Here is a 56,235-nt window from a genome sequence, read left to right on the forward strand (position 1 = left end):
TGCTGCACTTTGAAATCGACGCGTTCCGTAAGCATTGCCTGCTCAATGGGCTGGACGATATCGGGCTGACGTTGATGGACCACGAGGCGATTGCGACGTTTGAAGCCAAGCATCGGGCCAGTCAGCCTTGGTTGTTTCGCGACGCCTGAGCAATTGATGTAGGCCGTTATGGCCCCTTCGCTGGCAAGCCAGCTCCTACAGGTTTTGTGAACGCCGCAAATCACTGTAGGAGCTGGCTTGCCAGCGAAGGGGCCCGCAAAGACACCACAAGACTAACCCCCAAAAAGGAAGTCCCATGACCAGCACCCCCCAGCACACCCAGGTCGTCCAAAAGCAATTCGGTGAACAGGCCGCCGCCTACCTGAGCAGCGCCGTTCACGCTCAAGGCACCGAATTCGCCCTGCTACAGGCTGAACTGGCAGGGCAGGGCGACGCCCGGGTGCTGGACCTCGGCTGCGGCGCCGGTCACGTGAGTTTTCACGTGGCCTCGCTGGTCAAGGAAGTGGTGGCCTACGACCTGTCCCAGCAGATGCTGGATGTAGTCGCAGCCGCCGCTGTCGACCGTGGCCTGAGCAACGTGACCACGGTCAACGGTGCCGCCGAGCGCCTGCCGTTCGCCGATGGCGAGTTCGACTTCGTGTTCAGCCGTTATTCGGCGCACCATTGGAGCGACCTCGGGCTGGCCCTGCGGGAAGTCCGGCGGGTGCTGAAACCGGGCGGGGTGGCGGCGTTCGTCGACGTGTTGTCACCGGGCAGTCCGCTGTTCGACACTTACCTGCAAAGCGTCGAAGTGCTGCGCGACACCAGCCATGTGCGCGATTATTCTGCCGGCGAGTGGTTGCGCCAGGTCAGCGAAGCGGGGTTGCATACCCGCAGCACCACGCGCCAACGCTTGCGACTGGAGTACACCAGCTGGGTCGAGCGCATGCGCACGCCGCCAGTGATGCGCGCCGCGATCCGCGAGTTGCAGCAGTCGATGGGCAATGAAGTGCGCGAATATTTTGAGATTGAGGCCGATGGTTCGTTCAGTACCGATGTACTGGTGCTGATGGCCGAACGCTAAGCGCTGAGCGATAGCCGCTGAACGATAGAATTTTTCCGGGTGTGCCTAAGGGCGCACCGACTGATGACATGAGGAAAGCATGAGCAAGCAGATTCTGATTCTCCCAGGTGACGGTATTGGCCCGGAAATCATGGCCGAAGCGGTCAAGGTGCTGGAACTGGCCAACGCCAAGTACAGCCTGGGCTTCGAGCTGAGCCACGACGTGATCGGCGGCGCGGCCATCGACAAGCACGGCGTGCCATTGGCCGACGAAACCCTGGAGCGTGCCCGCGCAGCCGATGCTGTGTTGCTGGGTGCCGTGGGCGGCCCGAAGTGGGACGCCATCGAGCGTGACATTCGCCCGGAGCGCGGCCTGCTGAAGATCCGTGCGCAACTGGGCCTGTTCGGCAACCTGCGTCCGGCGATCCTCTACCCGCAACTGGCCGAGGCTTCGAGCCTGAAGGCGGAAATCGTTTCCGGCCTGGACATCCTGATCGTGCGCGAGCTGACCGGCGGCATCTACTTCGGCGCGCCACGCGGCACCCGCACCCTGGAAAACGGCGAGCGTCAGTCCTACGACACCCTGCCGTACAGCGAAAGCGAAATCCGCCGCATCGCCCGTGTCGGTTTCGACATGGCCATGGTCCGCGGCAAGAAGCTGTGCTCGGTGGACAAGGCCAACGTCCTGGCTTCCAGCCAGCTGTGGCGTGAAATCGTCGAGGAAGTGGCCAAGGATTACCCTGAAGTCGAACTGAGCCACATGTACGTCGACAACGCCGCCATGCAACTGGTGCGTGCACCTAAGCAGTTCGACGTGATCGTCACCGACAACATGTTCGGCGACATCCTGTCCGACCAGGCGTCGATGCTCACCGGTTCCATCGGCATGCTGCCATCGGCCTCCCTGGATACCCACAACAAGGGCATGTACGAGCCGTGCCACGGTTCGGCGCCGGACATCGCAGGTAAAGGCATTGCTAACCCGTTGGCGACCATTTTGTCGGTGTCGATGATGTTGCGTTACAGCTTCAACCAATCGGGCGCCGCAGACGCGATCGAGAAGGCTGTGAGCCTTGTTTTGGACCAAGGGCTGCGCACAGGCGACATCTGGTCGGCCGGTTGCACTAAAGTCGGTACGCAGGAAATGGGCGACGCAGTAGTCGCCGCGCTGCGGAATCTGTAATCTCTTGGGCCCGCTGCCACTTTCGCTCATGAAAGCAGCGGCCCACTTTTTAAAGAAGGTGTAGTTGCGATGAAACGTGTAGGTCTGATCGGTTGGCGCGGTATGGTCGGTTCCGTGCTCATGCAGCGGATGCTGGAAGAGCAGGATTTCGATCTTATCGAGCCGGTGTTTTTCACCACTTCCAATGTCGGTGGCCAAGGCCCGTCCGTGGGCAAGGACATTGCTCCGCTCAAGGACGCTTACAGCATTGAAGAGCTGAAAACCCTCGACGTGATTCTGACGTGCCAGGGTGGCGACTACACCAGCGAAGTCTTCCCCAAACTGCGTGAAGCCGGCTGGCAGGGCTACTGGATCGACGCCGCTTCCAGCCTGCGCATGCAGGATGACGCGGTGATCGTGCTGGACCCGGTGAACCGCAAGGTCATCGACCAGCAGCTCGACGCGGGCACCAAGAACTACATCGGCGGCAACTGCACCGTCAGCCTGATGCTGATGGGCCTGGGCGGTCTGTTCGAAGCCGGTCTGGTGGAGTGGATGAGCGCCATGACCTATCAGGCGGCCTCCGGTGCCGGCGCGCAGAACATGCGTGAACTGATCAAGCAGATGGGCGCGACCCACGCCGCTGTCGCCGATCAACTGGCTGACCCGGCCAGCGCCATCCTCGACATCGACCGCCGTGTCGCCGACGCCATGCGCAGCGACGCGTACCCGACCGAAAACTTCGGCGTACCGCTGGCCGGCAGCCTGATCCCGTGGATCGACAAGGAACTGCCGAACGGCCAGAGCCGCGAAGAGTGGAAGGCCCAGGCCGAGACCAACAAGATTCTCGGTCGCTTCAAGAGCCCGATCCCGGTGGACGGCATCTGCGTGCGCATCGGCGCCATGCGCTGCCACAGCCAGGCGCTGACCATCAAGCTGAACAAAGACGTGCCGATCGCCGACATCGAAGGGCTGATCAGCCAGCACAACCCTTGGGTCAAGCTGGTGCCGAACAGCCGCGAAGCCAGCATTCAGGAACTGAGCCCGACGAAAGTCACCGGCACCCTGAACGTACCGGTCGGCCGTCTGCGCAAGTTGAACATGGGCACGCAGTACGTCGGCGCGTTCACCGTCGGCGACCAACTGTTGTGGGGCGCGGCTGAACCGCTGCGTCGCATGCTGCGGATCCTGCTCGAGCGTTGATCGATTGAAGCAATGAAAGAACCCGTGCCTTGAAAGAGGTGCGGGTTTTTTTTGCCTGCCGATCGTTCCCACGCTCCGCGTGGGAACGTATCCCGTGACGCTCCGCGTCACTGCCTCAACAGCGGACGCAGAGCGTCCATGGCGGCATTCCCACGCAGAGCGTGGGAACGATCAGGGTGGGGCGTGAATTGCCTGCACGCCACCCACCCGGTAAAGTGCCGCTCCCCCCGTTTCGCCAGAGGTAAAACCATGAGCCAGTCCTTTGATATTGCCGTGATCGGCGCCACCGGTACTGTCGGCGAAACGCTGGTGCAGATTCTCGAAGAGCGCGACTTCCCGGTCGGCAACCTGCACCTGCTGGCCAGCAGCGAATCGGCCGGGCATTCGGTGCCGTATCGCGGCAAGAACGTGCGGGTGCGGGAAGTCGATGAGTTCGACTTCAGCAAGGTCCAGCTGGTGTTCTTCGCCGCCGGCCCGGCGGTCACCCTGAGTTTCGCCTCGCGCGCTACCGCCGCCGGTTGTTCGCTGATCGACCTGTCGGGCGCCTTGCCGGCCGATCAGGCGCCGCAGGTGGTGCCGGAAGCCAATGCACAGGTGCTGGCCGGTTTGAAAAAGCCCTTCCAGGTCAGCAGCCCAAGCCCGTCGGCCACCGCGCTGGCCGTGGTGCTGGCGCCATTGCTAGGTTTGCTCGACCTGCAGCGCATCCACCTGACCGCTGCTTTGGCGGTCTCGGCCCAAGGTCGCGAAGCCGTGACCGAGCTGGCCCGGCAAACCGCCGAGCTGCTCAATGTGCGCCCGCTGGAACCGACGTTCTTCGATCGGCAGATGGCCTTCAACCTGCTGGCGCAAGTCGGCAAGCCGGATGAACAAGGCCATACGCTGCTGGAAAAACGCCTGGTGCGCGAACTGCGCCAGGTCATGGCCCTACCGGCATTGAAGATTTCGGTCACGTGCATTCAAGCCCCGGTGTTTTTTGGCGATAGCTTCAGTGTGACCTTGCAGTCGGCGAGCGACATCGACCTGGGGAAAGTCAACGCCGCCCTGGAAGACGCCCCGGGCATCGAACTGGTGGAAGCCGGCGATTATCCGACGCCGGTCGGCGATGCGGTCGGGCAGGACGTGGTCTACGTTGGTCGGGTTCGTCATGGAATCGACGACCTGTCGGAACTAAATGTGTGGCTGACGTCAGATAACGTGCGCAAAGGCGCGGCGCTCAACGCTGTGCAGGTGGCTGAATTGTTGATAAAACAATTTGTGTAAAAGATACTTGGCAACAATTTTTCCAAGGGTTCCAGCCAACGCTATGCTTGGTCCGGACTGCTGAAGGCAAGCCTCCCTGCGGGGCTTTCCACGGCATGAATGAAACGATCGCGCGCGACGACTCCTCGTTGCCGCGCGCAATGCCTTGCGGCAGCGACTATCAACACCTTCTCGCTGGCCGAGGAATGTTCAAACAAAGGATGAGGCTATGGTTCAAGTTCGCAAACTGGTGTTAGCAATAGCGGCCGCCTCGGCGCTGTCCTCCGGTGTGGCGCATGCGCTCGGGCTTGGGGAACTGACCCTGAAATCGACGCTGGACCAGCCGCTGGTGGCGGAAATCGAATTGCTCGACGTCAAGGAACTCACCGCTGCCGACGTGGTGCCGAGCCTGGCTTCGCCGGAAGAATTCGCCAAGGCCGGGGTCGACCGCCAGGCGTTTCTCAACGACCTGAGCTTTACCCCCGTGCTCAACCCCAGCGGTAAAAGCATCCTGCGTGTGACGTCCAGCAAGCCCCTGTCCGAACCGATGGTGAAATTCCTGGTTCAGGTCATGTGGCCCAACGGTCGCCTGCTGCGCGATTACAGCGTGCTGCTCGACCCGTCCAAATTCTCGCCGCAGACCGCCGATGCGGCTGCGCAGCCGGCGCCGACGTCAGCCGTCACCGCCCCCGTGACCGGTGCCACCGAACCTGGCCAATACACCACCACGCCACGGGACACCCTGTGGGAAATCGCAGCGAAGGCGCGCAATGGCGGCTCGGTCCAGCAAACCATGCTGGCCATCCAGGCGCTGAACCCGGATGCCTTCATCGGCGGCAACATCAACCGCCTGAAAACCGGTCAGGTATTGCGGCTGCCGGATCAGGCGCAAAGCACCCAACTGCCGCAGCGCGAAGCCATTGCCGTAGTGGCCGCGCAGAACACGGCATGGCGCCAGGGCCGGCGCTATGTGCCGAAGGCCGGGGCAGGGCAGCAGCAACTCGATGCCACCAACCGTCCGCGTGGCGATGGCACGGCTGCGCAACCCGCCAGGGACAATTTGAGCCTGGTGTCTGCCGAGACCGGGAAGGCCGGCAAAGGTGTCGCAGGCGACGCCAAGGCCTTGAACAACAAGCTGGCCATGACTCAGGAAAACCTCGACACGACCCGTCGTGACAACGAGGAACTGAAAAGCCGCATGACCGATCTGCAAAGTCAGCTGGACAAGCTGCAGCGCCTGATCGAACTGAAGAACAATCAACTGGCCAGGTTGCAGGCCGAAGGCGCCGCGGACGCTCCTGTTGATGCGGCAGCCGCTGCGGCGATTTCCGCTGAACTGACGGCCGATCCTGCGGCGGCGCCTGGGCAAGCGAATGCCGATACCCCGGTGGCAGCGCCTGGGCAAGCGGATGCGGCCATACCTGCATCCGAGGCAACCCCGGCTGCAACCGAGACCACCCCGGCACCGGGCGAAACGCCAGTGGAGCCGACGCCGGCAGCGTCCGACGAACAGAAATTCAACGAACTGTTGACCAATCCGGCACTGCTGGGGCTGGTGGGTGGCGGGGCCGTGGTGCTGCTGCTGTTGCTGCTGTTGCTGGCTCGTCGCCGCAAAGCGCAGCAAGAAGCCGAGAAACATGTACGCATGGCCCGGGAACTCGCCGAAGAGCAGCAAAACCCTGCCGAACAGGATCAGTTGGAAGACAGCTTCGAAGGCCTGGAAGTACCGCCGCCGAGTGTCAAGCTCAATACCGCGCCAGCGCCAGATCCAGCTCCGGTACCAGCTCCAACTCCAGCTCCAACTCCAGCGCCTGCGCGCGCTCCGCTGATTGTTCCGGTCGTGGTCACGCCGCCGATTGCCGCGCCACTGGTATCGCCGGCTGTCGATCGCCACGATGACGATGTACTGCGCAAGGCGCATACGCATTTTGCCGCCGGTCGCCTGAACCAGGCTGCCGCACTGCTTGAAGACAGCATCAAATATGAGCCGCAACGCAGTGACCTGCGCCTGAAGCTGATGGAAGTCTACGGCCAGCAGGGCATCCGTGACGCGTTTGTCGCCCAGGAACGCCAACTGGTGGCCAATGGCGAGAACTTTGCCCGGGTCGAACAGCTGAAAAACCGCTTCCCGGCCATGGCCCTCGCAGCCGGGGGCGGTATCGCCGCTGCCTCCATGGCGGCCGAGTTGGACGCGCAATACCTCAGGGAGTTGCTGCTGGACGAACCGCAGGCGCCAGCGGTGCCCGATGACTTCGACAGTGCTTTCGACCTGAGTCTGGCTGAGCCACAAAGTCCTGCGGCGGCGCCAGCGGTGCCCGATGACTTCGACAGTGCCTTCGATCTGAGTCTGGATGAGCCGCAAAGCCCTGCGGCGGCACCGGTTGCACCGGCACCGGCACCGGATACTGTGGCCGAACTGGATGATTTTCCGCTGGAAGACGACTTGAGCTTCGGGTCGGTGTTGCAACAGCAGACTGAAGCCAGGGAAAACCTCGACGACCTGTCGGACTTCGATCTGGACATGGACCTCGGTGGCGATGCGTCGCCGGCGATCCTGGCCGAAGACGATTTCCTGTTGAGCCTGGATGACGAGGTCAAGGATGCGGCCGTTGCTCCAGCGCCGGCCGCTCCGGCCCCGGACGATCTCGAGTTGCCGGCCGACTTCGACCTGTCCCTGGCCGATGAAATGGACGCCCCTGCCGCTCCGGAAACCTTTGCCGCCGACCTGAGCGATGTCAACGCCGAGCTCGACCGTCTGTCGCAGAGCCTTGGCGAGCCGACCTTCACCGCGCAAGACGCCTTGGCCTCAGCGGATGACGAGCCGGAATTCGACTTCCTTTCCGGCGCCGACGAAGTCGCCACCAAGCTCGACCTGGCCCAGGCCTACATCGACATGGGCGATGCCGATGGTGCACGGGATATCCTCAACGAGGTGGTGACCGAGGGTGACGCAGGCCAGAAGGATGAAGCCAAGGAACTGCTTTCGCGCCTGGCTTGATTGGTTAGCATGGCTTGAACAGAACGGCAGCCCATTGGGGCTGCCGTTTTTGTTTGCGGGTGATGAGATGGCGACTGTCAGGCCGCCATCGCGAGCAGGCTCGCTCCCACATTGGATCGGGGTTGCCTGCATGTGTGTTTGACACAAATCCTCTGTGGATAGGGGTTGCCTGCATCATGTGTGTTTGACACAAATCCCCTGTGGGAGCGAGCCTGCTCGCGAAGAGGCCCTCACATTCAACACGCTATCAACGGTTGCACTGGCGTCCCGGAGCCGCGGCCTTATAATGCCCGCCTTTGCGTACATCAGCAGGCTGTCACTCCTTGGCAAATATAGATAACCCGGCCGCCGAAATGGCGGCCGACGGCTTTTTCCGGATCGCGTTGGGCGTTGAATACAAGGGCTCGCGTTATCGCGGCTGGCAGCGCCAGGCCTCTGGCGTGCTCACCGTGCAGGAAACCCTCGAAAAGGCCCTGTCCAAAGTCGCCGATTCACCCGTGTCGCTGCTCTGCGCCGGACGCACCGATGCCGGTGTGCATGCCTGCGGGCAGGTGGTGCACTTCGACACGCCCGTCGAGCGCTCGCTGAAAGCCTGGGTCATGGGCGCCAACATCAACTTGCCCCACGACGTCAGCGTCAGCTGGGCCAAGGTCATGCCGGCGCATTTCCATGCGCGCTTCAAGGCCATCGCCCGGCGCTATCGCTATGTGATCTACAACGATCAGATCCGTCCGGCGCACATGAATGACGAAGTCACCTGGAACCACCGCCCGCTCGACGTCGAGCGCATGGCCGAGGCGGCGCAGTACCTGGTCGGCACCCATGATTTCAGCGCTTTCCGCGCCGGTCAGTGCCAGGCCAAGTCGCCGATCAAGGAGCTGCATCACCTGCGGGTCACCCGTCACGGCAAGATGATCGTGCTGGACATCCGCGCCAGTGCCTTCCTGCACCATATGGTGCGCAACATCGCCGGGGTGCTGATGACCATCGGTGCCGGCGAGCGCCCGGTCGAGTGGATGAAAGAGGTCCTGGAAAGCCGCATTCGCCGCTCCGGCGGGGTGACGGCGCACCCGTTCGGCTTGTACCTGGTGCAGGTCGAGTACCGCGACGAGTTCCAATTGCCCGAGCGTTACATCGGGCCGCACTTCTTGACCGGCTTCTCGGAACTTGACGGCTGACGCCTTCGAACGCTTTTGTTACCATCCGGGACTTTCTCGGATTTACCGTGGGGTTGTCTCGACATGTCGTCCGTTCGCAGCAAGATTTGCGGCATTACCCGCGCGGAAGATGCGTTGGCCGCGGTCGAGGCCGGGGCCGATGCCCTCGGCTTTGTGTTCTACGCCAAGAGCCCGCGGGCCGTGACGTTTGCGCAGGCGCGCTCGATCATCAAGGCACTGCCGCCGTTCGTGACCACCGTGGGCCTGTTCGTCAACGCCAGCCGCTGCGAGTTGGGGGAAATCCTCGACGCCGTGCCGCTGGACCTGTTGCAGTTCCATGGCGACGAAACCGCGGCCGACTGCGAAGCCTGGCACCGCCCGTACATCAAGGCGCTGCGGGTCAAGGCCGGGGATGACATCGCGGCGGCCTGCGATGCTTTTCCAAGTGCCAGCGGCATCCTGCTGGATGCCTACGTCGAAGGCGTACCCGGCGGAACCGGGGAGGCGTTCGACTGGTCTCTGATACCGCAAGGCTTGAGTAAGCCGATTATCCTGGCGGGCGGGTTGACGCCGGACAACGTTGCCGAGGCCATTGCCCGGGTTCGGCCTTATGCCGTGGATGTCAGCGGCGGGGTAGAGGCGAGCAAAGGGATCAAGGACCACGCAAAGATTCAAGCGTTTATCAACGCCGTACGTACGAACTCATAGGAACTGGCAGGAGCTGGCGTTGATGTGACGGCTGGCAGACTGCCGCCGTCCACTGCACTGTACAAAAAAGATGCACCTGCACAAAGCAGGCACGGCTGAGGGTGTTTTGGGTTGTACGCAGGTCGCGTCTCGCTGGCCCGGCAATCCATCGATCATCGCCGCACACATGAATTTAGCTCAAGGGCATACGCGGGGCTGCGAACCAGAGCGTTCGGGCCGCCGGTACTGGAGAAAGAAAGCATGAGCAACTGGTTAGTAGACAAACTGATCCCTTCGATCATGCGTTCCGAGGTCAAGAAGAGCTCGGTGCCTGAAGGTCTGTGGCACAAATGCCCGTCTTGCGAGGCTGTGCTGTATCGTCCGGAGCTGGAAAAGACCCTGGACGTTTGCCCCAAGTGCAACCACCACATGCGTATCAGCGCCCGCGCGCGCATCGACATCTTCCTCGACGTTGAAGGCCGTGCCGAACTGGGTGCGGACCTGGAGCCGGTCGACCGTCTGAAATTCCGCGACGGCAAGAAGTACAAGGATCGCCTGACCGCTGCCCAGAAGCAGACCGGCGAAAAAGACGCGCTGATCTCCATGAGCGGCTCCCTGCTGGGCATGCCGGTGGTGGTGTCGGCCTTCGAATTCTCCTTCATGGGCGGTTCGATGGGCGCGATCGTCGGTGAGCGCTTCGTGCGCGCCGCCAACTACGCGCTGGAACACCGTTGCCCGATGATCTGCTTCGCCGCCTCCGGTGGTGCGCGGATGCAGGAAGCCCTGATCTCGCTGATGCAAATGGCCAAGACCTCCGCGGTACTGGCGCGTCTGCGCGAAGAAGGCATTCCGTTCATCTCCGTACTGACCGACCCGGTCTACGGCGGCGTTTCCGCCAGCCTGGCGATGCTCGGCGACGTGATCGTCGGTGAGCCCAAAGCCCTGATCGGCTTCGCCGGCCCGCGCGTGATCGAGCAGACCGTGCGTGAAAAACTGCCGGAAGGCTTCCAGCGCAGCGAGTTCCTGCTGGAACACGGCGCGATCGACATGATCATTCCCCGCCAGGAGCTGCGTCCGCGCCTGGGCAACCTGCTGGCACAAATGATGGGCCTGCCGACGCCTACATTCGTCGCCGCCCCCATCGAGCCGATCGTGGTTCCACCGGTGCCTGCCAACATATGACCCAACGTACCCTTGGCGAGTGGCTCGCCTACCTCGAGCAGTTGCACCCTTCGGCCATCGACATGGGCCTTGCGCGTTCGCAACAGGTAGCGTCCCGCATGGGACTGGGCAAGCCGGCGCCTCGGGTGATCACGGTCACCGGCACCAACGGCAAGGGTTCCACCTGTGCGTTCGTGGCCTCGTTGCTGCGGGCGCAAGGCCTGAAAGTCGGGGTTTACAGTTCTCCGCACCTGCTGCGTTACAACGAGCGGGTGCAGGTCAATGGCGTCGAAGCCACTGACGCCGAGCTGTGCCAGGCCTTCGTGGCCGTCGAGGCCGGTCGTGGCGACACGTCCCTGACGTACTTCGAAATGGGCACCCTGGCGGCGTTCTGGCTGTTTCAACAGGCCGGTCTCGATGCGGTGGTGCTGGAAGTCGGGCTGGGCGGGCGCCTGGACACGGTCAACGTGGTGGATGCCGACATGGCGCTGGTCACCAGCATCGGCGTCGATCACACCGATTACCTGGGCGATACCCGTGAGTCCGTGGCCTTCGAAAAAGCCGGCATCTTCCGCCAGGGCGCGCCTGCGCTCTGCGGCGATCTGAATCCTCCCCAAACGTTGCTGGACAAGGCGCGCGAGCTCAATTGCCCGTTTTTCCTGCGTGGCCGCGATTTTGACCTGGGTGTGACCGATCACGCCTGGCAATGGCGCGGTCTTGACGCGCAAGGGCGGGTGGTCGAACTGCGTGACCTGCCGTTGCTCGATCTGCCGATGGAAAACGCCGCGCTGGCGTTGCAAGCCTATCTGCTGCTCGGCCTGCCTTGGGTGGATGGGCAGATCAAGGCTGCCTTGAAAGCAACGCGGGTGGTCGGTCGTCTCGATCGCCGCCAGTTCGATTGGCAGGGCAAGCGTCTGAACCTGTTGCTGGACGTGGGTCACAACCCCCATGCGGCCGAGTATCTGGCTCGCCGCCTGGCCAGTCGACCACCGGCCGGCCGGCGTCTGGCGGTGTTCGGCTTGTTGGCGGACAAGGATCTGGATGGTGTTGTCGGCGAATTGAATGCTAGTGTCGAGCATTGGGCCGTCGCGCCGCTGGATTCGCCACGGGCACGACCGGTCGGCGATTTGCACCGGGCACTACAGAACCTCGGCGCGTCGGTAACGTCTTATGACAGTGTGGTCGCCGCCCTGGAAGGGCAGTGTGCACTGGCGACGAGCGACGACGAGATTCTGTTGTTCGGATCATTTTATTGTGTCGCCGAGGCCCTGGAATGGCTGGCCCGGCGCTCCACGGAGGACGCGGCAAATGGCATTGCTGGATAAGGCATACAAACAGCGCATGGTGGGCGCCCTGGTTCTGGTGGCGCTGGCGGTGATTTTTCTGCCGATGCTGTTTTCCCGCCAGGACGAACAGCGTCAGGTGACGGTCGAAGCGCCGGCCGCCCCGCAAGCCCCTGCAGTGCCGCAAGTGCAGGTCGAGCCAGTGATTGTGCCCGAGCCGCAAGCCTTGCCGCAGGAGCCGGTGCCGAGCGACGACGAAATCGCTCAGCAACAGCCGTCGACGCCGATTGCACCGACTGCGCCCGTGGCGCCGGCCCCCGCCGCCAAACCGGTGACGCCGCCTCCAGCGCCTGTGCCGATGACCAAACCGACCACTGCACCGTCCCAGCCGATCACGGCCGGGCCGGGTGCGCCGGGCAAACCGGATACCACCCAGAGCCGGGTCGATGCCAACGGCCTGTCGGTCAGCTGGTCGGTGCAAGTGGCCAGCCTGGCGAACCGGGCCAGCGCGGAAAGCCTGCAGAAAAAACTGCGCAGCCAGGGCTATAACGCCTATATCCGCACGGCCGACGGCAAGAATCGGGTGTTCGTCGGGCCGCTGATCGAGCGCGCGGAAGCCGATCGCCTGCGTGACTTGTTGAGTCGCCAGCAGAACCTCAAGGGCTTTGTGGTGCGTTTCCAGCCGGAACGCGGTTAAAACTATCGCGCCGATTTGTAATGCACGGTCAATCGCAGCTTACCGATAAGCATGGGCTCTGCTAAAATGCGCCGCCTTATCCGTCTGTAGGCTGCACTGTGCCATTTACCTGGGTTGATTGGGCGATCGTTGCAATCGTCGCCATCTCCGCATTGATCAGTCTGAGCCGCGGCTTCGTCAAGGAAGCATTATCGCTGGTGACCTGGATCATCGCAGGAGTCGTCGCCTGGCTGTTCGGTGGTGCATTGTCCGAATACCTCGTCGGGTACATCGAAACGCCATCGGCTCGTGTGATCACGGGCTGTGCCATCATGTTTGTCGCCACGCTGATCGTAGGCGCAATGATCAATTATCTTATCGGCGAGTTGGTTCGCGTCACCGGGCTTTCCGGGACCGATCGATTCCTCGGCATGGCCTTCGGTGCCGCGCGTGGCGTGTTGCTGGTGGTCGTGGCGGTCGGGCTGTTGAGCCTGGGGCCGGTACAGCAGGACGAGTGGTGGAAACAATCGCAACTCGTGCCAAAATTTTTATTGGTCGCAGACTGGTCCAAAAACCTGATTCTCGGGTGGAGCAGTCAGTGGCTTGCCAGCGGTATCAGCGTACCCGCTGAGATACCGTTCAAGGAGCACCTCTTGCCGACGGCCAAAACGCCTCAGTGAGTTGTGTTCAGTTCAGATCCATTAAGTAGGGGTTGCGTCGCATGTGTGGCATCGTCGGTATCGTCGGTAAGTCGAACGTCAATCAGGCGCTGTATGACGCGCTAACCGTCCTCCAGCACCGCGGCCAGGACGCTGCCGGTATCGTGACCAGCCATGATGGCCGGTTATTCCTGCGCAAGGACAATGGCCTGGTACGTGACGTGTTCCATCAACGTCACATGCAGCGCCTGGTCGGCCACATGGGCATTGGCCATGTGCGTTACCCGACCGCGGGCAGCTCGACTTCGGCCGAAGCCCAACCGTTTTACGTCAACTCGCCTTACGGCATCACCCTGGCGCACAACGGTAACCTGACCAACGTTGAACAGCTGGCCAAGGAGATTTACGAATCTGACCTGCGCCACGTCAACACCAACTCCGATTCGGAAGTGCTGCTGAACGTGTTCGCGCACGAACTGGCCCAGCGCGGCAAGCTGCAGCCAACCGAAGAAGACGTGTTCGCCGCTGTTACTGACGTGCACAACCGTTGCGTCGGCGGCTACGCGGTCGTGGCGATGATCACCGGCTACGGCATCGTCGGTTTCCGCGACCCGCACGGCATCCGCCCGATCGTCTTCGGCCAGCGTCACACCGACGAAGGCGTCGAGTACATGATCGCTTCCGAAAGCGTGTCCCTGGACGTGCTCGGGTTCACCCTGATTCGCGACCTGGCGCCGGGCGAAGCGGTCTACATCACTGAAGACGGCAAGCTGCACACCCGCCAGTGCGCGACCAACCCGTCCCTGACCCCGTGCATCTTCGAACACGTGTACCTGGCGCGTCCGGACTCGATCATCGACGGCGTCTCGGTGTACAAGGCCCGCCTGCGCATGGGCGAGAAGCTCGCCGACAAGATCCTGCGCGAGCGGCCGGATCACGACATCGACGTGGTCATCCCGATCCCGGACACCAGCCGCACCGCGGCCCTGGAGCTGGCGAACCACCTGGGCGTGAAGTTCCGCGAAGGCTTCGTGAAGAACCGCTACATCGGCCGGACCTTCATCATGCCGGGCCAGGCGGCACGGAAAAAATCCGTACGCCAGAAGCTCAACGCCATCGAGCTGGAATTCCGCGGCAAGAACGTGATGCTGGTGGACGACTCCATCGTTCGCGGCACCACCTGCAAGCAGATCATCCAGATGGCGCGCGAAGCCGGCGCCAAGAACGTCTACTTCTGCTCCGCGGCACCGGCCGTGCGCTACCCGAACGTCTACGGCATCGACATGCCGAGCGCCCACGAACTGATCGCCCACAACCGTTCGACCCAGGACGTGGCCGACCTGATCGGTGCAGACTGGTTGATCTATCAGGACCTGCCTGACTTGATCGAAGCGGTCGGTGGCGGCAAGATCAAGATCGACAAGTTCGATTGCGCGGTGTTCGACGGCCAGTACGTGACCGGCGATGTCGACGAGGCTTACCTGAACAAGATCGAGCAGGCGCGTAACGATGCCTCCAAGGTCAAGACCCAGGCGGTCAGTGCGATCATCGATCTGTACAACAACTAATGTAACGACCGGCCTGTTGTAGGTGCGCTTGTGTGTGTAGGAGCTGGCTTGTGTAGGAGCTGGCTTGCCAGCGAAGGCGGTGCCACAGGCAACTTTGATGTTGAATGTGACGGCCCCTTCGCTGGCAAGCCAGCTCCTACAGGGGCCCCCTCCAGGCCGGTTTTGTATCTACTACGGTTTAGGCAAGGAGTGACAGCATGAGTCAGGATTGGGATGCCGGTCGGCTGGACAGCGACCTCGAAGGCGTAGCGTTCGATACCCTGGCCGTACGCGCCGGTCAGCACCGCACGCCGGAAGCGGAACACGGTGATCCGATGTTCTTCACCTCCAGCTACGTATTCCGTACCGCTGCCGACGCGGCGGCACGCTTTGCCGGGGAAGTGCCGGGCAACGTCTACTCGCGCTACACCAACCCGACCGTGCGCGCGTTCGAAGAGCGCATCGCCGCGCTGGAAAGCGCCGAGCAAGCGGTGGCCACGGCGACCGGCATGGCCGCGATCATGGCCGTGGTGATGAGCCTGTGCAGCGCTGGCGATCATGTGCTGGTGTCGCGCAGCGTCTTCGGCTCGACCATCAGCCTGTTCGAGAAGTACTTCAAGCGTTTTGGCATCGAGGTCGACTACGTGCCCCTGGCGGACCTGTCCGGTTGGGATGCGGCGATCAAGGCCAATACCAAATTGCTGTTCGTCGAGTCGCCGTCCAACCCGCTGGCGGAACTGGTGGACATCGCCGAACTGTCGAACATCGCTCACGCCAAAGGCGCGATGCTGGTGGTCGACAACTGCTTCTGCACCCCGGCGTTGCAGCAGCCGCTGAAACTGGGCGCGGACATCGTCGTGCATTCGGCGACCAAGTTCATCGACGGCCAGGGCCGTTGCATGGGCGGTGTGGTAGCCGGTCGTAGCGAGCAGATGAAAGAAGTGGTCGGTTTCCTGCGTACCGCCGGGCCGACCCTGAGCCCGTTCAACGCCTGGATCTTCCTCAAGGGCCTGGAAACCCTGGGTCTGCGGATGAAGGCCCATTGTGCCAACGCCCAGCAACTGGCCGAATGGCTGGAGCAGCAGGACGGCATCGAGAAAGTCCATTACGCCGGCCTACAGAGCCATCCGCAGCACGAACTGGCCTTGCGTCAGCAGAAGGGCTTCGGCGCGGTAGTGAGCTTTGAGGTCAAGGGCGGCAAAGAGGGCGCCTGGCGCTTTATCGATGCGACGCGCCTGATTTCCATCACCGCCAACCTCGGTGACACCAAGACCACCATCACTCACCCGAGCACCACCTCCCACGGCCGTCTGGCGCCGCAGGAACGTGAAGCCGCGGGTATCCGTGACAGCCTGATCCGCATCGCGGTCGGCCTGGAAGACGTGGCAGACCTGCAAGCCGATCTGGCGCGCGGCCTGGCTGCGCTGTGATCCAATTGTCGACGCCGGGCACCGGCACCAACGGCCGCGTCGCCCTGGTCACCGGGGCTGCGCGGGGCATCGGCCTGGGCATTGCGGCGTGGCTGATCAGCGAAGGCTGGCAGGTGGTGCTGACCGACCTGGACCGGGTGCGCGGTTCGAAAGTGGCGAAGGTGCTGGGCGACAACGCCTGGTTCATCGCCATGGACGTCTCCAACGAAGGGCAGGTGGCGCTGGGCGTCGCCGAGGTGCTGGGGCAATTCGGGCGCCTGGATGCGCTGGTGTGCAACGCGGCGGTGGCCGACCCGCATAACATCACCCTGGAAAGCCTCGATCTGGCGTACTGGAACCGGGTGCTGGCGGTGAACCTCAGCGGGCCGATGCTGTTGGCCAAGCACTGTGCGCCCTACCTGCGCGCTCACAGCGGTGCGATCGTCAATCTGGCCTCGACCCGCGCCGGGCAGTCGGAACCCGACACCGAGGCCTACGCGGCGAGCAAGGGCGGCCTGCTGGCCCTGACGCACGCCCTGGCGATCAGCCTCGGGCCGGAAATCCGCGTCAACGCGGTCAGCCCGGGCTGGATCGATGCGCGGGACCCGTCGGTGCGCCGTGCCGAGCCGCTGTCCGATGCCGACCATGCCCAGCATCCCGCGGGCAGGGTAGGGACGGTCGAGGACGTGGCGGCGATGGTGGCCTGGCTGCTGTCGAAGAATGCCGGGTTTGTCACGGGGCAGGAGTTCGTGGTGGATGGCGGCATGACCAAGAAGATGATCTACAGCGAGTAGTAGGGCGGGGGAACTGTCCCCAGCATTGATGTTGAATGTGCCCCCTCTTCGCGAGCAGGCTCGCTCCCACAGGGGATTGCTGCCATGCACAAATATTGTGTTCACCCGAAATCTACTGTGGGAGCGAGCCTGCTCGCGAAAGCGGTCTGGCAGTCGCCGCCGACCCGAAACGACATGTTTTTGTCTTTTTAAGAAAAACTTCAAGCAGGCTATTGACTTAGCTTCGTTAGGTGCGTAAATTTCGCGGCCTCGGAGAAGCAAACGGGTGATTAGCTCAGCTGGGAGAGCGTCTGCCTTACAAGCAGAATGTCGGCGGTTCGATCCCGTCATCACCCACCACTTCTTGAGAGTCTTGCGCAAGCAAGACGGAAGCTGAAAAGCCTCCACCGACGCGCAGCGGTAGTTCAGTCGGTTAGAATACCGGCCTGTCACGCCGGGGGTCGCGGGTTCGAGTCCCGTCCGCTGCGCCATATTTGCGAGTCAGGTTTTACCTGGCTCGAGATTGAAAAGCCTCGAAGCTTTCCAGTCAGACGATTTACCTGGACGCAAGTCCAAAGCGATACGCAGCGGTAGTTCAGTCGGTTAGAATACCGGCCTGTCACGCCGGGGGTCGCGGGTTCGAGTCCCGTCCGCTGCGCCATATCTGCCTCAAGGCCCACTGAACGCCTTGATGCTACGAAGAAGATTGCTGGCAAGCCAGTGTCTGATTCGAGTCGATAGCAAAGACCCTGGTCGAAAGACCGGGGTTTTTTGTGCCTGCGATTTGGCTTTTCCTCCTTTTCCCTCGCGCCGCCTCTCATTTTCGTGCCCGTCGATCCGGTAGGCGCGATGATCCCGCCTGTTTCCATGCCGGCTCTCGATAGTGCTCAGCCCTGCCCAGTCGGGGCCTGCGCGGCCGATATTGCCTGTCTTTCGTTCAGGTCTTCCCATTATTCCCCACTGTAAACCGCATAAAAGGCTTGGTTTGCGGTAACAACACTAATTAGAATGAGTCGCATTTAAAATATTTCCTGCGCAGGGTTCCTTGACATGAGTGAAGCAGCGATGCCGGCGGCGCAAAATTTCCACGACTTGTACCGCGACCATCGTAGCTGGCTGGAAAGCTGGTTGAGACGACGCATGAGCAATGGCAGCGATGCGGCGGACCTGAGCCAGGACACCTTCGTGCGGGTACTCGCCAGCTCGCAGCACATTGCCGACCTGCAGGAACCCCGCGCCTACCTGGCGACCGTCGGCAAGCGCCTGCTCGCCAACTTCTATCAGCGTCGCAGTCTCGAGCAAGCCTACCTCGATGCCCTGGCGCTGCTGCCGGAGGAGTGTGTGCCGTCGCCCGAGCAGCGCTGGTTGCTGCTGGAAACCCTGCAAGCCCTGGACGAATTGCTCGATGGCTTGCCGGTCGCGGTGCGACGGGCCTTTCTCTGGAGCCAGCTGGAAGGCCTGGGTCACGCCGAGATCGCCCAACGCCTGCAAGTCTCCGAGCGCACGATCAAACGCTACATGGCCCAAGCCTACGAACATTGCCTGCTGGTGGAATGGTGACAGGTTCGCCCCCTTCGGCCGAAGCCCGCCAGGTCGTGCGAGCCGCCGCTCAATGGCTGGCACTGATGGAATCGGGCGCCGCCAATGACCGTGACCGGGCCAATCTGCAGCACTGGCGTGACAGCCATCCCAGTCACGAACAGGCCTGGCAGAGGGCCCAACTGTTGCGCCAACGTTTTGCCGACCTGCCGTCGACACTGGCCATGGCCAGTCTGGATCGGCCGCAGGCCAGTCGACGCCGGGTGCTCAAGCGGGCCGTGGGGGCGGTGGCGTTGGTGCCGGCCGCCTGGCTGATCAGCCGGCAGTTACCGCTGGATGTCTGGCGCGCCGACCTGCGCACCGCGACCGGGGAGGGCAAGAAGGTCCAGTTGGCCGATGGCAGTTCGCTGCAACTGAACACCGCGAGTGCCGTCGACATCGACTTGCAGCACCGGCGACTGACCCTGGTGGAAGGCGAAATAGCGCTGAACGTGCCCGGGACCTCGCCGTTGACGATCCAGACGCACTTCGGCCAGGTGATCGTCAGTCAGAGCCAGGTGTGCGTGCGTCAGGGGCAGACGGGTTGCAGGGTGTCCGTGCTGCAAGGTGCGGTGCAGTTGCAGCCGTTGCGCGGCCCGGTCTTTTCCTTGCGCGCCGGCCAGCAAGTCAGCCTGCTGGCGGCGGGTGCCGGTGCGGTGGAGCCATTCGACGTGCTTGCCCCCGGCTGGCGTGACGGGGTGCTGATGGCGCAAAACCAGCCCTTGGGGGATTTTCTGCGTGAACTCAGCAGCTATCGCCCGGGTGTATTGCGCTGGGAGCCGGCGCTCGAATCCCTGCGCGTCACCGGCAGTTTCCGCCTGGACGACACCGATCGCATCCTGTCGTTGCTGGCGTCCAGCTTGCCACTGGACGTGCATATGCGCACCCGGTACTGGGTGACTTTGCGGCCGCGCAAAAATATTGCATGAGGGCTGTCCCCTTTTTTCGTTCCGCTTGTCATTCAAGGCAAGTGAAACGAAATCAGAGAGATTCTCAATGCTTCCAGTGATGCCCTGCAGTACGCGTCTGGCTTCTTCCAGGCTGCGCCCGTTGTTGCACCTGAGTCTGCTGTTGAGTCTGGGTGCCTGTCCTTTATTTGTCGCCGTCAGCCATGCCGAAGACAGCCCCCGTCGCAGTTACCAGGTGCCCGCCGGCAGCCTCAGCGCCGCATTGACCCGCTTCGCCGGATTGGCCGGGGTCAACCTGTCGGTGGACCCGGCGCTGGTCAGCGGTCGCAACAGTCCCGGGTTGTCGGGGGACTACGCAGTGGAGGAGGGCTTTGCACGGCTGCTGCAGGGTTCCGGGCTGCAACTGCAGCCGGTGGGCGAACAGGCTTACATCCTGACCCCGGCGCCGGAAGGCGGCAGCCTGCAACTGGCCCCCACCTCGATTCTCGGGAACACGGGCGCAGAGGGCGGCGATGTCTATGCGGGCGGTCAGGTTTCACGCCGCAGTGCCCAAGGCTTGCTCGGCTCCAAAGACTTCATGGAAACACCCTTCAGCGTGACCAGCTACACCAGCGAAGCGGTCAAGAACCAGCAGGCTCGTACCTTGGGCGACCTGATCGCCAGCGACCCCTCGGTTCGCGCCACCAACCCGGCGGGCGGGCGGTATGAGCAGTTCACCATTCGCGGGTTGAGCCTGTTCAACAGTGATGTCGCCTACAACGGTCTGTACGGCATCCTGCCGACCTATACCATCGACATGGAGATGGCTGACCGCGTCGACGTCATCAAGGGCCCGAGCCAGCTGATCAACGGCATCTCGCCGCGGGGTAGCGTGGGTGGCGGGATCAACGTGGTGCCCAAGCGCGCGACCGACACGCCCGTCACTTCGTTTACCGGCATGTACGCTTCCGACAGCCAGGTCGGTGGTGCGGTGGATGTCGGCCGGCGCTTTGGCGAAGACAACAAGTTCGGTCTGCGTTTCAACGGCGTGAAGCAGTCCGGCGACACCGAATGGGACCACCAGAACGTCGACCGCGAGATGGCCGTGCTGGGCCTGGATTTTCGCGGTGAACGCCTGCGGCTCGCGACGGACATCGGGCGCACCGAACGTGACACCGACGCCCCGCAGGAGCGGGTGCAGGTCGGCCCCAACGCGCAGGTCCCCCGTGCCAGCGATGTGCGTCGCAACTATGCGCAGCCCTGGAGCCAGGCGAGCACCAACGACACCTTCGGCACGGTGAACGCTGAATACGATGTCAGCGATTCCGTCATGGTGTACGGCGCCGCGGGCGCGCGCAAAAGTAACCATGACTTCCTCCGTCATGCCGTTGCGGTCACCAACGACGCCGGCGATTTCAGCGTGCAACCCCGTGATTTCACCCGTGACGAAAATATCCGCACGGCCACGGCGGGGGTGCGCAACTGGTTCCATACCGGCCCGGTTAGCCACGAAGTCAACCTGGCCGCCAGCTACTTCTACATGGATTTTGAAAACGGCGGCGCCCGTTATGGCGCGGCCCCGAGCAACATCTACAACCCGGTGGAAACACCAACCCCGAACACCCCGACCCGACTGGATTCGAAGGTCTACACCGAGAACCGCTTCAGCGGCGTGGCGTTGTCCGACACCCTGGGCTTCTTCGATGATCGGCTGCTGCTGACCCTCGGCGCCCGCTGGCAGCGGGTCCAGGTGGACGACTGGACGGATAACGTCAAAGGCGCCACCGCCTACGATGAGGAAAAGGTTTCGCCGTCGGGCGGCATCCTGTTCAAGGCGACCGACAAGCTGTCGCTGTATGCCAACTACATGGAAGGCCTGAGCCAGGGCAAGATCGCGCCGTCGACCTCGGTGAACGAAGACGAGATCTTCCCGCCGTTCATCAGCCGCCAGGTCGAGGTCGGTGCCAAGTATGACGCCGGTGCATTCGCCGTGACTGCCGCGGTGTTCCGGATCAAGCAGCCGGCCTACGAGACCAACGCCACCACGCGGGTCTTCGGCCCCAATGGCAAGCGTGAGAACACGGGTGTGGAGCTGAGCGTGTTCGGCGAACCGCTCGACGGTTTCCGCCTGCTCGGCGGTGTCATGTACATCGACAGCAAGTTGAAGGAAACCACCAATGGCACCTTCGACGGCAACCGGGCGCCGGCCACGCCGAAATACAACGTCAACCTCGGCGCCGAGTGGGACGTGCCGAACGTCCAGGGCCTGACCCTGACCAGCCGGGGTATCTATTCCAGCTCGCAGTACCTGGACCAGTCCAACAACAAGGAAATCGATTCCTGGGAGCGTTTCGACGTGGGCGCACGCTATGCGTTCAAGGTCGAGCAGAAGAACATCACCCTGCGGGCCAACATCGAGAACGTGGCGGACAAGCGCTACTGGAGTTCGGCCGGCGCCTCGGATGACAGCGAGCCTGGCTTGACGCTGTCGACCCCGCGCACTTACCTGCTTTCGGCTACCGTCGACTTCTGATTGACCCCTTTCATACGCCCCAGGGAGGGGGCGTCTTCGTTGGACGGATTCGTACAGAGGTAGATCATATGCACACCGTCAGTTAAATAACGATCAAGACACTTGCGGATAAGTTGCTGTCTGTCGGCGACCTATAGCGAAGCTGTTATTGCATTACAAGATCATGGCTAGATCATGGCACTTTTCGGCGTTCATACCAGGTTCATTAACTTGGTCTTCGACGTGTCTGATGGTTTTTAAAAGTAGTTCCAGTCGCGATAGATCAATACCCAAATAAGTATTAAGAATTAGTTGCAACAACTTGTTAATGAGAATAAGTTGCATATCGAATTTAACGAGGGTGAACCGATGTTGAATGATGGCGTATTGCACTCTAATCCACTGCAAAAAACCAATGCCGACTATCTGGCTCGACAAAGCAAGTTCGAATCCAATGTGCGCAGTTACCCACGCAAGTTGCCACTGGCCATCGCCAAGGCACACGGACTTTGGGTGACTGATGTCGAGGGCCATACTTACCTCGATTGCCTGGCCGGTGCCGGCACCCTGGCCTTGGGCCACAATCACCCGGCGGTCATGGCCAGCCTCGACAGCTTTCTTGCTTCAGGCCTGCCGATGCACACGCTGGACCTGACCACCGCGGTCAAGGACGCCTTCAGCGAAACCCTGCTCGGCCTGCTGCCGAACCAGGGCCGGGATTACTGCCTGCAATTTTGCGGGCCGTCCGGGGCGGATGCGGTGGAGGCTGCGCTGAAACTGGCCAAGACCTATACCGGTCGCAGCAACATCATCAGCTTCAGCGGGGCTTACCATGGCATGACCCACGGCGCCCTGGCCCTGACCGGCAACACCGCGCCGAAAAACGCCATCGCCAGCCTGATGCCCGGGGTGCAGTTCATGCCGTACCCCCACGAATACCGTTGCCCGCTGGGCATTGGCGGCGAGGCCGGGGTCGAGGCCTTGACCCACTATTTCACCCAGTTCATCGAAGACGTCGAAAGCGGCGTGTCACTGCCGGCGGCGGTAATCCTGGAAGCGGTGCAGGGCGAGGGCGGGGTCAACTGCGCGCCGGCCAGCTGGCTGCGGGCGATCCGCGATGTGACGCGCAAGCACGGCATCCTGCTGATCCTCGACGAAGTGCAGACCGGTTTCGGCCGCACCGGCAAGATGTTTGCCTTCGAGCACGCCGACATCGAGCCGGACCTGATCGTCATGTCCAAGGCGGTCGGCGGCGGGTTGCCCATGGCGGTGCTGGGCATCCGCCGGGAGTTCGACGCCTGGGAGCCTGGCAACCACGCCGGCACCTTCCGCGGCAACCAGATGGCCATGGCCGCGGGGTTGGCGACGTTGCAGGTGCTGCAACAGCAGAACCTCGCCGCCCAGGCCGAGCGCCAAGGTCAGTGGCTCACGGACCGCTTGGTCGAGTTGCAGGTGCATTACCCGGCCCTGGGCCAGGTGCGCGGGCGCGGCCTGATGCTGGGCATCGAGATCGTCGACGAGCGCCAGCCGGCCGATCGCCACGGGCATTACCCGATGGACCCGGCGCTGGCCGCAGCCATCCAGCAACAGTGCTTCAAACAAGGCCTGTTGCTGGAACGCGGAGGGCGCAAGGGCAATGTCATCCGCTTGTTGCCACCCTTGATTATCGACGATGAACAATGTCGGCAAGTGATCCAGCGTTTTGATAACGCCGTGGCTGCAGCAGTCCTGCAATTGCGCACTTGAATGAACTAATCGAAGTTGCATTAGTCGCCAGTCATATTGAAGGTTTAATGACAGTGGCGCCAGTCACTTTGATCGTCTGATCATATGAAGGGTTCAGTGAAGCGATCTCGTTACGTGGGGTTTTGTCGACTGTTCAATCCGTCGGTCAATGACTCATTTTTTTCGCCCTATAACGTATCAGTGACCTCACAGGGCTACTGTGGAGCACCCATGAATCATCCCGATCGCAAAGTTTTATCGAACATGGTCAGTGAATTGGCGACGACCTGCGCGTTGCTCAATTGTTTGATCAAAGAGTTCGCCTTGCCGGAAAACTGCCTCAGTTACAGTTGGCCGACGCAGATGCAAGGCATCGCCCCGGGCAGTTACCTCGAGGGCCTGGAATGGAAGGGCATTCCCCTGACCATCACGCTGCCCAACCGGCAGCAGTTCTTCGTGATGGTGGACCGCCGTGATGGCCTCGGCAGCCATCGTTACCTGTCGGACGTCTATGCCCGGCGCGGAGAGGGCGACTGGTCGAGCCTGAGGTTCGCCGAGTTCGTCGAGCAGATGCTCGCGGCATGCGAACACATGACCCGCGCCAGCAACGACGAGTTGCTGGACCAGGTGCTGCAAAGCCAGTTGCTGACCGCGGCCATCGTCGGCCACAACTCACCGAAGGACTCGGATCCGCTCGGCGGCTACCTGGCCAGCGAGCAGGGCTTGTGGTTCGGCCACCCGAATCACCCGGCACCCAAGGCGCGCCTGTGGCCCGCGCATCTGGCCCAGGAAACCTATGCGCCGGAATTCCAGGCCCGCACGCCGTTGCACCTGTTCGAGGTGCCGCTGGAAGGGCTGAGCGTCGGCGCCAACGGCCTGAGCAAGGCCCAGGTGCTGGCAGGTTTTGCCGATCAGACCCAGGCGCGGCCCGGGCACGCCGTGATCTGCATGCACCCGGTCCAGGCGCAGTTGTTCATGCAGGACGCCCGGGTGCAGCGCTTGCTGAAATCCACGGCGATCGTCGATCTGGGCGCCACGGGGCTGATGGCCAATCCCACCGCGTCCATCCGCACCTGGTACATCGAGGGCCATGATTTTTTCATCAAGGGCTCGCTGAACGTACGCATCACCAATTGCGTCAGGAAAAACGCCTGGTACGAACTGGAAAGCGCGCTGCTGATCGACCGGATCTTCCGCAACCTGCAACTGACCCAACCCGAGACGCTGGGCGGGCTGTCGGTGGTGGCCGAACCGGGCCTGTTGAGCTGGGCGCCGCACCAGGCCAGCGAAGCCGACAGCCACTGGTTCCGCGAACAGACCGGGGCGATCCTGCGGGAGAATTTCTGCCTCGACACCGGCACCGACTGCAGCATCATGGCCGGTACGCTGTTTGCCCGGGGCCTGCATCTGCGGCCGCTGGTGCACGAGTTCCTCAGCCGCTTCAACGGCGACGATATCCTCGACCAACAGCTGTTGAGCTGGTTCGACGACTATCAGGCGCTGTTGCTGCGGCCGGTGCTGGCGCTGTTCTTCAACCACGGCATCGTGATGGAACCGCATCTGCAGAACAGCGTGCTGGTGCATGACAACGGTCGCCCGCAACGCCTGCTGCTGCGGGACTTCGAAGGGGTCAAGCTGACCGGTGAACTGGGTGCTTCGCGGATCGACGCCGAGGTTCATCCCCGGGTGCGTGAGTCGCTGCTCTATTCCCGTCAGCAAGGCTGGAACCGCATCGTTTACTGCCTGTTCGTCAACAACCTGTCCGAGGCGGTGCTGGCCCTGAGTTGGGAACGGCCGCACCTGGCGCCGCTGATGTGGCAACGAGTCGAACAGCAATTGATCAGCATCCGTGCCGAACTGACCCGTGCCGCGCCGGAGCTGGATGCGCTGATCGCCGGTCAGCCGATTGCCTGCAAGACCAATCTGAAAGTGCGCCTGGCCGCCAAGGCCGATCGCCAGGCCAGCTACGTCAACCTGGTGTCTCCGTGGGGCAAGGAGGTCCAGCATGGATAAGCTGCCCGCAACGGTGGTGGCCGCCATCGATCAAGCCCGTGCACAGCAGGAAGATCCCCTGGCCCTGTTCATCTATGACCTGGATGCGCTGCAGCGGCACGTGACGCAGGTGATGGCGGCACTCCCTGCAGGCGTGGAGCTTTACTACGCGATCAAGGCCAACAGCGAGCCGCAGATCCTAGCGACCTTGGCGCCGCTGGTGCACGGGTTCGAGATTTCCTCCGGGGGCGAGATCGATCGCCTCCAGGCCTGCCCGACACGCAAGCCGTTCATCTTCTCCGGCCCCGGCAAACTGGATTCCGATCTGCGTTCGGCGCTGGAGCATCAGGTCGAAGCGATTCACATCGAAAGCCTGAATGAAATCGTCCGCCTGCAACGGCTGGCACTGGAAGCGGGGCGCGTGCAGGACGTACTGCTGCGGATCAATCCCGAGCTGCCGTCGCCACTGTCCAGCAAACTGGCGATGGCCGGCACCGCCACGCCCTTCGGGATCGACGAGTCGGAACTGGCCCGGGCGGTGAGTCGGGTCGATAACGCCAGCCACCTGCGGCTCAAGGGTTTCCACGTGCATGCGATGTCTCATCAGTCGCAGGTGGAGCGCCACGAGCAACTGCTCGATCTGTACCTGCAGCGCTGGCCGCAATGGAAGGCCTTGTCGGCGCAACCCGCGACCATCACTCACCTCAATGTCGGCGGAGGCCTGGGGGTCAATTACCTCGGCCCGCAGCAATTCGACTGGCAGCGTTTGTGCGCGCACCTGGGGCGGAGCCTGGCAGCCTGTGCCGATGCGCCCGTCGTGCGCTTCGAACCCGGTCGTTTCATCAGCGCCTTCTGCGGCTATTACGCCATCGAAGTGCTGGACAGCAAAACCAGTCACGGCAAGCACTTCCTGGTTTGCCGTGGTGGCACCCATCAGTTCCGGCTGCCGGTGGCCCAGGGGCACGATCACCCGGTCATTCATCTGCCCCGACATCGCCTGACACCGGCGGCGACGCAGCAGGACTGGACCGTCGTCGGGCAACTCTGTACGCCCAAGGACGTGCTCAGCCGTGACTGCCCGCTGACCGGGGTGGAGATCGGCGACATGCTGGTGCTGCCGCTGGCGGGGGCCTACGGCTACAACATTTCCCATGCCGATTTCCTCTGTCATCCGCGACCGCCGCAGGTGTTCGTGCAAGAGGCCGGAGTCGCATCGTGGGGTTGACCTTTACCGTGCCCCGCTGGCTGGTGGTGGTCAATGTGCTGTTGGGGACGCTGACGGTCAGCCTGAACAACAGTTCGCTGAATCCGGCGTTGCCGGCGTTCATGGAGGCCTTCGACATCGGCCCGTTGTTGGCCACCTGGATCGTCGCCGCGTTCATGGTGAGCATGGGCATGACCATGCCCCTCACCAGTTTTCTCAGCCAGCGCATGGGCCGCAAATCCCTGTATTTGTGGGGCGTGGCGTTGTTCGTCTGCGGTTCGCTGTTGGGGGCGCTGGCCAACTCCATCGCACTGGTGATCACCGCACGGGTGGTGCAAGGCATTGCCAGCGGGCTGATGATTCCGCTGTCCCTGGCGATCATTTTCTCTGTGTACGCCAAGGGCGAGCGGGGCAGGGTTACCGGCCTGTGGGGCGCGGCGGTGATGCTGGCGCCGGCGCTGGGGCCGTTGTGCGGCAGCCTGATGCTGGAGTGGTTCAGCTGGCGTTCGCTGTTCCTGATGAATGTGCCCATCGGCCTGCTGGCGCTGGTGCTTGGCGTCGGTGTGCTGCCGGCTTCTGCCCCGTCGGAGCGCAAACCCTTCGACCTGGCGGGTTACCTGCTGATCGCGACGGGCATCGGTCTGCTGATGGTCGCCGTGGGTCGCCTGCGTCACGCCGAGGCCCTGGCCGATCCTTTCAATCTCGGGCTGTTGCTGGTGGCGATCCTGTGCCTCGTTGCCTTCGTGCGCCTGGAACTGAACCGCGCCGCGCCGCTGCTCAACCTGCGCATCTTTGCCCTGCGCGGTTATCGCCTGAGCGTGATCATCGCCGTGGTGCAGTCGGTCGGCATGTTCGAGTGCCTGGTGCTGCTGCCCCTGCTGGTGCAAATGGTGATGGGCTACAGCGCGATCTGGACCGGCCTGTCGCTGCTGTGCACGGCCCTGTTCGCCAGCCTGTTCGGCCATCTCGGCGGCAAGTGGCTGGACCGTCACGGCCCGCGCGGGGTGGTGTTCTGGGGGCTGCTGTTGACCGGTGGCGCCACGTTGGGCCTGGGCCTGCTGGATGCCAGCGCTTCAATCGCCGTGGTGTTTGTTTTGATGATGGTCCGCGGCGCCGGGCTGGGCCTGTCCTATCTCCCCATCACCACTGCCGGGCTCGACGCGCTGCCTGAACCGATGGTCACCCAGGGTGCGGCGATGAACAACATTTCTCGCCGCCTCGTGTCGTCGCTGGCGATCGTGGTCGCTTCGCTGTGGCTGGAGTTCCGTCTGGCGGGCGAGGCCGGGGGCGGGGCGGTTTCGATGGCCAGCCCCGGGGCGATCAGCGAGGTGTTCATGGTCACCGGCATCCTCATCCTGCTGGCACTGCCCTGTGCCTGGCGGTTCCCGCTTCCCGTATCCGACGAGCCGGCCGAGGCAGTGCCTTCGGCCCTCGAACAGCGTTAATTCTTTTCACCGACAAGGTTCATGACTATGGCGACTTCTTCACAGGCAACAACAGGTTCTGCGCCAGGCGTCTGGCTGGCGACGGCCGATCCCCGCCACTATCAACAAGTGGAACAGCGCGTGGTCGGTCAACTGCTGCAAACGCTGCTGTATGAAAACGTCTTGCCCTATCGCCATTCGCCGCTGGAGGGTGGCCAGCAGCGTTTTGTCGTCAGCGGCCTCGATGCCCGGCAACAGCCGGTGGAGTACCGCTGCAACGGATTGCTCAGCGCCAGCTTCGAGCTGATCCGCCTCGACTATGCCAGCCTCGAGCGTGTGGATGCCGCGGGCGAGCACCACCGGCCGCACCTGCATCAGGCCCTGGCGGAACTGCTGGGCGAACTTCAGGACAGCCCGCACCTGCCACGCTTCACCCATGAGCTGGAGCAGACCCTGCTCAAGGACCTGCAATCGCGCAGCCAGGGTTATCAAGCGGCCCAACCCAGCCATCAACTGGATGCCGATGCGCTGGAACAGCACTTCATGGACGCCCACAGCTATCACCCTTGCTACAAGTCGCGCATCGGTTTCTCGCTCCAGGACAACGCCCGTTTCGGGCCGGAATTTGCCGCGCCGATCGCCATTGTCTGGCTGGCGGTGGCCAAGACCTGCGGGGCGATGAACATCTCGCGGCACCTGGATTACGACGGATTCATCCAGCAGGAATTCGGCCTTCAGCGCTGGCAGCAGCTCGCGGCGAATCTGCGCGACCAGGGCAAGGCGATGGACGATTACTGGCTGATGCCGGTGCACCCGTGGCAGTGGGAAAACGTCATCGTGCCGGTGTTTTACCCCGAGCTGGTCAGCGGTGAAGTGATCCATCTGGGCACCACGGATGATCGCTATCAGGCGCAGCAGTCGATCCGCACACTGGCCAACGTCACGGAAAAACAGCGGCCTTACGTCAAGCTCGCCCTGAGCATGACCAACACCTCCAGCACCCGCATCCTGGCCCGGCACACGGTGATGAACGGCCCGATCATCACCGACTGGCTGCACCAGTTGATCCGCAGCGACAGCACTGCCCGTGACCTTGGCTTTGTGATTCTCGGCGAGGTGGTCGGCGTCAGTTTTGACTACGATCACCTGCCCGCCACGCGGATGTCCCAGGCCTACGGCACCCTGGGCACGCTGTGGCGCGAGAGCATTCATCAGTACCTTGAAGACGATGAGCAGGCGGTGCCGTTCAATGGCTTGAGCTCGGTGGACAATCGCTACGGCAGCGGTGAACAAACGCCGTTCATCGATGCCTGGATCAAGCAATACGGCCTGCATGCCTGGACCCGCCAACTGTTGCAGGTGGCGGTGTCGCCGATCATCCACATGCTGTACGCCGAAGGCATCGGCATGGAATCCCATGGGCAGAACATCGTCCTGATCGTCAAGCAGGGCTGGCCGCAGCGCATTGCCCTGAAAGACTTCCACGACGGTGTGCGCTATTCACCGCAGCACCTGGGGCGTCCCGAACTGTGCCCGACCCTGGTGCCGCTGCCTGCCAGCCACGCCAAGCTCAACCGCAACTCGTTCATCCTCACCGACGACCTGGATGCGGTGCGGGATTTCTCCTGTGATTCGTTCTTTTTCATCGCCCTGGCCGAGATGGCGATCTTCCTGCACCAGCACTATCAGCTGGAGGAAGCCCTGTTCTGGCAAATGACTGCCGAAGTCATCAGCGCTTACCAGGCCGACCATCCGCAACACCGTGTGCGTTACGCGGCGTTTGATGTGTTTGCGCCGTTCTATGAAGTCGAAGAACTGACCAAGCGCCGCCTGCTGGGCGACGGCGAGCGTCGTTTCAAATCGGTGCCCAATCCGCTGCACGCCTTCGGGCCGCAATCATGCTGAGGACCAATCTGCTCAAGCAGAAGCTCAGTGCGAGGGAGCCGGTCTACGGCTTGATCAGCTCGATTCCGGCCCCGGCCGCCATCGAATTGATTGCCGAGGCCGGTTTCGATTTCGTGATCATCGACATGGAGCACGTGCTGATCAACCCCGAAACCGTGGAGAACATGATCCGCACCGCCGAGAGCTACGCGTTGACACCTCTGGTGCGGGTGGCGGACCTCAACCCGAAAACCTTGCTGCGCCTGCTCGATGGCGGCGCCCAGGGCATCGTGCTGCCGATGATCGAAAGCGCCGAATCCCTGGCCGACAGCATTCGGGCCTGCAAATACCACCCCCAGGGCACTCGCAGCCTGAATGCCGGGCGTCCCGGTGCGTTTGGCAAGCACAGCCTGGCGGAGTACGTCGGGCTGGCCAATCAGCAAATCATGGTGGTGGCGATGATCGAAAGCGCCGCAGGCGTGCGCCGGGCGGCCGAGATTGCCGCGGTGCCTGGCCTGGACATGATCCTCGAAGGCGCTGCCGATTTGTCGCAATCCATGGGCACGCCCTGGCAGATCGACCGGCCCGAGGTGCAGCAGGCGCTGCTCGCCAGCTGGCAGGCCGCCAGTGCCGCCGGCGTGCCGTATTGCGCGATTCCACGCCAACCGGGCGACCACGAGCGTTGGTTGGCCCGCGGGGTAAACAGTTTTGTTTTGGGTGACGAGCGTGGCATCGCTTTTCGTGCCCTCCAGGCCAGATTGGCCGCCACTTCAGCAGAAGGAAAATAATCGGATGAATTTCACCGCAATGGCCGCCGACAACGTGATGCAGGATCTGGTCGACTGTTTGCTGGCCGAACATTTTTTCGGCACCGAGCCGCTGAACCTGGTGGCGCCCTCGGCATCCGCCGACCAGCCATTTACCGGTCTGAGCGCCGGGCAACGGATCTGGGAATGGCCCTGCGGTCCCCAGGGCTGCATCGTCATTGCCCTGCGTCCCGGCATCACCCAGCAATGGGAAAAAGTACCGGGCACGCCGGTATGGGCGCGCCAGGATGAGCAGTTGACCGAGCTGTCTCCCGAGGCCTTCACCACCCAGGTGCTGGCCGGGATGACCGAACGCTACCCGGACAATGAAAAGGGCTTCGCGCTGTTCCTCGATGTGCTGCGCACCAGCGTGCGGCAAACCGAGTTGTCCCTCAGCCATGGGGTCGACAGCGAACGCTTGCTGGAAAAAGGCAACGCGGACTTCTTCCTGACCATGGAGCAGTGGGCCTCGCTGCGTGATCGTCCTTATCACCCGCTGGCCAAGGCCAAGCAGGGTTTGAGCGACAGCGAATACCAGCAGTATCAGGCCGAGTTCGCTCGCCCGGTGGCCTTGCACTGGGTGGCGGTCGATCGCACCTTGCTGCAATGCGGCGACGGTGTGACGGACCTGGCGCAGAGTTATCCCGCCCGGTACCTGTTGCCGCCGCTGTTGCAGGCCGACTTGCAACAAGAGTTGCACCAGCGGGGCATTGCCCAGAGCCATGTCGCGCTGCCGGTGCACCCGTGGCAGTTCGAGCATGTGTTGCAAGCGCAGCTTGGCGACGCGTTTGCCCGCGGCGACTGCCAGCGACTGGACTTCACCGACGGTGACTTCTTCGCCACCTCATCCTTGCGTTCGATGACGCCGTGCTTCAACAGTGCCGATTACCTCAAGCTGCCGATGGCGATTTATTCCCTCGGCGCCTCGCGTTACCTGCCCGCGGTGAAAATGATCAATGGCGGCTTGAGTGAGGCGTTGCTGCGTCAGGCGCTGGGCAAGGATCAAACCCTGCAACAGTCCCTGCACCTGTGCGATGAAACCAAATGGTGGGCGTTCATGCCGCCGGACGCGACGCTGTTCGACGAAGCGCCGCGGCACCTGTCGGCCATGGTCCGTGGTTATCCACCGGCGCTGCTGGCAGATCCGGACACCCGACTGGTGCCCATGGCGGCGCTCGGCACGCCGCTGCCCGGCAGCAACCGGCACTTTTTCGATGACTGGATGGCTTACCGCCAATTGCCGGCCAACCCGGCATCGGTGATGACCCTGTTCCGCGAGCTGTGCCACAGCTTCTTCGACATCAACCTGCGGATGTTGCGCATCGGCATGCTCGGGGAAATCCACGGGCAGAACGCGGTGCTGGTGTGGAAGGCCGGTCACGCCCAGGGGCTGCTGTTGCGCGATCACGATTCGTTGCGCATCTACGTGCCGTGGCTGGAACGCAACGGCCTGGCCGACCCGGCCTACCGGCTGAAGAAGGGGCACGCCAACACGCTGTACCACGATCGCCCCGAAGACTTGCTGTTCTGGTTGCAGACCCTGGGTATTCAGGTCAACCTCCGCGCCATCATCGATACGCTGGCTGAGGTCTACGCATTGCCCGCGACCCGGTTGTGGAAGGCCATGGGTGAGGAGCTCAACGAGCTCATCGACACTATCGAGTTTGATGCCGAGGCGCGAACCATGATCAAGCACCAGTTGTTCGAAGCACCGCACTGGCCACAGAAATTGTTGCTGACCCCGATGATCGAACGGGCGGGCGGCCCTGGCAGCATGCCGTTTGGCAAAGGCCAGGTGGTCAACCCGTTCCACAGGCTCGATCACGATGCCTGAACCGCGACATCATCCTTCCAGGCGCACGCTGCTGCGCCTGTCCCTGGGGGCGCTCGCCCTCAGGTGTTGCACGCCGGCGTGGGCCGAGACCGGCGCCGCGCCGTTGCGGGTGATCACCCTGTTTCAGGGCGCCACCGACTGCGCCGTGGTGTTGGGCGTGACGCCCTGTGGCGTGGTGGATTCCTGGAGCGAGAAACCGACCTATCGCTATTTGCGCGAAGCCCTGGGCGCCGTGCCCCATGTCGGGCTGGAAACCCAGCCCAGCCTCGAGGACATCGCGCTGCTCAAGCCGGACCTGATCGTGGCCTCGCGCTTTCGCCATGAGCGCATCGCACCCTTGCTCAGGCAGATCGCCCCGGTGCTGATGCTGGAGGAAGTGTTTGAGTTCAAGAAGACCCTGGCCCTGATGGGCGCTGCATTGCAGCGGCAACAGCAGGCCGACGACATTCTCAACCGCTGGCAGCAGCGTGTGGCGCAACTGCGTCAGCAATTGCAGCAGACCTTTGCCGGGCGCTGGCCGCCGACGGTGTCGATCCTGGATATCCGCGAAGACCACATCCGCAGCTATCTGCCGGCCAGCTTCCCCGGTTCGGTGCTCAGCGAACTGGGCTTCAACTGGAGTGACGGCAGCCGGGAGGCGAGCGGGGTGTCGATCAAACTCACCAGCAAGGAGAGCCTTGCGGTGGTGAATGCCGACATCTTTTTTGTGTTTCTGCGGGCGCAGAACGCGGCGGTGCAACGCAATTACGAGAGCCTGGTGCAACACCCGCTGTGGCGGCAGATGCGTGCCCCGCAGCAAGGCCAGGTGTGGCAGGTCGACGGCATCGCCTGGAGCCTGTCGGGCGGCATGCTGGGGGCGAACCTGATGCTCGACGACGTGGCCCGGGTGGCTGCGGCGCAGGTGGCCTCATGAGTCCTGGTGCAAAGCTGTGTAGCGCAGGTGTCGTGTTGCTGCTGTGCTGTGTGTTGAGCCTGGCGGTCGGCGCCACCTGGATTCCGCTGCCGCAGATTGCCGCGGCGTTTGTCCATCCCGACCCGCTGAGTATCGATCATGTGCTGGTGACCACCACGCGGCTGTCGCGGACCCTGATGGCGATTTCCGTCGGCGCCAGCCTGGCGGTGGCGGGGGCGCTGATGCAGGCACTGACGCGTAATCCGCTGGCGTCTCCCGGCCTGTTCGGGATCAATGCCGGTGCGACCTTTTTCATCATCCTGTTTTCCTCGGTCTTCTCCCTGGCCTCGCCGGATGCCTGGCTGTGGTGTGCCTTTCTTGGCGCCGCCGTGGCGGGGTGCCTGGTGTGGCTGATCGGCAACATGGGGCAGGGCAGTCTCAGTCCGCTGCGCATCGTGCTGGCGGGGGCGGCGATGGCCGCGCTGTTCTCCGCCTTCAGCCAGGCATTGCTGGTGGTCAACCAGGATGGCCTGGACACGGTGCTGTTCTGGATGGCCGGTTCCTTGACCGAACGCAGCCTGGCGACCGCCGCCCCCTTGTTGCTGTGCGCGGTGCTCGGCTTGTCGGGGGCACTGTTGCTGGGCGGGCAGCTCAACGTACTGAACGCCGGGGAAGAGATCGCCACCGGGCTGGGACAGCGAACCGGCCTGATCCGGCTGCTGATGAGCGTGCTGGTGATCTGCCTGGCGGGCAGCGCCGTGGCGTTGGCCGGCAGCATCGGTTTCATCGGCCTGCTGGTGCCGCACATGGTGCGCAAGGGATTGTCCATCGACCATCGCTGGCTGTTGCCCGGTTGTGCGCTGCTGGGGGCCATTCTGCTGCTGTTGGCGGATACCCTGTCGCGGGTGGTGATCCTGCCGCAGGAGGTGCCGGTGGGCGTCATGACGGCGCTGTTCGGCGCGCCGTTCTTTATCATGCTGGCGCGGCGTGGAGGTCGTTATGGATAAGGTGGTGACCTGGCGCCGGGGCGGGTATTCCCGGCAGGTCAACCTGGGTACCTGGTGGCGACTTGGGGCGGCGCTGCTGGTCACCTCGCTGGTGATGCTCGGCTCGTTGGCGCTGGGCAAGGTGGTCCTCTCGCCCTTCGAGGTGTTGCGCATCCTGTTTTCCACCCAGGACCCCAGCCTGACCCTGATCGTCGAGCAACTGCGTTTTCCGCGGATTGTCCTGGCGGCCTTGGTGGGGGCGGCGCTGTCGGTGTCCGGGCTGATCCTGCAAAGCATCATCCGCAACCCGCTGGCGTCGCCCGACCTGCTGGGCATCACCAGCGGTGCCAGCGCCGCCGCCGTGCTCTACCTGTCGTTCCTGTCGGTGACCCTGGGGCAACAGTTTCTGCCCCTGGCGGCGATGCTCGGAGCGGCCCTGGCGACACTGGCCATTTATCTGCTGGCCTGGAAGCAGGGCGCCTCGCCGTTGCGCCTGGTGCTGATCGGCGTCGGCGTGTCGGCGATGTTGACGGCGGCGACCACCTTCATCCTGGTCTTCAGCCCACTGACCACCACCCTGTCGGCGTATGTCTGGTTGACCGGCAGCGTCTACGGCGCCAGTTGGCCCGAGCCCCTGGCGCTGGCGGGCTGGCTGTTGGGCATTTGCCCGTTGCTGGTGCTGCTGGCGCGGCAGGTGATGGTGCAACAGCTGGACGACCACCTGGCCCAGGGCATCGGCGTGCGCGTGCAGTGGCTGCGGGCCGGTCTGTTGCTGGTGAGTGTGGCCTTGGCCGGCGCGGCCGTTGCCTGGGGGGGCGCGATCGCCTTTGTCGGGCTGATTGCGCCGCACATCGCCAAGCGCCTGGTAGCCCCGGGTTTCGCCGGTCAAGCGGTGATGGCGGCGCTGGTCGGGGCCAACCTGGTGATGCTGGCGGACCTGGCCGGGCGCACGCTGTTCTTGCCCCTGGATCTGCCGGCGGGGATCTTTGTCGCGGTCCTGGGCACGCCCTTTTTTCTCTATCTGTTGATTAAACAACGTCATTAAGGAACTCAACGCATGACGTCGATTGCAAGTCGCGGCCTGACCCTGAGCTATCAGCGCCAGGTGATTATTGACGCGCTGGACATGCAACTGCCCAAGGGCAAGATCTCGGTGCTGATCGGCAGCAATGGCTGCGGCAAAAGCACCCTGCTCAAATCCTTCGCCCGGTTGCTGAAACCGCAGCAAGGCTCGGTGATTCTCAACGGGGTGGATATCCAGCAAAAATCCACCGCGGCGGTGGCGCGTGAACTGGCGATCCTGCCCCAGACCCCGACCGCGCCGGAGGGCATTACCGTGCGCCAGCTCGTGGCGCTGGGTCGATACCCGTATCAGAGCTGGATGCAGCAGTGGTCGGTCGAAGATGAAGCCATGGTCAATCGCGCCCTGGAGCAGACCAGCCTGCAGGCGCTGGCCGATCGACCGGTGGACGCCTTGTCCGGCGGGCAGCGCCAGCGGGCGTGGATCGCCATGACCCTGGCCCAGGACACCGGCATCATGCTGCTGGACGAGCCGACCACCTTTCTCGACCTGGCGCACCAGATCGAAGTCCTGGACCTGCTGCGCGACCTCAACCGGCTCGAGAACAAAACCATCATCATGGTGCTGCACGACCTCAACCTGGCCTGTCGTTATGCCGATCATATGGTCGCGGTGCATGAGCGTACGGCGTTTGCCCAGGGCCGGCCCGAGGACGTCTTGACCCAGGCCCTGGTCAAGACCGTGTTCGACCTCAACTGTCGAATCATTCCTGACCCGTTCTTTGGTACGCCGATGTGTATCCCGTTCGGTCGGGAATTGCCGCAATGAGTCTGGCTGGTTATTTCACGGCGCCAGAGTGGGCGGTGTTGTCCGGTGGATTGCGGCTCAAAGACATTGAAGAGCGCGACCCGTTACGCTCGCTGATGGCCCGGGACTTGTTGCAGGAGGAGGTGTGCGAACAACTGCTGGACGCCTTGGGCCCGGTGATCGGCTCGCCGACCCGGGCGATCACTGCCTCGTTGCTGGGTAAGCGTTTATCGTTTTTGGCGACCGGTGCCTGCCTGTATGCGATGTCGGTGTACGACAAGGGGCTGCTGCTGTCCCTGGACAACACGGTGATCGAGTACGGCCACGATGACGGGCTGTGGACCTCGTCGCTGCCGCTGCATCACGGCCAGCCGCTGACCTATGGGGTGAACGAGCGCGAGGCCTGGCGGGAAGCCGTGGTGCAGGCGCTGTTTGCCGGGCTGCTGAAACCGCTGTGGCAAACCTTCAACCGGGTCACGGGCGTTTCACGGCGCATTCTCTGGGAGAACAGCGCCGTACGCGTGTATTCGTTGTATGAAAAACGCATGGCAAAAATTGACGATCCGTCGGTGCGCGAACGCTGCGAAGCGGATTTCAAGTGGTTGCTGACCCAGGCACAACCTTCACTGTTCGGCCTCGACTACAACCCGCTGAGCCATTTCCGCCGGCCGCCGACACTGGTCGACGACGGGCAACGCAGCATTCGCTTTCGCCGCACCTGTTGCTTCTACTACCTGGCCACCGAGCCTGCTGAATACTGCTCGACCTGCCCATTGCTACGTCCGGGGAAAAAATGCCGATGAGCGATCAGATCAACCCTCGCCAGCAGCTCGTCAGCCGGGAGCAGCCAGACCCGTCCATTGCCACGTCCGGGGAAATGCCGATGAGCTATCAGATCAACCCTCGCCAGCCAGTCGTCAACCAGGAATTACTCGCCGCTTACCGGTCGATCCCTTCGTCCACCATCGGCCATTTTTCCGACCGTGGCTTCCTGCGCGGGATCAAGCCGTTGTTCAACGACATCCGCATGGTCGGCCATGTCGTCACCGTCAAAGTCTTCCCGCCCGATGGCAGCATTCTGCGTGAGGCCCTGTTGTCGAGCGAGCCAGGCGACGTGCTGGTGATCGAATGCGTGGGCGACGAGGAATGTGGTTGCTGGGGCGAGCTGCGCACCCTGGCGGGATTGATCAAAGGCCTGGCCGGGGTGGTGGTGTCGGGTGCCGTCACCGACGTCAGCGCCTTGCGTCGTCATGGCTTGCCGGTGTTTTGCCGGGACGTCAGTGCATTCACCACCCGCGGCATCGGCGCCCGTGGCGAAGTCAATCAGGCGATCCAGGTTGGCGAGGTTCGGGTGCAGCCGGGAGACCTGGCCATCGGTGACGATGACGGCGTCTTCATCCTCGATCCGCGGCAGGCCGCCGAGCTGCTGCCCGAGCTGTTGATCAAGGAGGAAGCGGACCAGCGGCGCAGAGCCGAATTCCTGCAGCGGCTCCACGCCCGTCCTGCATAAGTCGGCGCAATCGCCCCTGTAGGAGCTGGCTTGCCAGCGAAAGCGGCCTCAAGCCTTGCAGCGCCCATGCAGACGCCTTCGCCGGCAAGCCGGCTCCTACACAGGGTATGCGTTGACCACAATCCATCTTACACAGCTGATCCCTGTAGGAGCTGGCTTGCCAGCGAAAGCGGCCTCAAGCCTTGCAGCGCCCATGCAGACGCCTTCGCCGGCAAGCCGGCTCCTACAGGGGAGGGCGCCCGCTCAGAACCCGAACTTGTCGCGCAACCCGTAATACCACGCCCCCAACGCCGCAAACGGTGTCCGCAGCATCTGCCCACCGGGAAACGGATAATGCGGCAGGTCGGCAAACGCGTCGAAACGCTCCGCCTGGCCACGCAAGGCCTCCGCCAGGACCTTGCCCGCCAGGTGCGTATAAGTCACCCCATGACCGCTACAGCCCTGGGAATAGTAGATGTTGTCCCCCAAGCGTCCGACCTGAGGCAGGCGCGACAACGTCAGCAGGAAATTGCCGGTCCAGGCGTAATCGATCTTCACGTCCTTGAGTTGAGGAAAGGCCTTGAGCATCTTCGGCCGGATGATCGCTTCAATGTTCGCCGGATCCCGCGCGCCATACACCACGCCACCGCCGAAAATCAGACGCTTGTCGCCACTCAGGCGGTAATAGTCGAGCAGGTAATTGCAGTCTTCGACGCAATAATCCTGAGGCAGCATGGCCCTGGCCAGTTCCTCGCCCAGCGGCTCGGTGGTAATGACCTGTGTCCCGCAAGGCATCGACTTGGCGGCCAGCTCCGGCACCAGATTACCCAGATAGGCATTGCCGGCAACGATGATGAACTTCGCCCTGACCTTGCCCTGTGGCGTATGCACCACCGGGCTCGCCCCGCGCTCGATCCGCACCGCCGGCGACTGCTCATAAATAGTGCCGCCCAACGACTCGACGGCCGCGGCTTCGCCCAGCACCAGGTTCAGCGGATGAATGTGCCCGCCACTCATGTCGAGCATGCCGCCGATGTATTGATCGCACGCCACCACTTCACGGATCCGGCGTTGATCCATCAGCTCCAGCTGGGTGTGACCGAAACGCTCCCACAGGCGCTTCTGGGATTCCAGGTGCCCCATCTGCTTGGCGGTGATGGCCGCGAACACGCCGCCATCCTTCAGGTCGCACTGGATATTATATTTGGCAACCCGCTCGCGAATGATCCGCCCGCCCTCGAACGCCATCTGCCCCAGCAACTGAGCCTGCTTGGGCCCGACACTGCGTTCGATCACATCGATGTCACGGCTATAGCTGTTGACGATCTGCCCGCCATTACGCCCCGACGCGCCAAAACCCACCTTGGCCGCTTCCAGGACCGTCACCCGAAAACCGTGCTCCAGCAAAAACAGGGCAGAGGACAGCCCGGTGTAACCGGCACCGATCACACAGACATCCGTCTCTACTTCATCCTGCAGGGCCGGGCGCGGCGGAACCGCATTGGCCGAAGCGGCGTAGTAGGACTCGGGGTAGGGTGTGTGCGCCATCCTGCAGCCTCTGTTTAATATATTTTACGAGTGCATCGATCCTACCCGAGTTAAAAATCGGCCGCCAGCCACCGCAAACGCTTCTTTGCCGCGGCAAAATTAAATATTTTGCATATTCATAGGGTTAGCTCGAAAAAAGGTGTTGACACCCCTCCGCAATTCCGTAGAATGCCGCCTCACAGCAGGCACGTAGCTCAGTTGGTTAGAGCACCACCTTGACATGGTGGGGGTCGTTGGTTCGAGTCCAATCGCGCCTACCAAACAAAATCCGCTCTGCTGGGCGGTCTGGAAGGGCTCACCGAAAGGTGGGCCCTTTTTCGTTGTCGATTGAAAAATCTCATAAGCGCTGAGGCTCGATACGCGGTGTCAGTCCGTGCCTTGCGCCTCCAGGCTTTGCCTCGACGGTCCCTGGCGTTCTCAGCGATCGAGGAACGGAATGTCACCGATCATTCAGCAGTTCGGCGACCCCGCGCGTGATGAATTCCAGGTTCTCATCGAGCTTGTTCAGAGAGCTGCGGATCCTGACGGCATGCTCGGCGGGGCCATGCAGTTGCTCGATCCAGATGGAGAGCGCCTCGACGGACTCCGCAATGGCGAGCTGGTTTTCGTTGAGCTTGAATATCAGCGAAGGGACGAGGTCGTGGGTAGGCATGGCTGATTCCTCCTTTGAGTGAGGAAAGCGTAGCAGGCAAAAAATCTGCAATCCGCACGATCCTCCCCGGCTTCACTCGGCGTAAGCGGTCAGCCGAGTCTATTGCTTCAGCTTGCGATCGCGATTCTCAGAGCTACCGCGGCTTCAAGAAGCTTATTCGCCTGGCTCGAGACAGCGGTTGCCAAGGGAGCATTTCCGGCGTCTTTCAACATGGCTGCCAAATCGAGCAGCTTCCCCACCTCGATCTCGACTACGCGAACGGATTCGGTTATCTGGTATTGAAGTGAGTGCGCCATGCCATAAGCCCTCGTTCCAGATCGGCCAGGACTCCCGTATGCCAGGTAGTCCGCGGTACCTCTTTCAATGAAGCGTCTTGACCCTGCGACTTTCGCCGATCCTGATCCGGTCCAGCGCCCGGTTTAGAGAGTCCAGGGCATCGAGCAGGGCTTTCGCCTCGGTTTCCCGACCATCTCCCCAAAGTCGTTCAGCCATTTTATTCAGGGCCTGGATGGATCTCTCTATTTCGGCAGAGCTTGCTGTACTGGTGTCTGTCGGGTGTTTCTTTGTCATTTTCACAATTTCTGCAGTGCCCGCACGAAAAAAGGTGACGGGATTATTCTCCTGGAAGGAACGAAAAAAAATAGATCCCCCTTTTTTATTCCCCGAAAATCCGTAGAATGCCGCCACACAGCAGGCACGTAGCTCAGTTGGTTAGAGCACCACCTTGACATGGTGGGGGTCGTTGGTTCGAGTCCAATCGCGCCTACCAAACAAAATCCGCTCTGCTGGGCGGTCTGGAAGGGCTCACCGGGAGGTGGGCCCTTTTTTGTTGTTTTTGATTTATGCACAACGTTCACAGCCTATCGGAATCGTTCACACCGGGGGTAATGTGAGCGCCTGGAGCCTGTTCCGGTCTGCGATTCTTCCCTATAGCCCGAGCCTCGTCACCACCGGTCTTCTCCCGCTATTGAATAATTGCAACTGCTCCTCCACCTCCACCTCCGGTGCCACCGCCACCGCCACCCCCACCCCCAGATCCACCGCCACCCGCAGACCCGCCGCCAGATCCGCCGCTACCTCCCGATCCGCTTCCAGATCCGGTTCCTGCTCCCGTTCCTGATGTGGAGCCGGACGATGTGGTGGACGCGTCCCCATCGGAATCATCGTCATCACGGGTGCTGGCGTAGCCGCCGGCAATAGCGAATTGTTTAAGCAGGAGGTCATAACTAACGATAGCGGCTACATTTTTGCCTTGGTAGCCTACACCTACGGGGAGCCCAAACATTGGGGTGGGGGCAAAGGGATAGTAGCTGACACCTGCCGACGCGATGCCGCTATTTTCATCCCTGCTGGAAGTTGCATGAAGTGTAAAGCCTATGCCGGTATTTGCACCAAAAGCATAAGTTATGCCAGCAAAAGCGCCTATGTCAGCGTGTGCGATCGATGCCGCACAAGAGACAAGCGCAGCAGCTAAAATAATTCTTTTCATTTCTATCACCCCAAGGAAGCTCTGGAAAAGTCCTCTTTCTCTCAGCCCACAAAAAGCAATAACTCATGAATTTTTAAGTTGTTATTTTTAGATCGGCTCCTTCGAGCCGGATGGGGGTTTTCCAGGGCCCCAACGTCTGCAACATGACGTGAGCTTAGGCTCGGAGGGGGGACTTTCAAGACCGTTCGTCGGCAGATTTTTGCGAGTGATGCCGTGCTTGATGGTCCCGGATTGAGGCCGCCGGGCTTTGCGCCAGGCTGAGCGGCTCTCATACAACACAACCTGCAAAGGAGGGCGAACGTGCTATGCGCAACTTCAAACTGAAGTTCCTGAACGACGCCGATGACTCATGCCCGAAGTGCTACGAGAGCGATAAACCCATCAAAGTCGGAGATGCAATTTTTGTTGAAAACGGCTTTTGGCATGGTGTTATGGATATTCGAATTCTGAAGAAAGATATTCTGCTAACTCTTTCGAAATCCTCTCAGTCTCCAGCTTCATCGTCTCGGCTATCTGCCAAGAGATGAGGCGCTTCAGCGCGGCTGCGCAGACTTCCTCGACAAGGCCTTGTTCGGCGAGGAAGTCGTCAAAGTCAGATCCGATATTTTTGTTCATGCGCTGTACCTCATAGTCTTGCTTTGCGCTGCTTGGCAGTGGCCATGTCAGACGCTGGTGTTTTTTTGCTCTTCTTGATGAAGCCGTGGAGCAGAACCATTCGGAGCCTGCGACGGTGAAGAGAACACGGGAGAGTGGCGATGATGACGTGGAGTCGCAATCAGGCGGTTCTGAAGGGGGCGTGAGAAATTTCCCATAGAGTAAGCGGTAAACCGATCATTCATTAGTCTTGTGTAATTGGCGCTCATAAAGCTATCGAAGCCGGCCTTTTTATCGGTCGGATTCTAGTAAGGGAGCACGGCTTGTCAGCAATTCGGGCGTAAACTAGCCGGGCTACCTCATCAAAAGGAGCCGCATATGATCGCCGACCAAACCAACAAACAGGCCGCTGATACCCGGACTGTCTGGGATCAGTACTTCTGCGCTGCGTTGATTGCAGAAAGCAACCTGACGGCACCCGTTGTCGGAGGGGCTACGCACGAGGACAGGCAGAACCTGTTGATTGAAAGGGCCAGAACCCTTGCCGACAAGATGATGGAAAACAGGAAATAACCGGAGCCCAGCCATCGCGCTGGGCTCTTTCTGTCCGGGGTGTCCGGCTCAGGTGATCATGTCTACTTTGCCAGTCGCCAGGCGATAGACGCCGCCCACTATCTTCAACGTGCCCTTGCTCAGCGCATCGGTCAGCAAGGGCGAGGCATGTTTCAGGCGCTCCACCGAGTCTTTGACGTTTTGCGCGGTGGCGTTTTCGATAAGGCTCCCGGGTTGGCTGAGCACTTTCTCGATCGAAGGCTTGAGCGCGTCAGTCAGTTTCGGGATATGGCCAGGGAAAACGGTGTGGTCCTTGACGGCTTTGATGCCTGCATCGATGGCGCCGCAGCTTTCGTGGCCGAGCACGAGGATCAAGGGTGCACCGAGTACCGCGACGGCGTATTCGAGGCTGGCCAACCCCTCGTCCGTGACGAAGTTGCCCGCGACTCGTATGGCGAAAAGATCGCCTCGGGCGGTGTCGAACGCGTACTCGGGGGCAATGCGAGAGTCGGAGCAACCCAATACCGCCACGAACGGGTTCTGGCCGGAGACCAGGGCTTCTCGCTCATCCTTGAAGTCATGGGTCTTGGAATCGCCGGCAACATAACGTTGATTGCCTTCCATCAGTCTTCGCAGGGCATTGTCGGGGCTGATCGAGTTTTGCGGTTTGGGGGGAGCGGCGGTTTTCTCTGCCGCCCGGGCGATCTTGTCGGGCAGTGCACCAGCCAGTAGCAGGGCGCCTGCGCCCAGTCCGGCAAACCGAAGAAACCTACGACGACCACTCGCGATTGGCATGGCGTTTGAATCACATGATTCACACATGATCTTGTGTACTCGGGTCAGTTGGGGGGAACGACTTCGCATCAAGGGCTGGTGCCGCGACGAGCTGTCAGCGCTTGTGGGGGGGAGTCTAGTCGCGATCCGCCTGGCGATTGACGCTTCGAGTGTTTGATGATTTTTCTGCGCGATGCACGTCCTTGTTTCATGCGCTACTACTCAAAGGCGGATTCATTTCGTCCTGACGGGAGTATTTCGATGCTGGCTCACTGGATTCTGGCGGCGGTTCATCTCTTGGCGTTTGCCCTGGGCTTCTGGGCGGTGCTCGCGCGTGGCACGGCACTTCGGCGCCTGGCCGCCGGGGCCGGGGAGGCCCGCAGTGTATTGATCGCGGACAATCTGTGGGGGATCTCGGCCGCCATTCTATTGATCACCGGTGGGATGCGAGCCTTTGGCGGCTACGAGAAGGGCACTGATTATTATCTTCATCAGCCGTTGTTTCACCTCAAATTGACATTATTCGTGCTTATTCTGGTGCTGGAAATCGCACCGATGGTGACGCTGGTCAAATGGCGGATGGCGCGGGCGCGGGGGGCGACGATCGATACCGGCCGTGCGCAGCTGTTTGCACGGATCAGTCATATCGAAGCGATGCTGGTGTTGCTGATGGTGGTGGCGGCCACGGGCATTGCGCGGGGTGTGACTTTTGGTTAGTCGAGCGCCAGGGTGCCCTTTTTCGGGGCGAGCCCGAAACGTCTGCCCTTCAGATGGTGAAGCTGGGCAGCAGGATCGGCTTCACGTTCTCGACTGCATCGCCCGTCAGTGCCATGGCCATCGAGAAGGGGTGTGAGAAATGAAAGTCGATGCGATGCATGAATCTCTAGCCAGCCATGGTTCCGGGGGTGAACGGGCTGGCTACCGACTACAGCAGGATTCAGGACTGCGGCTTGTCCGGGGCGGTCAGGCCAGCCTGGATACGCTGATAAATCTCTTCGCGGTGCACGGCAACGTCTTTCGGAGCGTTGATGCCGATCCTGACTTGTTGGCCGCTAACGCCCAGGATGGTGATCGTAATGTCATCACCAATATTTATGCTTTCACCGACTTTGCGGGTGAGTATCAGCATGGTCTTCTCCTTGATTGCTTTATGGGGCACCTGATTCGGACAGTGCAGAGGTCGGTGTTCTATATAGATTAGTGCGAAGTCTCACGGTTTGGGTGCCTCTTTCTGACGCGCAGATGCTGCATTAATTCCCAAGGCGTAACTATACAGAGGCCGCAACCATGATTCTCGTTGTTTTGAGTCGATTTTGCGGCACTCGGGAAGTATTCATGGATGCTAAAATCTGCGCTTTAGGCATTCAGAGGGCAGCGTTGTGCGCAAATTGGTCTTGGTATTCGCGGTACTGGCACTGGCGGGATGCGGTGAGGGCAAGCGCCCTGACGTGCCAAAGCCGCAGACGACAGCGGCGACCGCACCGGTGGAGGCCTCTGCACCAAAATGGGATCTGGAGGTGCGCGGTGAAATAACCCAGGCTGTCAGCGACCTCAGCGGCTGGCTGATCGAGCACAGTTTCGTTTCCAGTGTCGTCAAGGAAAATGGCAAGACGCGGATTCTGCTCGGACCATTCAATTCCAGGGCCGAGGCCGAAGCCAAACAGGCCGAAGTGGCCGCGGCGCTCACCCGGGCGAAAAAACAGAACATCGAATTGCTGGTCGTCGAACGCACGGCGCCCTTGTAGGAGCGAGCTTGCTCGCGAAGGCCTCAAGGGCGCCGCGTTCATTCAGAAGATACGCGTTATCGTTGATGCCCATCGCCTTTGTAGGAGCTAGCTTGCTAGCGAAGGTCTCAAGGGCGACGCGTTCATTCAGAAGATACGCGTTATCGTTGACCACCATCGCGAGCAAGCTTGCTCCTACACAGCAAAGATCTCAGCCAACGCTCAACCGCAGGCTTTCAAGTCCACCGGCCCGACAAACTCGTTGCCGCGTCCCATCACGCAGCCCACGCTCTGGTTGCGCTGACGTTCCCAGGCTTCTACCGGATAGGTTTTGTTCCAGGCTTCGTACAGCTGCCGATCCTGTTTCGACAGGCGCAAACCGTACTGCTTGCTCATGTAGAAATACGTCCGGGCAATCATGCCCCGAATGGAAGGGCGGGGCATGACCTTCTTTGCCTTGAAATCGACCTGGGTCAGGCACGAACCGTATTGACCGGTTTGCACCGGCAGCCAGCCGAAACTGAAGTTGCTGCGATCGCCATTCACCTCGCCGATGCTCGGCACCAGGTTATGCAGGTCGGCCTCGGCTTTCTGGTAGACCGGATCGTAGCGCGTGCAATTCTTGCGCCCGCCTTCCTGCCAGCACTGACGCTGATGGCCGATCTGCCAGGCCGGGACAATGTGTTCCCACTCGATGCGGGATGCGCGCTTGGCGTTTTTGCGCGGTATATAACCGCAGGCCGCCAGGTTGACCTTGTTGCCGGTGTATTTACAGCCGCAATAAAACTCGGTGGATTGCGGGGCGTACAGCTTCCAGGCGACTTTCTTGGCTTCGCTGAAGGTGCGTGGGGCGCCTGCCTGGGCGCCAAGGGTGATGAACAGAAACAGCACAGCAAACCAGCGGACACTCATCGACTCAATCTTCCTTCGGCACAACCCAGAAAATCTGCACGCCGCCATCGTCGCGATAGGCGAGGGTGACGTTGTCGTTCTCATCGATTTCTTCGAGCAATTGTTCCCACTCGTCCATGGGTTCGTCCGGCAGACGGAAGATCAATGCGGCTTTGGCTTTTTGCGCGGTGGGGGAGTTGATGATTTTCTGAACGCGCAGACCCATGCGTGTGTAGGCGTCGGGAGAAACAGAGTTAGAGGCCACGGAATTATCCTTATTAAGCTGTACGTGCATACAGTATTTAACTGTAGGCATTTTCGCAACTACTTAAAATTCAAGAAAATCCTCTGACAGCTGTTTTTTCCGTTTGGTGTAGGAAGGCGGCAAATTTTTATCGGAGTATCGGAAGGCGGTGATAACCACTCGCCAAAGGGCGAGTGGTCAGCGCGATGCCCGACCGGAACCGGTCAGGCGAGGGCGAATCAGTATTCCCAGAACATCCGTTGCAGCTCTTTGCTGTCAGTGGTCTTGGTCAGCGCGACCATGGCCAGGATGCGAGCCTTCTGCGGGTTCAGGTCGTGGGCCACGACCCAGTCATACTTGTCGTCAGGCTGTTCGGCGTTGCGCAGCACGAAGCCGCCGGCGTTGACGTGGGAGGAACGGATGATTTGCACGCCATCCTTGCGCAAGGCCTGCAGGGCTGGCACCACCCGCGAAGACACCGAACCGTTGCCGGTACCGGCGTGGATGATGGCTTTGGCGCCCGACTGCGCCAGGGCTTTGTAGGCGGTATCGCTCACGTTGCCGTAGGAGTAGGCGATTTCGACGTTCGGCAGGCTCTCGATGGTTTTGATGTCGAATTCCGAATCCATGGTGTGGCGCTTGGCCGGCAGGCGGAACCAGTAGGATTTACCTTCTACGACCATGCCCAGCGGGCCCCAGGCACTTTTGAACGCTTCGGTCTTGATGTTGATCATCTTGCTGACGTCGCGACCCGACTGGATTTCGTCGTTCATGGTCACCAGTACGCCTTTGCCCCGGGCTTCTTTGCTGCTGGCCACGGCCACGGCGTTGTACAGGTTGAGCATGCCGTCGGCGGACATTGCGGTGCCCGGGCGCATGGAACCGACGACGATGATCGGCTTGTCGGTTTTTTCCACCAGGTTCAGGAAGTAGGCGGTTTCTTCCAGGGTGTCGGTGCCGTGGGTGATGACGATGCCATCGACGTCGTTGCTGTCGGCCAGTTCAGCCACGCGACGACCCAGCTGAAGCAGGTTGTCGTTGGTGATGCTTTCCGAGGCAATCTGCATGACCTGTTCGCCGCGAACATTGGCCAGCTGGCTCAGTTCCGGGACCCCGGCGATCAGTTGTTCGATGCCGACTTTCGCCGCCTGGTAGGTCGCGCTGTTGGCTGCGCTGGCACCGGCGCCGGCAATGGTGCCGCCGGTGGCCAGGATCACCACGTTGGCCAGTTTTTGTTGGGTTTCTGCTTCCTTGGCCTGAAGGGCGGTGGGCAGGAGTAACAGGAGGGCCAAGGCGCCCGGAACGAAGGTCTTGAAAACAGATGTCATTATTTTTCTCTCTAGTAGTCAGACGGTGCTGATGCAGGTTCATCTAGATACGGCCCAAGGCGATCTGAACGCGTGGGGTGTAGAGAGGGAGCAGGATTCGTACCAGACATTCCTTGTATTGGAAATAACTCGTAACCTAATGATTTGTATCATTATTTCTTAAACATTTTTAAACGGGCCAGCGTTGGGTCGTCCGGATTTCCGAACAGCGGTGGGCATTCGTGTTCGGCTCTCCGAGCGCGCCGTTCTCTGAAAGCGTTTGTCGGTTATCAGGAAAGGCCCTGTTTGTGAAATTCAAAAACACAAAACAACACTTTCCCATCGTTGACAATTGAAGGCTGGATTCGCATAGTTCAATCCGCAAACGTTTGCGCGATGCTGTCGATGGCTTGCCCAACGGCAGGCGCCCTGTTCCAGTGCAAGCGTTGCTCACAATAATCATAAGATCGGAGTGAACCCATGAAGCTGCCATTCGCTGGACGTCTTCTTGCTGTCGCTATGCTGGCTGCCGCATCCGCCGCGCTGCCTGTCTCCTCGGCGTTCGCCGAAACCCCTGAAAAGCCCAAAGTCGCGCTGGTCATGAAATCCCTGGCCAACGAATTCTTCCTGACCATGGAAGACGGCGCCAAGGCCTACCAGAAAGACCACTCCGGCGACTTCGAGCTGATCTCCAATGGCATCAAGGACGAAACCGATACGGCGAACCAGATCCGTATCGTCGAGCAGATGATCGTGTCCAGGGTCAATGCGCTGGTCATCGCGCCGGCGGACTCCAAGGCCATGGTGCCGGTGATCAAGAAAGCGGTGGATGCCGGCATCACCGTGGTCAACATCGATAACCAGCTGGACCCGGCGGTGGTCAAAAGCAAAAACATCACGGTGCCGTTCGTAGGCCCGGATAACCGCAAGGGCGCGCGTCTGGTGGGTGAGTACCTGGCCAAACAGCTGAAGGCCGGTGACGAAGTCGGCATCATCGAAGGCGTCTCCACCACCACCAACGCCCAGGCCCGCACCGCAGGCTTCAAGGAGGCGATGGCAGCGGCGCAGATCAAGGTCGTCTCGTTGCAATCCGGCGATTGGGAAATCAACAAGGGCAACCAGGTTGCCGCCGCCATGCTCAGCGAATACCCGAACATCAAGGCCCTGCTGGCGGGCAACGACAGTATGGCCGTCGGCGCGGTGTCTGCCGTGCGTGCCGCCGGCAAGGCCGGCAAGGTACAAGTGGTCGGTTACGACAACATCAACGCCATCAAGCCCATGCTCAAGGACGGTCGTGTGCTGGCCACCGCTGACCAGTTCGCGGCAAGGCAGGCCGTGTTCGGCATCGAGACGGCGCTGAAGATCATCAAGGGTGAGAAAGTCGACGGCGGCGTCAATGGCGTCATTGAAACGCCGGTAGAGTTGGTGACCCGGTAGTCCTTCTGGCGATACAAACTGTGCTCATCCGTAGGGGCGGGCACGTGGAGCGTTTTATGTCAGTTTTCGCCCCGAACGCTGTCCTCTCGGTCAGCGGCATCGGCAAGACCTACGCCCAACCGGTCCTGACCGGCATCGACCTGACGCTGATGCGCGGTGAAGTGCTGGCGCTGACCGGCGAGAACGGCGCGGGCAAAAGCACGCTGTCGAAGATCATAGGCGGGCTGGTCGCGCCGACCACCGGCCAGATGCAGTTCCAGGGCCAGGCGTATCGTCCTGGCAGCCGCACCCAGGCTGAAGACCTGGGCATCCGCATGGTCATGCAGGAACTCAATCTGCTGCCGACCCTGTCGGTGGCGGAAAACCTGTTTTTGCACAACCTGCCCAGCCATGGCGGCTGGATCAGCCGCAAGCAACTGCGCCAGGCGGCGATCGAGGCCATGGCTCAGGTCGGGCTCGACGCAATCGATCCGGATACCCTGGTCGGCGAACTCGGCATCGGCCACCAGCAGATGGTGGAGATCGCGCGCAACCTGATCGGCGATTGCCATGTGCTGATTCTCGACGAACCGACCGCGATGCTCACCGCCCGGGAAGTGGAGATGTTGTTCGAGCAGATCAGCCGCCTGCAGGCGCGCGGCGTTTCGATCATCTACATTTCCCATCGCCTTGAAGAACTGGCGCGGGTCGCCCAGCGCATCGCGGTATTGCGTGACGGCAACCTGGTCTGCGTCGAGCCGATGGCCAATTACACCAGTGAGCAACTGGTCACCTTGATGGTCGGTCGTCAACTCGGCGAACACATCGACATGGGCCCGCGGCAGATCGGCGCTCCAGCGTTGACGGTCACAGGCCTGACCCGTTCGGACAAGGTTCGCGACGTGTCCTTTGAAGTGCGTGCCGGCGAGATCTACGGAATTTCCGGCTTGATCGGGGCAGGGCGCACCGAGTTGCTGCGCCTGATTTTCGGCGCTGATGCAGCAGACAGCGGCACCGTTGCATTGGGCTCGCCGGCGCAAGTCGTGAGCATCCGTTCACCGGCGGATGCGGTCGGTCATGGCATCGCCCTGATCACCGAAGACCGTAAGGGCGAAGGCCTGCTGCTGACCCAGTCGATCAGCGCCAATATCGCCCTGGGCAATATGCCGGTGATTTCCAGCGGCGGCTTCGTCAACAACGGTGACGAGATCGCCTTGGCCCAGCGTCAGATCGATGCCATGCGCATCCGCAGTTCCAGCCCCACGCAGTTGGTGTCGGAACTGTCTGGCGGCAACCAGCAGAAAGTCGTGATCGGTCGCTGGCTGGAGCGCGACTGCTCGGTGATGCTGTTCGACGAGCCGACCCGCGGCATCGACGTCGGTGCCAAGTTCGACATCTATGCCTTGCTCGGCGAGTTGACCCGTCAGGGCAAGGCGCTGGTGGTGGTGTCCAGCGACCTGCGCGAATTGATGCTGATCTGCGACCGCATCGGCGTGCTCTCGGCGGGGCGTCTGATCGACACCTTCGAGCGTGACAGCTGGACCCAGGATGACTTGCTCGCCGCCGCATTCGCCGGCTATCAACAACGTGATGCGTTGCTCAACGAAGCAGCGCCCAGGGATCTTTCATGACAAGTGCAACGTCCGTCGGCAAACGCAGTGGCAACTTTTACGGCCTCGGTACCTACCTGGGCCTGGCCGGTGCCTTGCTGGCCATGGTCGCGCTGTTCTCGGTCCTGAGCAGCCATTTCCTGTCGTACGACACCTTCAGCACCCTGGCCAACCAGATCCCGGACCTGATGGTGCTGGCGGTCGGCATGACGTTCGTGTTGATCATCGGCGGCATCGACCTGTCGGTCGGTTCGGTGCTGGCGCTCGCGGCATCGACGGTCAGCGTGGCGATTCTCGGCTGGGGCTGGAGCGTACTGCCGGCGGCGCTGTTGGGCATGGGCGCCGCAGCGTTGGCGGGGACCATTACCGGCTCGATCACCGTCGCCTGGCGGATTCCGTCGTTCATCGTGTCCCTCGGCGTGCTGGAAATGGCCCGCGGCGTGGCGTATCAGATGACCGGGTCGCGCACGGCCTACATAGGTGACGCCTTCGCCTGGCTGTCCAACCCGATCGTCTTTGGCATCTCGCCGTCGTTCATCATCGCCTTGCTGATCATCTTCATCGCCCAGGCCGTGCTGACCCGTACCGTGTTCGGTCGCTACCTGATCGGCATCGGCACCAACGAAGAGGCGGTGCGCCTGGCCGGGATCAATCCAAAACCCTACAAGATCCTGGTGTTCAGCCTGATGGGGCTGCTGGCCGGTATCGCCGCGCTATTTCAGATTTCCCGGCTGGAAGCGGCGGACCCGAATGCCGGCTCCGGCCTGGAGCTGCAAGTGATCGCCGCGGTGGTGATCGGCGGCACCAGCCTGATGGGTGGCCGCGGGTCGGTCATCAGTACCTTCTTCGGCGTGCTGATCATTTCGGTACTGGCCGCCGGCCTGGCGCAGATCGGCGCGACCGAACCCACTAAACGCATCATCACCGGCGCGGTCATCGTGGTGGCGGTGGTGCTCGATACTTATCGCAGTCAGCGCGCAAGCCGGCGGACCTGAGTCATGGCAACAATCAAGGATGTAGCAGCGCTGGCGGGAATTTCCTACACCACGGTGTCCCATGTGGTGAACAAGACCCGGCCGGTCAGCGAAGAAGTGCGGGTCAAGGTCGAGGCAGCGATCAAGACGCTCGACTACGTGCCCAGCGCGGTGGCCCGCTCGCTCAAGGCCAAGACCACGGCGACCATCGGCCTGTTGGTGCCCAATAGTCTCAATCCGTACTTCGCCGAACTGGCGCGGGGTATCGAGGACTGCTGCGAGCGCAATGGCTATTGCGTGATCCTGTGCAATTCCGACGACAACCCGGACAAGCAGCGCAGCTACCTGCGGGTGCTGTTGGAGAAGCGTATCGACGGCTTGATCGTGGCGTCGGCCGGCGGCGACACGGGACTGGCGCAAGGCCTGGCGGGCGTGCGCACGCCGATGGTGATCGTCGACCGGGGGCTGGAAGGCGTCGATGCCGACCTGGTGCGCATCGATCACGAGTACGGCGCCTACCTCGCGACCCGGCACCTGCTGGAACTGGGGCATCGGGACATTGCCACCATCGGCGGCCCGGCGAATACCAGCGTGGCGCAGATGCGCCTGGCCGGATATTGCCGCGCCTTGCAGGAGGCCGGTGTCACCGTGCCTCGCGAACGCATGCTGGAAAGCGATTTCACCAGCACCGGCGGCTACAATGCCGCCGCGATCCTGCTGGAGAAGAACCCGCCCAGCGCCATCTTCGCCGGCAACGACATGATCGGCATCGGCGTGCTGCGAGCCGCCGCCGAGCGCAATATTCGAGTACCGAGCGAATTGTCGGTGATCGGCTTCGACGATATCCAGATGAGCCGTTATGTCTACCCGGCGCTGACCACCGTCGGCCAGTCGATCCTGCAACTCGGCGAGATGGCCGCTGAAGTGCTGTTGCGCCGGATCGCTACGCCGGCCATGGCCACCGATCAACGGATCGTGACGCCCAGTATTGTCCTGCGCGAATCGACGGCGCCGCTGGCCGGGGTGTTTGACCAATACCGTTGAATCGAAAGCTCCACTGAACCGAAAGCACCGTTGAACCGAACGCTCCAAAAAAACGAAAGCTCCGCTGAAACCGAATTGATGAGTGATGTATGCCCGCAAAAGTAGTGGTGATAGGCAGCCTGAACATGGATCTGGTAACCCGGGCGCCGCGGCTGCCCCGTGGCGGCGAAACGCTGATTGGCCAGTCGTTTGCCACGGTCTCCGGTGGCAAGGGGGCGAATCAGGCGGTGGCCGCGGCTCGGCTGGGCGCGCAGGTGTCGATGGTCGGTTGTGTCGGCAACGATGCCTATGGCGAACAGCTGCGCGGGGCGTTGTTGACCGAGCAGATCGATTGCCAGGCGGTCAGTGTGGTGGACGATTCCAGCGGCGTGGCGTTGATCGTGGTTGACGACAACAGTCAGAACGCGATCGTGATTGTCGCCGGTGCCAACGGCGCGTTGACACCGGAAGTGATCGACCGTTTCGACGCGGTGTTGCAGGCGGCGGATGTGATCATCTGTCAGCTGGAAGTGCCGGATGCCACGGTCGGCCATGCGCTCAAGCGCGGCCGTGAGTTGGGCAAGACCACGATCCTCAACCCGGCGCCGGCCAGTCGCCCGCTGCCGGCGGACTGGTACGCGGCCATCGATTACCTGATTCCCAACGAAAGCGAAGCCTCGGCCCTCAGCGGTGTGCCCGTGGACTCCCTGGACACCGCCAAAACGGCCGCCGCCCGCTTAATCGCCCTGGGGGCCGCCAAGGTGATCATCACCCTGGGTGCGCAGGGCTCGCTGTTTGCCAGCGGCACCGGCTTCGAACATTTTCCGGCGCTGCAGGTAAAGGCCGTCGATACCACTGCGGCCGGCGACACCTTCGTCGGTGGTTTCGCCGCAGCGCTGGCGGCCGGCCAAAGCGAAGCCGAGGCCATCCGCTTCGGCCAGGTGGCTGCGGCGCTGTCGGTGACCCGTGCCGGTGCGCAACCCTCGATTCCCACCTTGTCCGACGTCCAGGCGTTCAAAGCACCATGAAGAAGACACCCTTGCTCAACATCGCGCTGTCGCGACTGATCGCCTCCCTGGGCCATGGCGACAGGGTGGTGATTGGCGATGCCGGCCTGCCGGTGCCACCGGGCGTCGAACTGATCGACCTGGCGCTGACCCACGGCATTCCGGATTTCGTCGGCACCTTGAAGGTCGTGCTCAGCGAGATGCAGGTCGAAAGCCATGTACTGGCGCAAGAGATTCTGGACAGGAAACCCTCGGCACTGGCGACCCTGGATGAGCTGGATGCCGAAGGTGCATTGGGGCTGCGTGAGTGGCTGAGCCATGAACAATTCAAAGTCCTCAGCCGTCAGGCGCGGGCGATTGTTCGCACGGGTGAATGTCAGCCGTACTGCAACATCATTCTGGTGGCCGGGGTCACGTTTTAAAATGGCCACGTTTTGACCGTTGATGCTTCATGCACCAAGCGTGCGCGAGCCACCGCTATGCTCAGCCCCTGCACCTGCTACGGAGTCTCTTTTGTCCCTGATGACCGCAACAAGCGCCCAGGCGGCGCAAAGCATCGACCTGATCATCGACACCGACCCGGGGGCCGACGACGTGGTGGCCTTGCTGTTGGCCCTGGCGTCGCCGCAAGAACTGAACATTCTTGCGCTGACCACCGTCGCCGGCAATGTTCGCCTGGACAAGACGTCGCGCAATGCGCGGCTGGCCCGCGAGTGGGCAGGGCGCGAGGAGGTGCCGGTGTATGCGGGCGCGCCGAAACCGCTGCTGCGCACGCCGATCTACGCCGAGGACATCCATGGCATGGAAGGCTTGTCGGGTGTCGCCGTCTACGAGCCGAAGGCGGGCCTGGCCGAAGGGGGCGCGGTCAACTACCTGATCGAGACCTTGAAGGCCGCCAGGCCCCACAGCATCACCATCGCCATGCTCGGTCCGCAGACCAACCTGGCGCTGGCCTTGATCCAGGCGCCCGGAATCGTGCAGGGCATCAAGGAAGTGGTGGTCATGGGCGGTGCGCACTTCAACGGCGGCAATATCACCCCGGTGGCCGAGTTCAACCTGTTCGCCGACCCGCAGGCGGCCGAGGTCGTGCTCAACAGTGGGGTGAAGCTGACCTACCTGCCGCTGGACGTGACCCACAAGATGCTCACCAGCGAGGCACGCCTGACGCAGATCGCGGCGATCAACAATGCTGCCAGCAAGCGGGTGAGCGATATTCTCAATGAGTACGTCAAAGGCGACATGGAACATTACGGCCTTGCGGGTGGCCCGGTGCATGACGCCACGGTCATCGCCTACCTGCTAAAGCCGGAGCTGTTCACCGGTCGTTCGGTGAACGTGGTGGTCGACAGCCGTGAAGGCCCGACCTTCGGCCAGACCATCGTCGACTGGTATGACGGCCTGAAGGCACCGAAGAATGCGTTCTGGGTTGAAAACGGCGACGCCCAGGGCTTTTTTGACCTGCTGACCGAGCGCCTGGCTCGTCTGAAATAAACGACCGGCCCGCAGGTGCCAGCCTGCGGCCTCAGTTCCTGGCTGTCTGCGCGATGCCCAGGTAATTTTCCGGGTACTTTTCGAACACCTGCGTGATGAATGAGCGGGAGGCTTCGGTTCCCAGCTCCTTGACCAATAGATCGATCGCAATGATTGCCAACTCTTCCGGGCTGCCGGGGCTGTAGGAGCTATGGCCCTGAGGCCAGCTGGCTTTGATGTCGGCGTCGATGCGTACGGTGGTCATGGGGGTGCTCGTGAAGTCGGAAAAGTCTGAGTGTGAAGTTAACCATTTTGCGCGACGTTTGGCACTCCGACTTAGGCATGAGAGGAGGGCTATGCGACACTTGGCCTTTGATGGACTTTCAAGGACCGTGCTCTGCAGATCGATTTGAACACCCCAGACGGCTTGACCCTTGACGCCGTGCGCCAGCTGCTGGCCTCTGCCAGCGATGATGAGCACACGCAACTGCGGGTCACCAAGGGCGGCATCGCCTATATTTCGTCGGGCGTCGTGGGAGGCACCGATATCGACGGGCTGTTGTTTCGCCTGGAAACCTGGGCCAAAGGCTCCGGTTATGTCGGGCGTGTCGCGGCCAGCGACGAGGTCTGGGTCATGCAGATCTTCAATGCGCTGAAACAGAACTGGCCGAATCCGCCTTTCGATTACATCGACGTCTATTGAGACTTGTTCATATTCAGTCATGATTACGCGGTGGACAGTCGCGGATGCTCAGGCAAACTCGCCGCTTTTCATGATCGAGGGCAGGGTGTTAGCACGCCCCGGGAAACCAAACGCCAGATTGGCGGTCGCACGATCTCAGCTCAACTATTGAAAAAAGGAGGCTTCATGCCTTGGAAGCTCGCGTCATTGGGTACTTTGCTGGCCGCTGCCATGTTGGCCG

At 61.8% G+C, this 56,235-nt stretch carries 53 protein-coding genes, 5 tRNA genes and 2 pseudogenes (2 of these 60 only partly in view); 48 read left to right on the forward strand and 12 right to left on the reverse strand.

Annotation, left to right across the window (positions count from 1 at the left end):
- From leuD to F8N96_RS14270, 34 genes are all read left to right on the forward strand, one after another.
- On the forward strand, window positions 1-149 hold the end of the coding sequence (gene leuD, locus F8N96_RS14100; RefSeq protein WP_150798315.1) for a 3-isopropylmalate dehydratase small subunit. The gene continues 496 nt to the left of window position 1, outside the view; 149 of the gene's 645 nt are visible here — the last part of the coding sequence; its start codon lies beyond the left edge, outside the window; it ends in the stop codon at window positions 147-149.
- Window positions 150-295: 146 nt separating this feature from the next.
- Complete coding sequence (locus tag F8N96_RS14105; protein ID WP_150798316.1) at window positions 296-1,063, forward strand: class I SAM-dependent methyltransferase; 768 nt, start codon at window positions 296-298, stop codon at window positions 1,061-1,063.
- Window positions 1,064-1,142: 79 nt separating this feature from the next.
- Window positions 1,143-2,225, forward strand: coding sequence for a 3-isopropylmalate dehydrogenase (gene leuB / locus F8N96_RS14110; RefSeq protein WP_150798317.1), 1,083 nt, complete (start codon window positions 1,143-1,145; stop codon window positions 2,223-2,225).
- Between the two features lie 69 nt (window positions 2,226-2,294).
- Window positions 2,295-3,407: an aspartate-semialdehyde dehydrogenase gene (asd, locus tag F8N96_RS14115; RefSeq protein WP_150798318.1), complete on the forward strand. Its 1,113-nt coding sequence runs from the start codon at window positions 2,295-2,297 to the stop codon at window positions 3,405-3,407.
- 249 nt (window positions 3,408-3,656) lie between these two features.
- Window positions 3,657-4,667 (forward strand): aspartate-semialdehyde dehydrogenase, encoded by a 1,011-nt coding sequence (locus F8N96_RS14120; protein ID WP_150798319.1) that lies wholly within the window; start codon window positions 3,657-3,659, stop codon window positions 4,665-4,667.
- A gap of 208 nt (window positions 4,668-4,875) precedes the next feature.
- The gene (locus tag F8N96_RS14125; RefSeq protein WP_150798320.1) at window positions 4,876-7,644 is read left to right on the forward strand and encodes a FimV/HubP family polar landmark protein; all 2,769 of its coding nucleotides are present in this window, start codon (window positions 4,876-4,878) and stop codon (window positions 7,642-7,644) included.
- A gap of 353 nt (window positions 7,645-7,997) precedes the next feature.
- Window positions 7,998-8,822: a tRNA pseudouridine(38-40) synthase TruA gene (gene truA, locus F8N96_RS14130; RefSeq protein WP_150798482.1), complete on the forward strand. Its 825-nt coding sequence runs from the start codon at window positions 7,998-8,000 to the stop codon at window positions 8,820-8,822.
- 63 nt (window positions 8,823-8,885) lie between these two features.
- Window positions 8,886-9,509: a phosphoribosylanthranilate isomerase gene (locus F8N96_RS14135; protein WP_150798321.1), complete on the forward strand. Its 624-nt coding sequence runs from the start codon at window positions 8,886-8,888 to the stop codon at window positions 9,507-9,509.
- A 240-nt stretch (window positions 9,510-9,749) separates the two neighbouring features.
- Complete coding sequence (gene accD, locus F8N96_RS14140; protein WP_150798322.1) at window positions 9,750-10,670, forward strand: acetyl-CoA carboxylase, carboxyltransferase subunit beta; 921 nt, start codon at window positions 9,750-9,752, stop codon at window positions 10,668-10,670.
- Window positions 10,667-11,974: a bifunctional tetrahydrofolate synthase/dihydrofolate synthase gene (gene folC, locus F8N96_RS14145; RefSeq protein ID WP_150798323.1), complete on the forward strand. Its 1,308-nt coding sequence runs from the start codon at window positions 10,667-10,669 to the stop codon at window positions 11,972-11,974. The genes accD and folC overlap by 4 nt, the downstream gene beginning before the upstream one ends.
- A complete protein-coding gene (locus F8N96_RS14150) occupies window positions 11,958-12,629 on the forward strand; it encodes an SPOR domain-containing protein (protein ID WP_150798324.1) in 672 nt (223 codons plus the stop codon). The genes folC and F8N96_RS14150 overlap by 17 nt, the downstream gene beginning before the upstream one ends.
- A gap of 98 nt (window positions 12,630-12,727) precedes the next feature.
- Window positions 12,728-13,288 carry a CvpA family protein gene (locus F8N96_RS14155; protein WP_064676838.1) on the forward strand — a complete coding sequence of 187 codons (561 nt, stop codon included), beginning with the start codon at window positions 12,728-12,730 and terminating at the stop codon, window positions 13,286-13,288.
- Between the two features lie 41 nt (window positions 13,289-13,329).
- Window positions 13,330-14,835 (forward strand): amidophosphoribosyltransferase, encoded by a 1,506-nt coding sequence (gene purF / locus F8N96_RS14160; protein ID WP_150798325.1) that lies wholly within the window; start codon window positions 13,330-13,332, stop codon window positions 14,833-14,835.
- 197 nt (window positions 14,836-15,032) lie between these two features.
- The gene (locus tag F8N96_RS14165; RefSeq protein WP_064676840.1) at window positions 15,033-16,244 is read left to right on the forward strand and encodes an O-succinylhomoserine sulfhydrylase; all 1,212 of its coding nucleotides are present in this window, start codon (window positions 15,033-15,035) and stop codon (window positions 16,242-16,244) included.
- Window positions 16,241-17,017 (forward strand): SDR family oxidoreductase, encoded by a 777-nt coding sequence (locus tag F8N96_RS14170; RefSeq protein ID WP_150798326.1) that lies wholly within the window; start codon window positions 16,241-16,243, stop codon window positions 17,015-17,017. Before F8N96_RS14165 ends, F8N96_RS14170 begins: the two co-directional genes overlap by 4 nt.
- Before the next feature lie 263 nt (window positions 17,018-17,280).
- Window positions 17,281-17,356: transfer RNA gene (locus F8N96_RS14180), tRNA-Val, on the forward strand.
- Between the two features lie 54 nt (window positions 17,357-17,410).
- Window positions 17,411-17,487 (forward strand) — tRNA-Asp (locus F8N96_RS14185).
- Between the two features lie 93 nt (window positions 17,488-17,580).
- Window positions 17,581-17,657, forward strand: a tRNA-Asp gene (locus tag F8N96_RS14190).
- A 389-nt stretch (window positions 17,658-18,046) separates the two neighbouring features.
- Complete coding sequence (locus F8N96_RS14195; protein ID WP_150798328.1) at window positions 18,047-18,556, forward strand: sigma-70 family RNA polymerase sigma factor; 510 nt, start codon at window positions 18,047-18,049, stop codon at window positions 18,554-18,556.
- A complete protein-coding gene (locus tag F8N96_RS14200; RefSeq protein ID WP_150798329.1) occupies window positions 18,550-19,503 on the forward strand; it encodes a FecR domain-containing protein in 954 nt (317 codons plus the stop codon). Before F8N96_RS14195 ends, F8N96_RS14200 begins: the two co-directional genes overlap by 7 nt.
- 67 nt (window positions 19,504-19,570) lie before the next feature.
- Window positions 19,571-21,994 carry a TonB-dependent receptor gene (locus tag F8N96_RS14205; protein WP_150798330.1) on the forward strand — a complete coding sequence of 808 codons (2,424 nt, stop codon included), beginning with the start codon at window positions 19,571-19,573 and terminating at the stop codon, window positions 21,992-21,994.
- Window positions 21,995-22,342: 348 nt separating this feature from the next.
- Window positions 22,343-23,719 (forward strand): diaminobutyrate--2-oxoglutarate transaminase, encoded by a 1,377-nt coding sequence (locus tag F8N96_RS14210; RefSeq protein WP_150798483.1) that lies wholly within the window; start codon window positions 22,343-22,345, stop codon window positions 23,717-23,719.
- Between the two features lie 210 nt (window positions 23,720-23,929).
- Entirely contained in the window at window positions 23,930-25,711 is a 1,782-nt protein-coding gene (locus tag F8N96_RS14215; RefSeq protein WP_150798331.1) for an IucA/IucC family protein, read from the forward strand.
- On the forward strand, window positions 25,704-26,915 hold the full coding sequence (locus tag F8N96_RS14220) for a type III PLP-dependent enzyme (protein ID WP_150798332.1): 1,212 nt from the start codon (window positions 25,704-25,706) through the stop codon (window positions 26,913-26,915). Before F8N96_RS14215 ends, F8N96_RS14220 begins: the two co-directional genes overlap by 8 nt.
- Window positions 26,912-28,339 (forward strand): DHA2 family efflux MFS transporter permease subunit, encoded by a 1,428-nt coding sequence (locus F8N96_RS14225; RefSeq protein ID WP_150798484.1) that lies wholly within the window; start codon window positions 26,912-26,914, stop codon window positions 28,337-28,339. The genes F8N96_RS14220 and F8N96_RS14225 overlap by 4 nt, the downstream gene beginning before the upstream one ends.
- Before the next feature lie 21 nt (window positions 28,340-28,360).
- Window positions 28,361-30,223 carry an IucA/IucC family protein gene (locus F8N96_RS14230; protein ID WP_150798333.1) on the forward strand — a complete coding sequence of 621 codons (1,863 nt, stop codon included), beginning with the start codon at window positions 28,361-28,363 and terminating at the stop codon, window positions 30,221-30,223.
- The gene (locus tag F8N96_RS14235; RefSeq protein ID WP_191630746.1) at window positions 30,217-30,990 is read left to right on the forward strand and encodes an HpcH/HpaI aldolase family protein; all 774 of its coding nucleotides are present in this window, start codon (window positions 30,217-30,219) and stop codon (window positions 30,988-30,990) included. The genes F8N96_RS14230 and F8N96_RS14235 overlap by 7 nt, the downstream gene beginning before the upstream one ends.
- A 4-nt stretch (window positions 30,991-30,994) precedes the next feature.
- Window positions 30,995-32,842 (forward strand): IucA/IucC family protein, encoded by a 1,848-nt coding sequence (locus tag F8N96_RS14240; RefSeq protein WP_150798335.1) that lies wholly within the window; start codon window positions 30,995-30,997, stop codon window positions 32,840-32,842.
- Window positions 32,835-33,755, forward strand: coding sequence for an ABC transporter substrate-binding protein (locus F8N96_RS14245; protein WP_150798336.1), 921 nt, complete (start codon window positions 32,835-32,837; stop codon window positions 33,753-33,755). The genes F8N96_RS14240 and F8N96_RS14245 overlap by 8 nt, the downstream gene beginning before the upstream one ends.
- Window positions 33,752-34,741: a FecCD family ABC transporter permease gene (locus F8N96_RS14250; protein ID WP_150798337.1), complete on the forward strand. Its 990-nt coding sequence runs from the start codon at window positions 33,752-33,754 to the stop codon at window positions 34,739-34,741. Before F8N96_RS14245 ends, F8N96_RS14250 begins: the two co-directional genes overlap by 4 nt.
- Complete coding sequence (locus F8N96_RS14255; RefSeq protein ID WP_150798338.1) at window positions 34,734-35,765, forward strand: FecCD family ABC transporter permease; 1,032 nt, start codon at window positions 34,734-34,736, stop codon at window positions 35,763-35,765. The genes F8N96_RS14250 and F8N96_RS14255 overlap by 8 nt, the downstream gene beginning before the upstream one ends.
- 12 nt (window positions 35,766-35,777) lie before the next feature.
- Window positions 35,778-36,569: an ABC transporter ATP-binding protein gene (locus F8N96_RS14260; RefSeq protein WP_150798339.1), complete on the forward strand. Its 792-nt coding sequence runs from the start codon at window positions 35,778-35,780 to the stop codon at window positions 36,567-36,569.
- Window positions 36,566-37,351, forward strand: a complete 786-nt coding sequence (locus F8N96_RS14265; RefSeq protein WP_150798340.1) for an IucA/IucC family C-terminal-domain containing protein — start codon at window positions 36,566-36,568, stop codon at window positions 37,349-37,351. The genes F8N96_RS14260 and F8N96_RS14265 overlap by 4 nt, the downstream gene beginning before the upstream one ends.
- A gap of 80 nt (window positions 37,352-37,431) precedes the next feature.
- A complete protein-coding gene (locus F8N96_RS14270) occupies window positions 37,432-38,058 on the forward strand; it encodes an RraA family protein (RefSeq protein WP_150798485.1) in 627 nt (208 codons plus the stop codon).
- Between the two features lie 243 nt (window positions 38,059-38,301).
- Here the strand turns inward: F8N96_RS14270 and F8N96_RS14275 are convergent, their stop codons facing one another.
- Window positions 38,302-39,585 carry an NAD(P)/FAD-dependent oxidoreductase gene (locus F8N96_RS14275; RefSeq protein WP_150798341.1) on the reverse strand — a complete coding sequence of 428 codons (1,284 nt, stop codon included), beginning with the start codon at window positions 39,583-39,585 and terminating at the stop codon, window positions 38,302-38,304.
- Window positions 39,586-39,768: 183 nt separating this feature from the next.
- Here F8N96_RS14275 and F8N96_RS14280 point away from each other — a divergent pair.
- A tRNA-Val gene (locus F8N96_RS14280) sits at window positions 39,769-39,845 on the forward strand.
- Window positions 39,846-40,024: 179 nt separating this feature from the next.
- Here the strand turns inward: F8N96_RS14280 and F8N96_RS14285 are convergent.
- From F8N96_RS14285 to F8N96_RS14295, 3 genes are all read right to left on the reverse strand, one after another.
- A complete protein-coding gene (locus tag F8N96_RS14285) occupies window positions 40,025-40,237 on the reverse strand; it encodes a hypothetical protein (protein ID WP_150798342.1) in 213 nt (70 codons plus the stop codon).
- 107 nt (window positions 40,238-40,344) lie between these two features.
- On the reverse strand, window positions 40,345-40,533 hold the full coding sequence (locus F8N96_RS14290; protein ID WP_150798343.1) for a hypothetical protein: 189 nt from the start codon (window positions 40,531-40,533) through the stop codon (window positions 40,345-40,347).
- A 64-nt stretch (window positions 40,534-40,597) separates the two neighbouring features.
- On the reverse strand, window positions 40,598-40,807 hold the full coding sequence (locus tag F8N96_RS14295; RefSeq protein ID WP_150798486.1) for a hypothetical protein: 210 nt from the start codon (window positions 40,805-40,807) through the stop codon (window positions 40,598-40,600).
- 122 nt (window positions 40,808-40,929) lie between these two features.
- On the opposite strand from F8N96_RS14295, the gene F8N96_RS14300 reads away from it, so the two are divergent.
- Window positions 40,930-41,006: transfer RNA gene (locus tag F8N96_RS14300), tRNA-Val, on the forward strand.
- Between the two features lie 1,179 nt (window positions 41,007-42,185).
- Here the strand turns inward: F8N96_RS14300 and F8N96_RS14310 are convergent.
- Both F8N96_RS14310 and F8N96_RS14315 read right to left on the reverse strand, forming a co-directional pair.
- Window positions 42,186-42,341: pseudogene (locus F8N96_RS14310) on the reverse strand (Fis family transcriptional regulator); the annotation flags it as partial.
- Between the two features lie 10 nt (window positions 42,342-42,351).
- Window positions 42,352-42,476 (reverse strand): annotated as a pseudogene (locus tag F8N96_RS14315) (type II toxin-antitoxin system RelE/ParE family toxin); the annotation flags it as partial.
- A 222-nt stretch (window positions 42,477-42,698) separates the two neighbouring features.
- On the opposite strand from F8N96_RS14315, the gene F8N96_RS14320 reads away from it, so the two are divergent.
- On the forward strand, window positions 42,699-42,893 hold the full coding sequence (locus F8N96_RS14320) for a hypothetical protein (RefSeq protein WP_150763177.1): 195 nt from the start codon (window positions 42,699-42,701) through the stop codon (window positions 42,891-42,893).
- 48 nt (window positions 42,894-42,941) lie between these two features.
- Here F8N96_RS14320 and F8N96_RS14325 read toward each other — a convergent pair whose 3' ends face one another.
- Window positions 42,942-43,694, reverse strand: a complete 753-nt coding sequence (locus tag F8N96_RS14325; RefSeq protein WP_150798344.1) for a carbonic anhydrase — start codon at window positions 43,692-43,694, stop codon at window positions 42,942-42,944.
- A 213-nt stretch (window positions 43,695-43,907) separates the two neighbouring features.
- Here F8N96_RS14325 and F8N96_RS14330 point away from each other — a divergent pair, with 213 nt between their 5' ends.
- Window positions 43,908-44,363: a DUF2214 family protein gene (locus tag F8N96_RS14330; protein WP_150798488.1), complete on the forward strand. Its 456-nt coding sequence runs from the start codon at window positions 43,908-43,910 to the stop codon at window positions 44,361-44,363.
- A gap of 220 nt (window positions 44,364-44,583) precedes the next feature.
- Here F8N96_RS14330 and csrA read toward each other — a convergent pair whose 3' ends face one another.
- Complete coding sequence (csrA, locus tag F8N96_RS14335) at window positions 44,584-44,775, reverse strand: carbon storage regulator CsrA (protein ID WP_008028241.1); 192 nt, start codon at window positions 44,773-44,775, stop codon at window positions 44,584-44,586.
- 250 nt (window positions 44,776-45,025) lie between these two features.
- On the opposite strand from csrA, the gene F8N96_RS14340 reads away from it, so the two are divergent.
- Window positions 45,026-45,391, forward strand: coding sequence for an SPOR domain-containing protein (locus F8N96_RS14340; RefSeq protein WP_150798345.1), 366 nt, complete (start codon window positions 45,026-45,028; stop codon window positions 45,389-45,391).
- Window positions 45,392-45,592: 201 nt separating this feature from the next.
- Here F8N96_RS14340 and F8N96_RS14350 read toward each other — a convergent pair whose 3' ends face one another.
- From F8N96_RS14350 to F8N96_RS14360, 3 genes are all read right to left on the reverse strand, one after another.
- Window positions 45,593-46,282, reverse strand: a complete 690-nt coding sequence (locus F8N96_RS14350; protein ID WP_150798347.1) for an endonuclease — start codon at window positions 46,280-46,282, stop codon at window positions 45,593-45,595.
- Between the two features lie 4 nt (window positions 46,283-46,286).
- Window positions 46,287-46,577 (reverse strand): DUF1654 domain-containing protein, encoded by a 291-nt coding sequence (locus tag F8N96_RS14355; RefSeq protein WP_150798348.1) that lies wholly within the window; start codon window positions 46,575-46,577, stop codon window positions 46,287-46,289.
- A gap of 167 nt (window positions 46,578-46,744) precedes the next feature.
- Window positions 46,745-47,833 carry an asparaginase gene (locus tag F8N96_RS14360; RefSeq protein ID WP_150798349.1) on the reverse strand — a complete coding sequence of 363 codons (1,089 nt, stop codon included), beginning with the start codon at window positions 47,831-47,833 and terminating at the stop codon, window positions 46,745-46,747.
- Between the two features lie 459 nt (window positions 47,834-48,292).
- Between F8N96_RS14360 and F8N96_RS14365 the strand changes: the two genes are divergently transcribed.
- The 7 genes from F8N96_RS14365 to F8N96_RS14395 all read left to right on the forward strand — a co-directional run bounded on the left by F8N96_RS14365 (window position 48,293) and on the right by F8N96_RS14395 (window position 55,333).
- Window positions 48,293-49,249 (forward strand): sugar ABC transporter substrate-binding protein, encoded by a 957-nt coding sequence (locus F8N96_RS14365; RefSeq protein ID WP_150763170.1) that lies wholly within the window; start codon window positions 48,293-48,295, stop codon window positions 49,247-49,249.
- Window positions 49,250-49,305: 56 nt separating this feature from the next.
- Window positions 49,306-50,859 carry a sugar ABC transporter ATP-binding protein gene (locus F8N96_RS14370; protein WP_150798350.1) on the forward strand — a complete coding sequence of 518 codons (1,554 nt, stop codon included), beginning with the start codon at window positions 49,306-49,308 and terminating at the stop codon, window positions 50,857-50,859.
- On the forward strand, window positions 50,856-51,833 hold the full coding sequence (locus F8N96_RS14375) for an ABC transporter permease (RefSeq protein ID WP_150763168.1): 978 nt from the start codon (window positions 50,856-50,858) through the stop codon (window positions 51,831-51,833). The genes F8N96_RS14370 and F8N96_RS14375 overlap by 4 nt, the downstream gene beginning before the upstream one ends.
- Window positions 51,834-51,836: 3 nt before the next feature.
- The gene (locus F8N96_RS14380; RefSeq protein WP_150798351.1) at window positions 51,837-52,856 is read left to right on the forward strand and encodes a LacI family DNA-binding transcriptional regulator; all 1,020 of its coding nucleotides are present in this window, start codon (window positions 51,837-51,839) and stop codon (window positions 52,854-52,856) included.
- An 89-nt stretch (window positions 52,857-52,945) separates the two neighbouring features.
- On the forward strand, window positions 52,946-53,863 hold the full coding sequence (rbsK, locus tag F8N96_RS14385) for a ribokinase (RefSeq protein ID WP_150798352.1): 918 nt from the start codon (window positions 52,946-52,948) through the stop codon (window positions 53,861-53,863).
- The gene (rbsD, locus tag F8N96_RS14390; protein ID WP_150798353.1) at window positions 53,860-54,264 is read left to right on the forward strand and encodes a D-ribose pyranase; all 405 of its coding nucleotides are present in this window, start codon (window positions 53,860-53,862) and stop codon (window positions 54,262-54,264) included. The genes rbsK and rbsD overlap by 4 nt, the downstream gene beginning before the upstream one ends.
- A 100-nt stretch (window positions 54,265-54,364) precedes the next feature.
- Entirely contained in the window at window positions 54,365-55,333 is a 969-nt protein-coding gene (locus tag F8N96_RS14395; RefSeq protein ID WP_150798489.1) for a nucleoside hydrolase, read from the forward strand.
- Between the two features lie 31 nt (window positions 55,334-55,364).
- Here F8N96_RS14395 and F8N96_RS14400 read toward each other — a convergent pair whose 3' ends face one another.
- Window positions 55,365-55,577, reverse strand: coding sequence for a hypothetical protein (locus F8N96_RS14400; protein WP_150798354.1), 213 nt, complete (start codon window positions 55,575-55,577; stop codon window positions 55,365-55,367).
- A gap of 132 nt (window positions 55,578-55,709) precedes the next feature.
- Between F8N96_RS14400 and F8N96_RS14405 the strand changes: the two genes are divergently transcribed.
- Together F8N96_RS14405 and F8N96_RS14410 are read left to right on the forward strand one after the other, a co-directional pair.
- Entirely contained in the window at window positions 55,710-56,015 is a 306-nt protein-coding gene (locus F8N96_RS14405) for a hypothetical protein (protein WP_150763162.1), read from the forward strand.
- A gap of 165 nt (window positions 56,016-56,180) precedes the next feature.
- A protein-coding gene (locus F8N96_RS14410) for an I78 family peptidase inhibitor (RefSeq protein WP_150743663.1) crosses the window boundary here: on the forward strand, window positions 56,181-56,235 show its start. 266 nt of this gene lie beyond the right edge of the window; the window shows 55 of its 321 coding nt (coding positions 1-55); it begins with the start codon at window positions 56,181-56,183; its stop codon lies off the right edge, out of view.

Source organism: Pseudomonas fluorescens (assembly GCF_902497855.1).
Taxonomy (GTDB): domain Bacteria; phylum Pseudomonadota; class Gammaproteobacteria; order Pseudomonadales; family Pseudomonadaceae; genus Aquipseudomonas; species Aquipseudomonas fluorescens_BI.

Bases quoted from the DNA above. Each gene is read 5' to 3' on its own strand.
- accD (WP_150798322.1), top strand. From the start codon at position 9,750: ATGAGCAACTGGTTAGTAGACAAACTGATCCCTTCGATCATGCGTTCC.
- F8N96_RS14285 (WP_150798342.1), bottom strand. From the start codon at position 40,237: ATGCCTACCCACGACCTCGTCCCTTCGCTGATATTCAAGCTCAACGAA.
- F8N96_RS14370 (WP_150798350.1), top strand. From the start codon at position 49,306: ATGTCAGTTTTCGCCCCGAACGCTGTCCTCTCGGTCAGCGGCATCGGC.
- F8N96_RS14195 (WP_150798328.1), top strand. From the start codon at position 18,047: ATGAGTGAAGCAGCGATGCCGGCGGCGCAAAATTTCCACGACTTGTAC.
- F8N96_RS14400 (WP_150798354.1), bottom strand. From the start codon at position 55,577: ATGACCACCGTACGCATCGACGCCGACATCAAAGCCAGCTGGCCTCAG.
- F8N96_RS14265 (WP_150798340.1), top strand. From the start codon at position 36,566: ATGAGTCTGGCTGGTTATTTCACGGCGCCAGAGTGGGCGGTGTTGTCC.
- leuB (WP_150798317.1), top strand. From the start codon at position 1,143: ATGAGCAAGCAGATTCTGATTCTCCCAGGTGACGGTATTGGCCCGGAA.
- F8N96_RS14125 (WP_150798320.1), top strand. From the start codon at position 4,876: ATGGTTCAAGTTCGCAAACTGGTGTTAGCAATAGCGGCCGCCTCGGCG.
- F8N96_RS14350 (WP_150798347.1), bottom strand. From the start codon at position 46,282: ATGAGTGTCCGCTGGTTTGCTGTGCTGTTTCTGTTCATCACCCTTGGC.
- F8N96_RS14325 (WP_150798344.1), bottom strand. From the start codon at position 43,694: ATGTGTGAATCATGTGATTCAAACGCCATGCCAATCGCGAGTGGTCGT.
- F8N96_RS14165 (WP_064676840.1), top strand. From the start codon at position 15,033: ATGAGTCAGGATTGGGATGCCGGTCGGCTGGACAGCGACCTCGAAGGC.
- F8N96_RS14215 (WP_150798331.1), top strand. From the start codon at position 23,930: ATGAATCATCCCGATCGCAAAGTTTTATCGAACATGGTCAGTGAATTG.
- F8N96_RS14375 (WP_150763168.1), top strand. From the start codon at position 50,856: ATGACAAGTGCAACGTCCGTCGGCAAACGCAGTGGCAACTTTTACGGC.
- rbsK (WP_150798352.1), top strand. From the start codon at position 52,946: ATGCCCGCAAAAGTAGTGGTGATAGGCAGCCTGAACATGGATCTGGTA.
- F8N96_RS14260 (WP_150798339.1), top strand. From the start codon at position 35,778: ATGACGTCGATTGCAAGTCGCGGCCTGACCCTGAGCTATCAGCGCCAG.
- csrA (WP_008028241.1), bottom strand. From the start codon at position 44,775: ATGCTGATACTCACCCGCAAAGTCGGTGAAAGCATAAATATTGGTGAT.
- F8N96_RS14150 (WP_150798324.1), top strand. From the start codon at position 11,958: ATGGCATTGCTGGATAAGGCATACAAACAGCGCATGGTGGGCGCCCTG.
- truA (WP_150798482.1), top strand. From the start codon at position 7,998: ATGGCGGCCGACGGCTTTTTCCGGATCGCGTTGGGCGTTGAATACAAG.
- F8N96_RS14360 (WP_150798349.1), bottom strand. From the start codon at position 47,833: ATGACATCTGTTTTCAAGACCTTCGTTCCGGGCGCCTTGGCCCTCCTG.
- F8N96_RS14210 (WP_150798483.1), top strand. From the start codon at position 22,343: ATGTTGAATGATGGCGTATTGCACTCTAATCCACTGCAAAAAACCAAT.
- F8N96_RS14105 (WP_150798316.1), top strand. From the start codon at position 296: ATGACCAGCACCCCCCAGCACACCCAGGTCGTCCAAAAGCAATTCGGT.
- F8N96_RS14230 (WP_150798333.1), top strand. From the start codon at position 28,361: ATGACTATGGCGACTTCTTCACAGGCAACAACAGGTTCTGCGCCAGGC.
- F8N96_RS14295 (WP_150798486.1), bottom strand. From the start codon at position 40,807: ATGACAAAGAAACACCCGACAGACACCAGTACAGCAAGCTCTGCCGAA.
- F8N96_RS14380 (WP_150798351.1), top strand. From the start codon at position 51,837: ATGGCAACAATCAAGGATGTAGCAGCGCTGGCGGGAATTTCCTACACC.
- F8N96_RS14250 (WP_150798337.1), top strand. From the start codon at position 33,752: ATGAGTCCTGGTGCAAAGCTGTGTAGCGCAGGTGTCGTGTTGCTGCTG.
- F8N96_RS14235 (WP_191630746.1), top strand. From the start codon at position 30,217: ATGCTGAGGACCAATCTGCTCAAGCAGAAGCTCAGTGCGAGGGAGCCG.
- F8N96_RS14205 (WP_150798330.1), top strand. From the start codon at position 19,571: ATGCTTCCAGTGATGCCCTGCAGTACGCGTCTGGCTTCTTCCAGGCTG.
- F8N96_RS14135 (WP_150798321.1), top strand. From the start codon at position 8,886: ATGTCGTCCGTTCGCAGCAAGATTTGCGGCATTACCCGCGCGGAAGAT.
- F8N96_RS14120 (WP_150798319.1), top strand. From the start codon at position 3,657: ATGAGCCAGTCCTTTGATATTGCCGTGATCGGCGCCACCGGTACTGTC.
- F8N96_RS14290 (WP_150798343.1), bottom strand. From the start codon at position 40,533: ATGGCGCACTCACTTCAATACCAGATAACCGAATCCGTTCGCGTAGTC.
- F8N96_RS14220 (WP_150798332.1), top strand. From the start codon at position 25,704: ATGGATAAGCTGCCCGCAACGGTGGTGGCCGCCATCGATCAAGCCCGT.
- folC (WP_150798323.1), top strand. From the start codon at position 10,667: ATGACCCAACGTACCCTTGGCGAGTGGCTCGCCTACCTCGAGCAGTTG.
- rbsD (WP_150798353.1), top strand. From the start codon at position 53,860: ATGAAGAAGACACCCTTGCTCAACATCGCGCTGTCGCGACTGATCGCC.
- F8N96_RS14240 (WP_150798335.1), top strand. From the start codon at position 30,995: ATGAATTTCACCGCAATGGCCGCCGACAACGTGATGCAGGATCTGGTC.
- asd (WP_150798318.1), top strand. From the start codon at position 2,295: ATGAAACGTGTAGGTCTGATCGGTTGGCGCGGTATGGTCGGTTCCGTG.
- F8N96_RS14320 (WP_150763177.1), top strand. From the start codon at position 42,699: ATGATCGCCGACCAAACCAACAAACAGGCCGCTGATACCCGGACTGTC.
- F8N96_RS14270 (WP_150798485.1), top strand. From the start codon at position 37,432: ATGAGCTATCAGATCAACCCTCGCCAGCCAGTCGTCAACCAGGAATTA.
- F8N96_RS14330 (WP_150798488.1), top strand. From the start codon at position 43,908: ATGCTGGCTCACTGGATTCTGGCGGCGGTTCATCTCTTGGCGTTTGCC.
- F8N96_RS14200 (WP_150798329.1), top strand. From the start codon at position 18,550: ATGGTGACAGGTTCGCCCCCTTCGGCCGAAGCCCGCCAGGTCGTGCGA.
- F8N96_RS14355 (WP_150798348.1), bottom strand. From the start codon at position 46,577: ATGCCTACAGTTAAATACTGTATGCACGTACAGCTTAATAAGGATAAT.
- purF (WP_150798325.1), top strand. From the start codon at position 13,330: ATGTGTGGCATCGTCGGTATCGTCGGTAAGTCGAACGTCAATCAGGCG.
- F8N96_RS14395 (WP_150798489.1), top strand. From the start codon at position 54,365: ATGACCGCAACAAGCGCCCAGGCGGCGCAAAGCATCGACCTGATCATC.
- F8N96_RS14365 (WP_150763170.1), top strand. From the start codon at position 48,293: ATGAAGCTGCCATTCGCTGGACGTCTTCTTGCTGTCGCTATGCTGGCT.
- F8N96_RS14275 (WP_150798341.1), bottom strand. From the start codon at position 39,585: ATGGCGCACACACCCTACCCCGAGTCCTACTACGCCGCTTCGGCCAAT.
- F8N96_RS14255 (WP_150798338.1), top strand. From the start codon at position 34,734: ATGGATAAGGTGGTGACCTGGCGCCGGGGCGGGTATTCCCGGCAGGTC.
- F8N96_RS14245 (WP_150798336.1), top strand. From the start codon at position 32,835: ATGCCTGAACCGCGACATCATCCTTCCAGGCGCACGCTGCTGCGCCTG.